The sequence below is a fragment of the Kitasatospora sp. NPDC023385 genome (assembly GCF_055664045.1).
This window is the reverse complement of sequence record NZ_JBVOOL010000001.1, coordinates 1-57,251: the sequence shown is the minus strand read 5'-3', so window position 1 is coordinate 57,251 and position 57,251 is coordinate 1. Positions and strand designations below refer to the sequence as shown.

The following is a 57,251-nucleotide window of genomic DNA, read 5'->3' as shown; positions in this document are numbered from 1 at the left end:
CGGTGGTCGCGGTGTACGCGACCTTCCTGAACCGGGCCTTCGACCAGGTCCTGATGGACGTCGCCCTGCACCGGCTGGGCGTCACCTTCGTGCTCGACCGCGCCGGGGTGACCGGACCGGACGGCGCCTCGCACAACGGCATGTGGGACATGTCGATCCTGCAGGCCGTCCCGGGCCTGCGGCTCGCCGCGCCGCGCGACGCCGACCAGCTGCGGGCCCAGCTGCGCGAGGCGGTCGAGGTACGCGATGCGCCCACCGTGGTGCGCTTCCCGAAGGGGAACGTCGGGCCCGCGGTGCCGGCCGTCGAGCGGATCGGCGGCGTGGACGTGCTGCTGCGCACCGGGCGGCCGGCCGAGATCCTGCTGGTCGCCGTCGGCACCACCGCCCCGGCCTGCCTGGACGCCGCCCGGCTGCTGCTCGCCGAGGGCTTCACCGCGACCGTGGTCGACCCGCGCTGGGTCAAGCCGGTCGACCCGGCGCTGCCCGAACTGGCCGCCGCCCACCGGCTGGTGGTCACCGTCGAGGACAACGGCCGTACCGGTGGCGTCGGTTCGGCGATCGCCCAGGCGGTGCGCGACGCCGACGTGGACGTACCGGTGCGGGTGCTCGGCCTGCCGCAGGAGTTCCTCGGGCACGCCTCGCGCGGGGAGATCCTGGAGGAGGCCGGGCTGACCGGGACCGGCGTCGCCGCGCAGAGCGCCGTCTTCGCCAAGAACCTGCTACCGACCCGAGGAGCGAACCCGCGCCATGCCGGCTGACCCCGACCGCCCCGCCTTCGACCTCGCCGCCCTCATCGCCGAACGCGGCTCCGAGCGCTACGAGTTGCACAGCCGCTACCTCAACCCGCAGCTGCCCCGGATGCTCCACACCATCGGCTTCGACAGGTACTACGAGCGCGCCTCGGGGCCGTACTTCTACGACGCCGAGGGCCACGAGTACCTCGACATGCTGGCCGGCTTCGGCATCTTCGCCCTGGGCCGCCACCACCCGGTGGTGCGGTCGGCGATCCAGCAGGTGATGGACCTGGACCTGCCGGACCTGGTCCGCTTCGACTGCTCGCCGCTGCCCGGGCTCCTGGCCGAGCGGCTGCTGTCGTACGCACCCGGGCTGGACCGGGTCTTCTTCGGCAACAGCGGGACGGAGGCGGTGGAGACCGCGCTGAAGTTCGCCCGATACGCCACCGGGAGACGGCGGATCCTCTACGTCGACCACGCCTTCCACGGGCTGACCACCGGCTCGCTCTCCGTCAACGGGGAGAACGGCTTCCGCAAGGGCTTCGACCCGCTGCTGCCGGACACCGCCATTCCGCTCGGTGATCTCGGCGCGCTGGCCAAGGAACTGAAGCGCGGCGACGTCGCGGCGCTGATCGTCGAACCGATCCAGGGCAAGGGCGTCCAGGCGCCGCCGCCCGGCTGGCTCCGGGCCGCCCAGGCGCTGCTGCACGAGCACAGGGCGCTGCTGATCTGCGACGAGGTGCAGACCGGGATCGGCCGCACCGGCGAGTTCTTCGCCTACCAGCACGAGGACGGCGTGCTGCCGGACCTGGTCTGTGCGGCCAAGGCGCTCTCCGGCGGGTACGTCCCGGTCGGGGCGACCCTCGGCAAGGGCTGGATCTTCGAGAAGGTGTACTCCTCGATGGACCGGGTGCTGGTGCACTCGGCCAGCTTCGGGTCGAACGCCCAGGCCATGGCGGCCGGGCTGGCGACCCTGGAGGTCATGCGGAACGAGAAGGTGGTGGAGAACGCCCGGGAGATCGGCGACCGGTTCCGCGAGCGGCTGACCGCGCTGGTCGACGAGTACGAGCTGATCGCCGAGGTGCGCGGGCGCGGGCTGATGATCGGGATCGAGTTCGGGCGGCCCAAGTCGCTGAAGCTGCGCACCGGGTGGACGGCGCTGCAGGCGGCGCGCAAGGGGCTGTTCGCCCAGATGGTCGTGGTGCCGCTGCTGCAGCGGCACCGGATCCTGACCCAGGTGTCCGGGGACCACCTGGAGGTGATCAAGCTGATTCCGCCGCTGATCATCACCGAGCGGGATGTGGACCGGTTCATGGACGCCTTCACCGACATCATGGACGAGGCCCACCGGGGCAGCGGTCTGATGTGGGACTTCGGGCGGACGCTGGTCAAGCAGGCGGTCGGCAGCCGGTAGCACCGCCGGGCTGCCTTCCCACGCTATGGGAGACCCCGCGTCAGAGCTCGGTCCGGCGGCGCCGGACGACCACCACGAGATCGACGACGGCGAACAGGGAGAGCAGACCGCAGGCGACGGCGAAGCCGATGAGCGTGCCCCGGCTGGGCGCGCCGTTGACGGGGGAGACGGCCGCCCAGACGGCGAAACCCACCGTCGCCAGCACGAACAGCGGCGTGAAGGCGAGCGAGAGCAGGTAGCGGAGCTTGAGGTCGCTGCGGGCGGTGGCCGGCTCGGTGCCGCTGCGCCACCGGCGCGGGGTGGTGGTGCGCATGGTCGTTCACCTCCGGACCGCGTGGGTCGGGCTACGATTCCAGCGTACGTCCGAGGGGGTTGGCCGGGGAGGCGCGATGTCGGGGTCGGATGCGGCGGAACCGGACACGGGGGGTTCGGATGCGGGGGGTTCGGATGCGGGGGCTTCGGATGCCGAGGGGTACGCCGGGCTGCGGGTCGAGCGGGCCCGGGAGCTGGCCCGGCGGCACGGTTGGGCCTCGGTCCGGGTGCTGGAGCCGGGGCAGATGATGACCATGGAGTACCGGCGGGGACGGCTCAACCTCGCGGTGCGGGACGGCGTGGTCGAGCGCAGTTGGGAGGGGTAGGGCCCGCCGGGCGAGGAGTCAGTAGGGCAGGGGCGGGCGGCCGAGGCGGCGGTGGAGCCGATGCTCGGCGGCGGCGACCAGGGGCTCCAGCAGCGGCAGCGAGAGCAGCACGAGCAGGCCGGCGGCCCAGCCGGCCAGCACGTCGGTGACCCAGTGGGTGCCCAGGTAGACCGTGGTCAGGCCGATCGAGCAGGCGGTGGCGGCGGCGATCACCGCGCCGGTGCGCCGCCAGCGGACGGCGAGGTAGGCGAGCACGCCCCAGGTGACCACGGCGTTGGCGGTGTGGCCGGACGGGAAGATGGTGCCGCCGGAGAACAGCTCGGGCGAGCCGACGTACTGGGCGTAGTGCGGGCCGAGCCGACCGGTGACGATCTTGACCGCGCCGACCGTGACGTTGAGCAACAGCAGTGCGACGCCCATGACCAGCAGCGGGCGCAGGCGCCGTAACCGGTGGGCGCGCCAGGCGAGCCAGACGAAGGCGGCGATCGCCGAGGGGCCGCGCTGCCCGGCGACCACCCAGGTGTCCAGCAGCCGCTCCGGCCGGGGCCACCGCTCGTACGGGCGCAGCAGGCGGACCGACCAGTCGAGGTCGACCAGGGCGGTGTTGAGCAGGACTCCGGCCAGCACCAGCAGGTAGACGGCGGCGGTGGCGACGAGCAGGGCGGCCTGGCGCCGGCTCATCGGAGGCCAGCCCGGTTCGCGGCGGTCGGCGCCGGGCCCGGTGCGGTGGGGGCCGGGCCGGGTGCGGCCCGGGTCGGGCTCGGCGCGGTCGGGGCAGGCCGGGCCGCGGGCACTGCCGCGGGCGGCGGGCACTTCCGGGCGGGTGGTGGCGGTGTGGCGGTCCGGCCCCTGACGCGGAATGGGAGCGGAGGTACCTCTGGATTGCACGGGGTGACCTTACCCACCCGGACAGGGCCATTCCGGGGGAATTGTCATTTTCCCGTGAAATCGACAATTGGGCCGACCCGGGGGTGGCTCAGGGGGTGATTTCCGCTATTCTCGGATCGAATGTCCGTGTGGTCTTCGAATGATTACGCAAAAGCCCCGGTAAAGCAGCCGGAGTGGGAGGTCGATCCGCCCGGCCTCCCACTCCGTGGTCACCCTGTGTAGGTTCCGTGCTCAGTCGAGGGGGCCGCCCGCGACGTAGATCACCTGGCCGGAGACGAAGCCGGCGCCCTCGCTCGCCAGGAACGCGATGGTGTGGGCGACGTCCTCGGGCCGGCCGACCCGCTGGACCGGGATCTGGGAGGCCGCAGCCCGCTTGAAGTCTTCGAAGTCCATGCCGACCCGGGCGGCGGTGGCCGCCGTCATGTCCGTGGCGATGAAGCCGGGGGCGACGGCGTTGGCGGTGATCCCGAACTTGCCCAGCTCGATGGCCAAAGTCTTGGTGAAGCCCTGGAGGCCGGCCTTGGCGGTCGAGTAGTTGGCCTGGCCGCGGTTGCCCTGGGCCGAGGAGGAGGACAGGTTGACGATGCGGCCGAAACCGGCGTCGACCATGTGCTTCTGCACCGCGCGGGTCATCAGGAAGGCGCCGCGGAGGTGAACGTTCATGACCGTGTCCCAGTCGGACTCGGACATCTTGAAGAGGAGGTTGTCGCGGAGCACCCCCGCGTTGTTCACCAGGACGACGGGGGCGCCGAGCTCGGCGGCCACGCGGTCCACGGCGGTCTGGACCTGCTCGGCGTCCGAGACGTCGGCGCCGACCGCCAGGGCCTTGCCGCCGGCGGCGGTGATCCGGTCGACGGTGTCCTTGCCCGCCGCCTCGTCCAGGTCCAGGACGGCGACCGCGTAGCCGTCGGCGGCCAGTCGGACGGCGGTGGCGGCGCCCAGGCCGCGGGCGGCGCCGGTGACGACGGCGACCCGGGGGGCGGTGCTCTGGTCGGTCATGCTGGCTCTCGTCTCTCTCGGAGGCTGCCTCCGGGGAGAGCCCCCGGAGAGGGTGGCCACACCCTACCGGCGAGTAGGGGTGGCGGCCAGAGCGGAGAGGCGCAGGTGACGGTCGGTAAGGACCGACCGGTCGGCTTTCTGCTGAAACCGGGTTACTGCAAGGGCTTCGCAGCGCGTAAATATGCCAATGTTGCCGAACCTGCGTCTACTATCCGCCCCTGCCTGCCAGCAAGGGCCCGCCGTTTGTATAGTGTCCGCCAGCAGCCACCGGCTGCACGGCTGGAGCGCCCTCCCTCATAGCTGGACGCCCACTCGCCGTTACTGCCCCACCCGGGTGTCCCACACACACCGGGTGTGACATCGGGACGGATACATGGTGCTGGGGGAGATCCCGACAACCCGCGTGTCCGCGCGACTGCAGCAGTCGCCCGGACACCTGATTCGCGTTGCACAGCAGGTTCACACCCGTCTGTGGTCCGAGCACGTCGGAGCCGATCTCACGGCTCCGCAGTTCGCCGTGCTGCTGGTCCTGGCCCTGGAACCGGGTGCGGACCAGCGGACCGTCGGCGAGCGGGCGTCGCTGGACAAGGCCACGATGGCCGAGATGGTCGCGCGGCTGGTCCGCCGCGGCCTGGTGCTGCGCCGGCGCGACCCGGCCGACGGTCGGCGCAAGCTGCTCGCCCTCTCGCAGAGCGGCGCCCAGGCGGTGCGCGAGGCCACCGGTGGTGTGGTCCGCGTGCAGCGCGTCCTGTTCGAGCCGCTCACGGCGGAGGAGCAGGTCGAGGTCGTCCGGGTCATGGCCAAGATAGCCAGGCTGGAGCCCGCGGCGGTCGCCGTCTTCACGGACGCGCGGCCGATACTGGACGCCCAGCGGGCGATCGGCTACCTGATCAGGGTCAGCCAGCAGGTGCACACCAAGCTCTGGTCGGAGCACGTCGGCGCGGAGCTGACGGCCCCGCAGTACGCGGTGCTGGACGCGCTGGAGCAGGAGCCGGGCGCCGACCAGCGCACGGTCGGCGAGCTGGCCTCGCTGGACAAGGCCACGATGGCCGAGATGGTCAGCCGCCTGGTGCGCCGCGGTCTGGTGCAGCGTCGGCGCGACCCCTCGGACGGTCGGCGCAACCTGCTCTCGCTCTCACCGGCGGGACAGGATCTGCTGCACCGCTCGGCCGCCGGGGTGGCGGAGGTCCAGCGACTGCTGCTGGCTCCGTTGGAGGAGGACGAGCACGAGGCTGCGCTCGCGCTCATCGCCAAGGCGGCCAGGATTTAGGCCAAGCCTTCGTAATGACAGCCAAAACGATTCGCCAACGTATCGAGGGCATGTTGCCGTCGGCACCGTCGAATCGCGGTACATCGAGGACCGCCCGCTCCGTTCAGGAGCGGGCGGTCCTCGGTGTGACGGGCTGCCAGGGCCCGGTGAGCCCTTTCGCGGCTGCGGGATCCCGGACCGGGATCCCGCAGCGGGAGTCCGGATTCGGGGCCCGCCGCTACGTCAGTTCCAGTCGAAGCCCTGCGGGTCCGGCCCGATGCGCTTGTCGGTGGCGACGGCGGCGATCGCCGCGAGGTCCTCACCGTCCAGCTCGAAACCGGCGACGTCCAGGTTCTCCCGGATCCGGGACGGGGTGACCGACTTCGGGATGGCGATCACGCCGCTCTGCAGGTGCCAGCGGAGCACCACCTGGGCGACCGTCCGGCCGTGCTTCTCGGCGATCTTCACCAGCGCCGGCTCGGAGAGCAGCTCGCCGCCCTGGCCCAGCGGGCTCCACGCCTCGGTGGCGATGCCGTGCCGGGCGTGGAAGGCGCGCAGCTCCGCCTGCGGGAAGTACGGGTGCAGCTCGACCTGGTTCAGCACCGGGGCGACCGAGGCCTCGCTCAGCAGTCGGGCCAGCTGCTCGGTGCCGAAGTTGGAGACGCCGATCGACTTGACCCGGCCGTCCGCCTTCAACTGTTCGAAGGCCTTCCAGATGTTCAGGTAGCTGCCGTGCATCGGGCGCGGCCAGTGGATCAGGTACAGGTCGAGGTAGTCGAGGCCGAGCTTGGCCAGCGAGGCGTCGAACTCGCGCAGCACCGCGTCGCGGCCCTGCTCGCCGGACCAGTCGCGGGTGCCGGAGTTCCACAGCTTGGTGGTGACGTACAGGTCCTCACGGGCGATGCCGCCCGCCAGCGCCTCGGCGATCGCCGCGCCGGTGCCGGCCTCGTTCTCGTAGATGGCCGCGGTGTCGATCGAGCGGTAGCCCGCGTCGATCGCGGAGCGGACGGCGGCGGTGGCCTCGCCGTCCGGGACCTGCCACACGCCGAAGCCGAGCTGCGGGATCTGCGCGCCGTCGTTGAGGGTGACGCTGGGGATGGTGCTCACGGGACGGGGTGCCCTCCTGGTCGTTGGTGCTTCCAGTGGGGGGAAACTGGCCGTGGAACGTGATTGTTCCCGCCAAACGGGCGAACCTTGGGTGAAGGTTTGCGGGGCCCCGTCCGGGCTCGTCCGGGGTCGACGGGCCTCGGGGCGGTGCTGGTGGGTGGGCTGGTGGGTGGGCTGGCGGGCCCTCGGGGTCCTGGTGAGGGGGCTGGGTGGGCCGGCCGGGGGCGGCTGGGTGTGGCGGCGGAAAACCTGTTGCGCGGGTCACACCGGGGTTGGCACGCTCGCGGACATGGCCTCCTGAAATCCGGGCGCTTCGTGCCCTTCCCATGTCCGTCAGGTGTCCGTCCGGCACTCCCTCCGGACGTGTCGACGTCACCGCGCCGGTGCGCCGTGCGTCCTTCGCCCGTCGGTTCGGGCCGCACGCCTGAGCCGGCCCCGCCCGGCCTGCTGCACCTCCGTTCCGCGCCCCCCGCGCCCCCCGCCGCCGTTGCCCCGTACCTCCGCACCGTTCGTATCGGAGTGTCATGCCGCTCACCCTGCTGCCGTTGGCCGACCCTGGCAGTCCTGACCTCTCCTCACCCGTGGCCTTCCTGCGCCGGCTGAACCGCAGCCAGCGGCGGGGGCAACTGCTCGCCACCTGCTGGACCCTGCTGGAAATGGGGTGCCAGGCCGCCCTGCCGATGCCGCTCGGGCTGGGCGTGCAGGCCGCCGTCGACGGTGACGCCGGCGGGATCTGGCGGGCCGCCGGGCTCGCCCTGCTGCTCGCCGCGGGCGCCGCGCTGGGCACCGTCCTGTCGCACCGCCAGACGGTCTGGAACTGGATCCACGCCGCCTGCCAGGTACGGCAGTTGGTGTCCCGGCAGGCCTCGCACCTCGGCGCCGGGCTGTCCCGTCGGATCGCCACCGGCGAGGTCGTCGCGGTCGGCAGCGGGGACGTCGAGCGGATCGCCTGGTACGTCGAACTGCTCGCCCGGCTCCGAGCCGCGGTGATCGTCTGGCTGGCCGTCAGCTCGGTGGTGCTGGTGGTCGAGCCGGTGCTGGGCGTCGGCGTGCTGCTCGGCGTCCCGGTGCTGGCCGGCTCGGTCTGGCCGCTGATCGGGCCGTTCGAGCGGCGCTTCGAGCAGCAGCGGGCGCTGGGCGGCAAGGCCACCGAGCTGGCCGCCGACACGGTGGCGGGGCTGCGGGTGCTGCGCGGCATCGGCGGCGAGGAACTGTTCCTGGAGCGGTACCGGGCCGCCTCCCAGAAGGTCCGGGCGGCGGCCGTCCGCTCGGCCCGGATCTGGTCCCTGATGCAGGCCCAACAGATCCTGCTGCCAGGCCTGTTCGTGGTCGGCGTCACCTGGTACGGCGCCCGGCTGGCGGCCGCCGGCGAGCTCTCCGTCGGCACCCTGATCGCCGTGTACGGCGCGACCGCGTTCCTGGCGGCGCCGCTGCGGATCCTGGGCGAGGCGGCGCACGCCTGGAGCGTCGCGCGGGTCTCCGCCGGACGGGCCGTCCGGGTGCTGTCGCTCAGCCGGACCGACGGCACGGCCGAGGCCTCGCTCGCCAGTCCGGCCAAGGCCGACCTGCACGACCCGGTCAGCGGGCTGACCGCGCGAGCCGGTGAGCTGACCGCGGTGGTCTGTGGAGACCCGGACTTCGCCGGCGCGCTCGCCGAACGGCTCGGCGGCCACGTCCCCCAGGCCGACGGCGAACCGGAGCAGCCCTCCGTACGGCTCGGCGGGACGAAACTGGACACGGTGCCGTTGGCCGAGGCCAGGGCGGCGGTGCTGGTCCACGACAAGGAGCCGGTCCTGCTCTCCGGCACGCTGGCCGAACTGTTCGACATCCCGTCCTCCGGCCGGGTCTCGGTGCCCGAGGCGCTGGCCGCCGCCCGGTCGGACGACGTGCTGGAGGCGCTGGTGGACGGCTCGCCGGAGTGCGCGGGCGACCCGATGCGCGCCCGGATCACCGAGCGCGGGCGCTCGCTCTCCGGCGGGCAGCGCCAGCGGCTGGCCCTGGCCCGGGTGCTGCTGGCGGACCCGCCGGTCCTGGTGCTGGACGAGCCCACCAGTGCGGTGGACGCCCACACCGAGTCCAGGATCGCCACCGGGCTGCGGGACACCCGGGCGGGCCGCACCACGGTGGTGTTCGCGACCAGCCCGCTGCTGCTCGACCAGGCGGACCGGGTGGTGCTGCTGCGCGACGGCCGGGTGGCCGCGGCGGGGCGGCACCGGGAGCTGATGCGGACCGATCCGACCTACCGGGCCGTTGTCACCCGCGACGAGGAGGCGGCTCAGCCGGTGGGTGAGGCCGTGTGAACTGCTTCGTGAACTGCTTCGTGAACTGCTTCGTGAACTGCTTCGTGAGCGGGCTCGGGTGCCGGTGCCGACTCGAGGGTCCGATCGTCAACTGCTGTGCCGTGCAACCGAGGAGTACGCCATGAAGCCTCCTGTCCATGAGGAGCGGGGGCCGACCGCGACCCTGCCGGTCGGCTCCCCGGCCGCCGTACGCGGGTACCTGCTCCTGCTCGGGCGGCGGCACCGCGGCGGGTTCTCCGCGGTGGTCGCGCTGCACTCGGTGGCCATGCTGGCCGGACTGGTCGGGCCCTGGGTGCTCGGCAGCCTGGTCGAGTCACTGGCCACGGGGACGGCCGGGTCCACCATCGCGGTGGCGGTCGCCTGGTACCTGCTGGCGCTGGTGGCACAGGCCGCGTTCACCGGCTGGTCGCGGATGCGCGGCGCGGTGCTCGGCGAGCGGGTGCTGGCCGACCTGCGCGAGGACTTCCTGGTCCGCTCGGTCGCGCTGCCGACCGGCGTGCTGGAACGGGCCGGCACCGGGGACCTGGTCTCCCGGGGCACCACCGACATCGACCGGCTGGACAAGTCGGTCCGCGAGGCCGTGCCCGAACTCGCCGTCGCCGTGGTGTCGTTGCTGCTGGTGCTCGGTGCCCTGCTGGTCACCTCGCCGCTGCTGGCGCTGACCTCGCTGGTCGGGCTGCCGCTGCTGCTGGCCTCCTCCCGCTGGTACTTCCGGCGCGCGCCGCAGTCGTACCGCAACGAGTCGGCCGGGTACGCCGCGGTGAACACCGTCCTGGCCGAGACGGTGGACGCCGGGCGGACGGTCGAGGCACTGCGGCTGGGCGACGAACGGGTCCGGCTGACCGACCGCAAGCTGGCCGAGTGGCTGGCCTGGGAGCGGTACACGCTGTGGCTGCGCTCGGTCTGGTTCCCGACCATCGACGCCGTCTACACGGCGGCGGTGCTCGCGACGCTGGTGTTCGGCGGGTTGTTCACGATCCGGGGCTGGATCACCGTGGGCCAGTTGACCACCGGAGTGCTGTACGCGCAGATGCTGACCGTCCCGGTGGACCTGATCCTGCGCTGGTACGACGAGCTGCAGGTCGGGCAGGCGTCGCTGGCCCGGCTGGTCGGCGTGCGCGAGGTGCCGGAGCACGAGGGGGACGAGTCCGCGCGTCCGGACGGCCGCCGGGTCGAGGCCCGGGAGGTCCGGTTCGGTTACCGGGAGGGCGCGGACGTCCTGCACGGGATCAGCCTGGACGTCGCCCCGGGCAGCCGGATCGCGCTGGTCGGGCCGTCCGGGGCGGGCAAGTCCACCCTCGGGCGGCTGCTGGCCGGGATCTACGCCCCTGGGCGCGGCAGCGTCACCCTCGGCGGGGCGGCGTTGTCGCGGATGCCGGCCGAGCGGGTGCGCGCCGAGGTGGCGTTGGTGAACCAGGAGCACCACGTCTTCGTCGGCACCCTGCGCGACAATCTGCGACTGGCCGCGTCCGACGCCGACGACACCGAGCTGCGGGCCGCGCTGGACGCGGTGGACGCCGGCGCCTGGGTGGACGCCCTGCCGCAGGGGCTGGACACCGAGGTCGGCTCGGGCGGCACCTCGCTGACCCCGCCGCAGGCCCAGCAACTGGCCCTGGCCCGGCTGGTCCTGGCCGATCCGCACACCCTGGTGCTGGACGAGGCCACCTCGCTGCTCGACCCGCGGGCAGCCCGGCACCTGGAGCGCTCGCTCGCCCGGGTACTGGAGGGGCGGACGGTCATCGCCATCGCCCACCGGCTGCACACCGCGCACGACGCGGACGTGATCGCGGTGGTCGAGGGCGGGCGGATCAGCGAGTACGGCAGCCACCCGGACCTGGTCGCGGCGGGCGGCCCGTACGCGGCGCTCTGGCGCTCCTGGCGGGACGAACGGTAGCGGGCGGAGGACGAGGCGGCTGCGAGGCGCTGAGGGGCGGTCAGGCAGGGAGGGGAGAGGCAGGGGTCGGGCGCAGGGGGAGGAGGTAGGTGGGCACGGCGGCTCGGAGAGGCCCGTAACCCGTTTCAAACCCGTACGGGGCCGGATTGCCCCGTACGGGTTACTCCCTGGCCCGGAAGGGCGCGTACCCGGGCAAATCGGTGGTCAGGCCCGCAGACTGCTCCGGTGACCAAGATTTCAGACAGCTCGGCCCGCTCCTCGCGCGGTGAGATCGGCGGGATCCCCACGCGGTACATCGGGATCGGCGTCATCGTCATCCTCGCCGTGTGGTTCCTGTTCGCCAACCTCGACAAGGTGAAGATCCAGTTCTGGGTGTTCACCGTCACCGCGCCGCTCTGGATCGCGCTGCTGGCCACGCTGGTCGCCGGTGCCGCGCTGGGCTGGCTGCTGAAGGGGCGGCGCGACCGGTGACCGCAGCTCCCGGGCCGGACCAGGCCGGCGCCTCGGCCTTCACCCCGCTCATCGAGTTGCGCGGGGTCAACAAGCACTTCGGGGACCTGCACGTCCTGCAGGACATCGAACTGACGGTGGGCCGCGGCGAGGTCGTCGTGGTCATCGGCCCGTCCGGCTCCGGCAAGTCCACGCTCTGCCGGGCGATCAACCGGTTGGAACCGATCGAGAGCGGCACCATCCTGCTCGACGGCGAGCCGCTGCCCGAGGAGGGCAAGGGGCTCGCCCGGCTGCGTGCCGAGGTCGGCATGGTGTTCCAGTCCTTCAACCTGTTCGCGCACAAGACCGTGCTGCAGAACGTCTCCCTCGCGCAGATCAAGGTGCGCGGCAGGTCCAAGCCGGAGGCCGACGCCAAGTCCCGTGCGCTGCTGGAGCGGGTGGGCCTCGCGTCGCAGGCCGACAAGTACCCGGCCCAGCTCTCCGGCGGGCAGCAGCAGCGGGTCGCGATCGCCCGCGCGCTGGCGATGGACCCCAAGGCGCTGCTGTTCGACGAGCCGACCTCGGCGCTCGACCCCGAGATGATCAACGAGGTGCTGGACGTCATGCGCCAGCTCGCGCACGAGGGCATGACGATGGTCGTCGTCACCCACGAGATGGGTTTCGCGCGGGCCTCCGCGAACCGGGTGGTGTTCATGGCCGACGGCCGGATCGTCGAGGACCGTGCCCCGGAGGAGTTCTTCAGCGCTCCCGAGAGCGAGCGCGCCCGGGACTTCCTGTCCAAGATCCTGAAGCACTGAGGCGGCGCCGTGAACCGTAAGACGACGCCCGGCGCGCGGGCGGGGAAGCGGGTGCTCGCCGCCGCCGTGCTGCTCGCGGCGCTGGCGGCGGGCTGCGGCAAGGCCGGCACCCCGCCGCCCAAGGGCCCGCAGCCCAGTGCGCTGCCCAGCTACCAGGTGCAGGACGCCTCCTCGGTCACCGGCTCGCCGACCCTGGACGCCGCCCGCAGCCGGGGCCACCTGGTGGTCGGCGCGAAGGAGGACCAGCCGTACCTGGGCCAGAAGAACCCGGCCACCGGCGAGTACTCCGGCTTCGACATCGAGATCGCCAAGATGGTCGGCGCCTCCCTCGGCTTCCCGCCGGGCAGGATCCAGTTCAAGACGATCGCCTCGGCCAACCGCGAGACCGCGCTGCAGAACGGCCAGGTGGACTACTACGTCGGCACGTACACCATCAACGACAACCGGAAGAAGCTGGTCGGCTTCGCCGGGCCGTACTTCATCGCCGGGCAGTCGCTGCTGGTGCGCAAGAACGACAACACCATCCACGGCCCGCAGGACCTGAACGGGAAGAAGGTCTGCTCGGCGGCCGGCTCGACGCCGTACCAGCGCATCCAGTCGCAGTACCCGAAGGCCAAGCTGATCGGCTACGACACCTACTCGGCCTGCGTGGACAACCTGATCACCAACCAGGTCGACACGGTGACCACGGACAACGCGATCCTGCTCGGCTACGCGGCCAAGGTGCCGGACGAGCTCAAGGTGGTCGGCCCGCTGTTCTCGACCGAGCCGTACGGGATCGGGGTGCCGAAGAACGACACCGTGCTGCGTTCGGCGTTGAACGACGCCCTGCAGCACCACGAGCAGAACGGCGACTGGAAGAGGGCCTTCGAAGCGACCCTCGGCCTCTCCGGCCAACCGGCGCCGAACCCGCCGCAGATCGACCGGTACTGAGAGGGCCGCGCCGTGAAAACGCTGACCGACAACTGGTCGACCTACTGGGACGGCTTCCTCGGCACGCTCTCGCTCTTCGCGGTGAGCGCGGTGCTGTCGCTGGTGCTGGGGGTGCTGATCGCGAGCTTCCGGGTCTCGCCGGTCAGGCCGCTGCGGGTGTTCGGGACGGTGTGGGTGACGGTGCTGCGCAACACGCCGCTGACCCTGCTGTTCTTCATCGTGGTGCTGGGCCTGCCCCGGTTCGACATCACCCTGCCCTTCTACACCTTCGCGGTGCTCGCACTCGGCTGCTATACCTCGGCCTTCGTCTGCGAGGCGATGCGCTCGGGCGTCAACACCGTGCCGAACGGGCAGGGCGAGGCGGCCCGGAGCCTGGGCATGAGCTTCGGGCAGACGATGAGCCTGGTGGTGCTGCCGCAGGCGTACCGCTCGGTGGTGGCACCGATCGGCAGTGTGATGATCGCGCTGGCGAAGAACACGGCGATCGCCGGCTCGTTCAGCGTCACCGAACTGCTGGGCACCTACCGGACCATCAACGAACTTGGTTACAGCATCATCTGGACCTTCGTCTGGATCGCCGTCGGCTACCTGATCATCACCCTGGCCGTCAGCGCCGTCTTCAACCTGCTGGAACGACGAGTGGCGGTGTCCCGATGACCGTTGAATCCTCGGCGCTGTACGACATCCCCGGCCCCAAGGCGCTCGCCCGCCACCGGCTGTACGGCGGGATCGCACTGCTGCTGATCGCGGGGGTGATCGCCTGGATCGTCTACATGCTGTTCCACACCCACCAGTTCACGTACGCCAAGTGGGAGCCCTTCGAGTACCGGGGTGTGCAGGACCTGTTGCTGCGCGGGCTCGGCAACACCCTGCAGGCCTTCGGCTGGACGGTGCTGTTCGCGCTGCCCTTCGGCGCGCTGTTCGCGGCCGGGCGGCTGTCCGACCACCGGGTGGTGCGCTGGTTCGCCACCCTGGTGGTGGAGTTCTTCCGGGCCATGCCGCTGCTGGTGATGATCTTCTTCGTGTTCGTCGCCCTCAAGGTGCAGCCGCTCTGGGCGCTCGTGGCCGGGCTCGTGCTCTACAACGGCTCGGTGCTGGCGGAGGTGTTCCGGGCCGGCGTGCTCGCCGTGCCCAAGGGGCAGCGGGAGGCGGCGTACGCGCTGGGCATGCGCAAGACCCAGGTGATGACGTACGTGCTGGTGCCGCAGGCCAACCGGGCGATGCTGCCGGCCATCATCAGCCAGCTGGTGGTCGCGCTCAAGGACACCTCGTTGGGTTTCCTGATCACCTACGAGGAGTTCCTGCACGCGGGCAAGCTGATCGCCACCAACCTGGACTACGACCTGCCGTTCATCCCGGTGGTGATGGTGATCGCGCCGATCTACATCGGCATGTGCCTGCTGCTCTCCTGGCTCGCGCGCTTCGTCGAGCGGCGCAGTCGGCGCAGCCCGAGCGTGCGGGGCGGGGCGCCGGTCGTCAAGGCCGGGGTGGCGATGGGACTGCCGCCGTCGGCCCAGCAGTGAGAAGCTTGGTTCGGCACTGAACCATAGGTACGGCTGGGGCTGGGACCGGTACCTCCAAATTCCTCTTATGATTACGGGGCTGGAGGAAGACGACCGGGCGGGAGGGGCCATGGAGCCGGTGTTCGACTCGCGGCACATCAGGACGTTCCACGAAGTCGTCCGGGCGGGCTCCTACTCGGCCGCGGCCCGGGAACTCGGCTACACCCAGCCCGCCATCACCCAGCAGATGAAGGCCCTCGAACGCACCGTCGGCGTCCCGCTGTTCACCCGCGCCGGGCGCGGACTGAGGCTCACCGAGGCGGGCGAGGCGCTCTCCCGGCACGCCGAACTGATCCTCGGCAGCATGTCCGCCGCCCAGCAGCAACTCGCCGCGCTCGCCCGGCTGCGCGCCGGGCGGGTGCGGGTCTGCGCGTTCCCCAGCGCCAACGCCACCCTGATACCCGAGGCGATGGCCCGGCTACTGGCCGAGCACCCCGGCGTGCGGGTCGAACTGCTGGAAGCCGAACCGCCGGACTCCGTCCAACGGCTGCTGCGCGGAGAGTGCGACATCGCGCTGGCCTTCCGCTACCCCGGCGCGGCCACCGAGGTGCCCGACGGGGTGGACGAGATCCCGCTGATGGAGGACCTGCTCACGGTGCTGCTGCCGGTCGGGCACCCGCTCGGCCGCCGGCACGCCGTACGGCTCGCCGACCTCGACGGCGAACGCTGGATCGCCGGCTGCCCGCGATGCCGGGCCAACCTGCTACACGTCTGCGCGGAAGAGGGGTTCGCGCCGGACATCGTCTTCTCCACGGACGACAACCTCGCCGTCCAGTCCCTCGTCGCCGCCGGGGTCGGGATCGCGCTGATGCCCGCACTGGTGCTCTCCTTCATGTGCCACCGCAAGGTCACCGGGCGGGCCGTCGAACCGCACCTACGGCGGCAGGTGAGCGCGTACGTGCTCCGCGAGCACCGGCGGATCCCGGCCACCGGGCTGGTGCTGGACCACCTGCGGCAGGCGGCGGCGAGCCGGGTCGGGTGCTGATGGGCGCGGCCGGGGGTGCAGGGCTGATGGGCGCGGCCGGGGGCGGGGTTGATGGTAGAGGTCGGCGTGCACGGCTGATGTATAAGGGTTAGTGGGGAGGACGCTTACGAACCCTCCTTGGACGTGATAGGTCGCTAGGTCCGAACCTGCTGGCATGACACCCTCAGCCACGGTCGGCAGAGACCGGCTCACCGAGCGGATGACCGCGCTGATCAGTGAGATCCGCGCCGTCGTGGACCGCGGACTGCCCCCTGAGCTCACCGCCTACCTGGTCGGCGAGCGGCTCGCCCCCCACCTGCTCGCCGACCAGGACGGGCCCGACGCACTGCTCACCCCCGCCCAGTGCGAGGGCGACCCGCAGCGCTACCGCCAACACGTCCTGCACGCCGAGGAGGACGGCGGCTTCTCCGTCGTCGCCCTGGTCTGGCTGCCCGGACAGCAGACCCCGATCCACGACCACGTGTCGTGGTGCGTGGCCGGCGTCCACCGCGGCCAGGAGAGCGAGACCCGCTACCGGCAGGTGTCCGACGGACGCACCGCCCGGCTGGTCGAGACCGAGCACGTGGCCGGCCCGGCCGGCACCGTCTCCGCCTTCGCCCCGCCCGGCGACATCCACCTGGTGCGCAACGCCTGTAGCACCGCGGCCATCTCCATCCACGTGTACGGCGCGGACGTCTCGCGCCTCGGCACCAGCATCCGGCGGGTCTACCGGCTGCCCGCCGACCAGGAGCAGTGAGCGGCGGCGTGGCACTGACCCTCCGGCAGCGCACGGCCCGTACCCGCTCGCTGCCCCCGATGCGCGGGGACGCCCCCGGGCTGCTGCTCGCGGCCCTCGGAGTGGCCGCCGCTATCGCCGTCCACGCGGCCGTACCGGCCGTGCCCAAGCTCACCGCGGCCGTCGTGCTCGGCATGGCGGCCGCCCACCTGCCGGGCCTGCGCCCGGTGGTCCGCGGCGTCGCCCGGCCGGGGCTGTCCACGGCCGGGAAGCGGCTGATGCGGCTCGGGATCGTGCTGCTCGGCCTCAAACTCAGCCTGGGCGACGTGCTCGGCCTCGGCTGGGCCACCGTCGCCATGGTGCTCGCGGTGGTCGGGGCCACCTTCGCGGGCACGCTCTGGCTGGGCCGTCGGCTCGGCCTGCCCGGGGACCAGCCGCTGCTGGTCGCCACCGGCTACTCGATCTGCGGCGCCTCGGCGATCGGCGCGGTCAGCCAGGCGGCGGGCAGCGAGGAGGAGGACGTCGCGGCCTCGGTGGCGCTGGTCACCCTGTGCGGGACGCTGGCGATCGTCGTCCTGCCGCTGCTCCAGCAGCCGCTCGGGCTCGGCGAGGTGGAGTTCGGGCGCTGGGTCGGCGCGAGCGTGCACGACGTCGGGCAGGTGGTCGCCACCGCGCAGACCGGCGGGGCCGGGGCGTTGCGGGAGGCGGTGCTGGTCAAGCTGATGCGGGTGGTGCTGCTGGCGCCGCTGGTCGCGGGGGTGGCCGTCGTGGCGCGGCGGAACATGCGGGCGGCGGCGACTTCAGCGGCGGGGGCAGCGACGGGGGTGGGGGCGGCTGGGGTTGGAGATCCGGTGAAGACCGGGAGTCGTCCGCCGATCGTGCCGCTGTTCGTGGCGGGGTTCCTCGCGATGATCGTCCTGCGGACCACCGGGGTGCTGCCCGAGCGGGCGCTCGGCCTGGCCGGGGACGCCCAGGAACTGCTGCTGGCCGCCGCGCTGTTCGGCCTCGGCAGTGCGGTGCACCTGCCGACCATGGCCCGGACCGGCGGACGGATCGCCCTGCTCGGGCTCGGCTCCTGGATGGTCGTCGCGGGCGTCTCGTACGCGGGGGTGCTGATCACGGCCTGACGGGCTCGAGGGCGGACTCGGCTATTGTCGGGCGGGTACTCGTCCGCACCGGGACGGTCTCGTGGCCGCACGGGGACAGTCCTACGGTCCTGCAGTCGAGTTCACCCGAGTTCACTTGAGTTCGCCCTGAGTTCGCTCTGAGTTCGCCGAGGAGAACGGATGACCATCGCACTGCCCGAGCGGGACGGCCCCGAGGCCATCGTCACGCTCGACCGACGGGAGGGGCCGTTCGGCGAGGTGGTGCTGCGGCAGCGCGGTCGGCACTTCGAGATCATCGCCAACGGCTGCTTCCTGATGGACACGGCCGACGGACGCTCGGAGCGGCTCCTGATCCAGGCGGCGCTGGACGAACTGGACCGCACCGGCCGTCAGGTCGAGCGGCCGTCGGTGCTGATCGGCGGCCTCGGCGTCGGCTTCTCACTGGCGTACGCGGTGGCAGAGTCGCGCTGGGGGCGGATCGCCATCGTCGAGCGGGAGACCGCGATCATCGACTGGCACCGCAACGGACCGCTCGGCGCCTTCTCGGGCGGCGCGCTCGACGACGACCGGGTCGCGGTGCTCCACACCGACCTGCTGGAGTACCTCGCAGCGGCGGACGGCGAGTGCTACGACGCGCTGTGCCTGGACATCGACAACGGCCCGGACTGGACCGTCACCGACTCCAACAACGGGCTGTACGGCGCGGACGGGCTCGCGGTGCTCTGGCACCGGCTGCGGGCGGGCGGGGTGCTCGCGGTGTGGAGTGCACAGCCGTCGACGGCCTTCGAGGACGCACTCCGGGCGGCTGGGTTCTCGGACGTGGTCACGCACGAGATCCCGGTGTCGCGCGGCGTGCCGGACGTGGTGCACCTGGCCCGGCGCGCCGGCTGAAGGTGAACTCGGCCGAGCTGTCGGGTGGTTGGGAGTCTTCAGCGGGCGCGGTGACGCGGCACATGACAGCAGACGGCTGACAGATTTCAGCTGACAGATTTCAGCGAACGAAATCTGAAATCTGTCAGCTGTTACCTGTTCGTCAGTTCCGTGCTCCGTGGCTCAGCCGAAGGGGCGGTGCTCCGGCGGCGTCTCCGCCTCCGCCTCGGGCTCCGGCTGCTCCGTCGGCGTGGACGGCAGGCCCGTCATGGCGAAGGGGTTGAAGTCCGGCGGCGGGACCATGACCGGCGTGCCCTTGCGCGGCGATGCCTCCGGCGCTTCCCCGGTCTCCGTCCCGGCCTGAGGCGGGACGACGGGCGGGGTCGAGGGCGGCGGCGGAACGGCCGGCCCCTGTGAGGCGAGGGTGGTGCCGAACGGATCGTTCTTCTGCTCGCCGGCGACCGTCGTGCCGAACGGGTCGGCGGTGGCCGCCCCGGCGGGCTGGGCGGTGGGTGTGTTGCCCGGCTGCGCCGGGAGGTCCGTCATGGCGAAGGGGTTGAAGTCCGGCGGCGGGACCATGACCGGCGTGCCCTTCGGTCGGTCCTGCTCGGTCGGCGCGGCCCCGGCGGCGGGTTCTTCGGCGACCGGCGCGAAGGGGTTGAAGTCCGCCGGAGGCACGCGCACCGGGGTGCCGCGCAGGTGCACCGGCACTTCCTTCGGCTCGCCCGTCAGCTCGTCCGTCGGGTCGTCCGACAGCTCGTCCGCGACATGAGCGGGAGCGGGAGCCGGCGTGGCAGCGGGAGCGTGAGTGGCAGCCGGAGGCGGCGTCGGCGCGGCTGCGGCCACCGGTACGGCAGCGGGCGCGCCCACGCTCGGGACCGACTCGCCGTCCCAGCCGAACTGGATGCTCTTCAGCAGCTCCGCGAACGCCTCGGTGTACAGCTCCCAGGCCTCCGGCTGCGCCGTCGACAGTTGTACGCAGAGCACCGTCCGGCCGTCCGGCAGCGGGACGAAGGCCTGGACGGCCGAGGTGACCACCCAGCGCCGCTGCCCGTCGGCGGCCAGCGGCCCGGGCACCGGGACGGTCCGGCCCTCGACCAGGACGGCGGCCGGGCCGGCCGGCAGCAGGACCGTCCACACCTCGGCGTGCCGGCGGACGGTGGCCAGCTCGGTGGCGAGCGCGGTGATCGGCAGCGGGTGCCGGGCGAGCGAGACGACGAGGGCGGCGTCCGAGGTGCGGTCGTCCAGCTCCAGGGCGCAGACGCCCGCGTACACGACGCCCGCGTCGTGGATCAGGTCGGCCAGGGTGGCGGTGATCACCGCGAAGTCGCGGCGCGGTTCGCGGCCGGTGGCGCTGAACAGTTCCTCGGCGACCTCGGCGAGGTGGCCGGTCAGCTCCTGGGCCGCGGCCACGGTGGCCGGGGCGGCGCCGTCGCTCCGGTCCGCGTCGGCGGGCAGCGGGGGCACCGTACGGGCGGTGACTCCGGGGCGCCCGCCGGGGGCGGTCAGCGGGTGGAAGACGGGCGGGACGATGAGCCGGACCTCGGTGCCCGCGCCGGTGGGCAGTTCGACCGGCTGCCGGGTCTGCTGCCCGGCCGCCAGCGCGGCCAGCGCCGGGGCGAACGGCGGGCGCAGCTTGGCGTCGGCGAACTCTCCGGTGACCGGCAGCTGGAACAGCGCGGCCGAGGTGGTGCCCCGGTCGGCGATCGCGCCGCGCACCGCCCCGCCGCCGTAGCGGGCCTGCAGTGCGGTGATCACCCGGTCGGCGAGCGGCGCGCCGGTGCCCGGGCGGGCCGTGCCGGCGGTGACCACAGTGCCGAGCCGGTCGAGGGCGGCGTGCACCGGCCCGTTGGGGGCCAGCGGCAGGCCGAACAGTGCCTCGGCGACCGGGTGCCCGGCCGCGTCCAGGGCGCTCAGTGAGGCCGCCGGGTGGCGCGAGGTGTGCTCGTCGAAGAGGGCGTCGGTGAGCGTGCCGAGGGTCGCGCAGACCTGCTCGGCTGCCGCGAAGGGGTTGGCCTCCGCACTGAACTGGACGTCCTGGGTCAACTGGTGAGCCCCCCGCTCTGCTCCGTCTGCCGTCGGTGGTTCGGGTGGGACCGGGCCGGCCGCGGCGGCGTGCCGTCAGATCCCCGCCCATTCCTATCAGAGGCCACTGTCCTGACCGAACCGCAGGATGACCCGATGATCACTCGGACGATTGAGCCGACCCGGACTCCGTGGTGTCCCACGGGGACGGTCCGGTGTCCTGCGGGGAAGGTCCGGCGCCCTCCGGAGAAGGTCCGGCGCCCTGCGCGGGCGCTTCATCCGGGCCCCCGGCGGCGAGCGCGGTGACCGCGTCGAGGATCCCCGGGACGGCGAACAGCCCGGCGAGGTCCCGCACCAGGCGCCCGGTCGGCCCCTGCGGGCGCTCGTCGGCGAAGAAGGAGGCCAGCTCGGCGGCGAGCGCCGGCTCCCGGGCCGCGGTGAGGGCGAGCGCCGCGACGAACTCCTGCACCAGGTGCATCTGCAGTTCCGCCAGCGGCACCGAGCGCTCGCCCAGCCACTCCAGCGAGGTGATCTCGGCGTTGGCGATCCAGGCCCGGACGGTCAGGCGCAGTCCGGGGCTGGACGACGTGATCGCCAGATGGGCCAGGATCTGCTCCTGGGCGGCCCGGCGCACCTCGTCGATCACCGCGGAGGTGCCCGCGCTGGCCGCCACCGAGCCGCCCCGCAGCAGCGCGGCGAAGCCCGGCCCGTGGCTCTGCACGAAGTCCAGGTAACGGCCCATCACCCGGTACAGCCGCTCCGACAGCGGCCCCTCCATGGGCTCCTCGAAACGGGCCGACAGCTCCCGCCCGGCCCGCCGCAGCGACTCCTCGTACAGTGCCTGCTTGCCGGGGAAGTAGTGGTACACCAGCGGCCGGGAGGCGCCTGCGGCGGCGGCGATGTCGTCGATCGACACCTCCTCCGGCGGGCGCCGGCTGAACAGCTCCAGCGCCACGGTGATCAGCTGCTCCCGCCGTTCGTCCACGCTCAGCCGCCGGCGGGGCCGCTCACCCGGCGCGGCCCGGTCGGGTGCGGAGGTCCGTGCTGCGCGGTCGGCCGTCGGGGGCGGCGTGCGGGAGGGCATGCGCGCCACCCTATCCGGCGGTGGTCCGGGGGCCATGTGGTCCGTGGCCTCTGCGGGCCGGGGCTTCTGCCGTCCGGGGCCCATGCGGTCTGTGGCCTATGCGGCCCGGAGGGCCAGGTAGCGGCGGTAGGCCTCGATGCCGTCGACGACGAAGGTGTCGCGGGTGAGGCGGTCGGCGAGTTCGTCGGGGGTGAGCCAGGCGTACCAGGCGACCTCGGACTCCTGCGGCGTGACGGGGCCGTCCCAGTCGGCCTCGTACATGTCGCACCACCAGCTGAGCTTGCCGCCGTCGGGCTCCCGGAAGAGGAACTTGAACAGCGGGCGCGGGACGATGCCCTGGACGCCGAGTTCCTCCTCGGCCTCGCGGACGGCGGCCTGGGCGTAGGTCTCGCCGGAGCCGACCACGCCCCCGACGAACATGTCGTACGCGCCGGGGGAGAACAGTTTGGTGTCGGTGCGGCGGTGGACGAAGATCCGCCCGGCCGGGTCGCGGACCAGGATGAAGACGCAGCGGTGGATCAGGCCGCGCCGGTAGACCTCGCCGCGCAGGGCGGTCCCGATCACCCGGTCGTGCTCGTCGACGATGTCCAGCAGTTCTTCGGCAGGGTTGGTCATGACGGACAGGTTAGGGTTTCAGGGCTCGGTTCGAACGGATTCCACGGTTTTCGAACGCGGGTGGACGATGACGGGCAGGACGGTTGAGGGCGGCAGGTTGTGGTGGAGATCTGGGGCGAGACGGCCGAGGGGTTCGAGCCCGTCCGGGCGGCTTTCGCGCGGAACTTCGCCGAGTACGGCGAACTCGGCGCGGCCTTCGCGCTGTACGTGCGCGGCCGCAAGGTGGTCGACCTGTGGGGTGGTGACGCCCGGCCCGAGGTCGGCGGGCGGCCCGCGCCCGCGGTGCCGTGGACGGCGGACACCGCGCAGGTGCTGCGCTCGGTCACCAAGGGGCTGACCGCGGCCACCGCGCTGCTCGCCGTCGAACGCGGTCTGCTCGACCTGGACGCGCCGGTGGCCTCGTACTGGCCGGAGTTCGCCGCGGCCGGCAAGGGCGGGGTGCCGGTGCGCTGGCTGCTCTCGCACCAGGCCGGGGTGCCCGCACTGGACGTGCCGCTGCGCCTGGAGGACGTGCTGACCTGGGAGCGGGCCGCCGCTGCCGTCGCCGCGCAGGCGCCCGCCTGGGAGCCGGGGACGGCGCACGGCTACCACCCGTACACCTTCGGCTGGTTGGTCGGCGAGGTGGTGCGGCGGGCGAGCGGTCGGACGGTCGGACAGTACTTCGCCGAGGAGATAGCCCGGCCGCTCGGACTGGACCTGTGGATCGGGCTGCCGGCCGGGGCGGCGCCGAGGGTCGGCCGGCTGGTCGACCTGCCCGCCCCGGATGCGGCCCGGACCGGCCCGAGCGGGCTGCGGCTGCGGCCCAAGCAGTCCGTCCGGGACGCCTACCAGGACCCGGCCTCGCTGACCGCGCGGTCCTTCGCCTCGGTGCGCACCGCCGTGGACCTCAACGACCCGGCGGTGCAGGCCGCCGAGATCCCCGGGGCCGGCGGCATCGGCACCGCCCGTTCGCTGGCCCGGTTCTACGCGGCGCTGATCGGCGCGGCCGACCGCCAGGACGGCTCGGGCGCGCTGCTGCCGCCGCTGCTCGGACCCGAGGTGCTGGCCCGTGCGGCCGGGCCGGCGGTGAGCGGCCCGGACCGGGTGCTGATCGTCAACTCCACCTTCGGCCTGGGCTTCTGGCGGCATGGCCCGACCGCGCCGATGACCTCCCCGGCGAGCTTCGGGCACCCGGGGTCGGGCGGCTCGCTGGGCTTCGCCGACCCGGAGCTGGGGCTGGGCTTCGGCTACGTCACCAACGGCATGCAGCCGGGCGTGACCGGGGACGCCCGCTCGCGGAACATGATCCGCGCGGTGCGGGGGTGCCTGGGGCTGTCCTGAGCACGGCGCCGCGGGGCGTCACACGGCGCCGCGGGCGTCACGCCTGGCCGGTCTCGAAACGGCTGACCTTCCCGCCGTCGAGGGTGAAGCGCCAGGCGGTGCGCATCTCGCCCCAGGTGTCGTTGGTGAAGTTGGCGACCAGCGCGCGGCCGCCGTCCGACTCGGTCTGGACGTCCATCCGGCCGTGGACGGTGAAGATCTCGCGGTCGATCCACTCCTCCAGGTTCCGGTCGGAGCCGTCGTCGGACATGGTCGCGTCCGCGGCGAGCAGGCCGACGAAGGCCTGGCGGTCGCCCGCGTTGATCGCGGTGACGAGGTCGCGGACGACGGGGTCGCTGAGCTTGGCGGTGGCGATGGTCATGCGGGACTCCCGTGGACGGGTGAGGGGTCGGGGAGTCCTGTCTACGGCGTTGGCGGGGGCCGTCCGGGCATGTCGGCGGCGCGTCGGCAAAATGGCGGGATTCATGTGCTTAGATCCCGAACCAGGCGATTTGCCCGTATGCCCGCCGCGGGGAGTGGCGGTGGAGCGGGAGACCGGTTCCGGTCTCCCGCTCCACATCTCAGCCGCAGGCCGGACGTCACTGCCGCAGGTCGGACCTCGCCACTGAAGGCCGGACCTTGCCACTGAAGGTCGGACCTCGCCGCCGCGGGCCGTCCTAGAAGAAGCCCACCGCGTCGGGGGAGTAGCTGACCAGCAGGTTCTTGGTCTGCTGGTAGTGCTCCAGGAGCGCCTTGTGGTTCTCCCGCCCGATGCCGGAGTTCTTGTAGCCGCCGAAGGCCGCGTGAGCGGGGTAGGCGTGGTAGCAGTTGGTCCACACCCGGCCCGCCTGGATGGCGCGTCCGGCCCGGTGGGCGGTGTTGAGATTGCGGGTCCACACGCCCGCGCCGAGCCCGTACTGGGTGTCGTTGGCGAGGGCGACGGCGTGGTCGAAGCCGTCGAAGCGGGTCACCGAGACCACCGGGCCGAAGATCTCCTCCTGGAAGACCCGCATCGAGTTGTCGCCCTCGAAGACCGTCGGCGTCACGTAGTACCCGCCGGCCAGGGCGCCGCCGAGGTCGGCGCGCTCGCCACCGGTGAGGATCTTGGCGCCCTCGGCCTGGCCGATCTCGAAGTAGGAGAGGATCTTCTTCAGCTGTTCGGCACTGGCCTGGGCGCCGACCTGGGTCTCGGTGTCCAGCGGGTCGCCCTGGCGGATCGCGCGCACCCGCGCCAGGCCGTCGGCGAGCAGCCGCTCGTAGATCGCGGAGTCGATCAGCGCGCGGCTCGGGCAGGTGCAGACCTCGCCCTGGTTGAGGGCGAACATCGCGAAGCCCTCGACGGCCTTGTCGTAGAAGGCGTCCGAGGCGTCGGCGACGTCCGCGAAGAACACGTTGGGGCTCTTGCCGCCGAGCTCCAGGGTGACCGGGATCAGGTTGTCGGCCGCCGCGCGGGCGATCAGCCGGCCGGTGCCGGTCTCGCCGGTGAAGGCGAGCTTGCGGATCCGGGGGCTGGCGGAGAGCGGCGCGCCCGCCTCCTCGCCGAAACCGGTGACGATGTTGAGCACGCCGGGCGGCAGGAGGTCGGCGGTCAGCTCGGCGACCAGCAGCACCGAGGCCGGGGTCTGCTCGGCGGGCTTGAGCACCACCGCGTTGCCGGCCGCGAGTGCCGGGGCGAGCTTCCAGACCGCCATCAGGATCGGGAAGTTCCACGGGATGATCTGGCCGACCACACCCAGCGGTTCGTGGAAGTGGTACGCCACGGTGTCCTCGTCCAGCTGGGAGAGACCGCCCTCCTGGGCGCGCAGCGCGCCGGCGAAGTACCGCAGGTGGTCGACGGCCAGCGGGAGGTCGGCGGCCAGCGTCTCGCGGACCGGTTTGCCGTTCTCCCAGCTCTCCGCGACGGCCAGCTGCTCCAGGTTGGCCTCCATCCGGTCGGCGACCCGCAGCAGCACCTGGGCGCGCTCGGCGGCCGGGGTGCGGCCCCAGGCGGGGGCGGCGGCGTGGGCCGCGTCCAGCGCGGCCTCGATGTCCTCGGCGGTGCCGCGCGCGACCTCGGTGAACACCTCACCGGTGACCGGGGTCGGGTCGCCGAAGTACTCGCCGCGCACCGGGGGCGTCCATCCGCCGCCGATCCAGTGCTCGTACCGGGAGCGGAAGGCGACGATGCTGCCGGGCGAGCCGGGGGGCTGGTAGACCGTCATGCTCTGGTGTCTCCTCGCGACGTCGGGCACCGCCCGGGCGGCAGGGCCGCGAGCGGCGCGCCGGGGCGCCCGGTCGGGGGCGGCCCGGCGGGAGGGTCAGGACACGCACTGGGGGGCGGACACACCCGGTCGGGGCGCCCGCCGTCGAGCACGATAGCCGCCGGGCGCGCGGCGCGGCTACGGTCCGTACGCCGGGTTCGTACGGAGGGTGCGCGTTCCGGCCGTTCTCGCGGGCGCGGCTGTCTCGCCGGTCGGCTGCCCCGGTCGGCTGGCCTGGTCTGCGGGCGCGGCCGTCTCGCCGGCCGGCGGCTCCGGCCGACTGCCCCGGCCGGTGCGCCCGTCGGCGGGGTGGGTGTCAGACCGCGTGGTAACGGCCGGTGCGGGCCTCCCAGTTGAGGTAGCCGGCCAGCCAGGTGAGCAGCCCGTCCGCGTACCGCTGGGCGATCACGCGTTCGATCCTGGACAGGCCCAACTCGCGGTAGACGTCGGGGAGTCGGCCGTGCAGTTCGGCGCAGCGCTCGACCATCAGCTGGGCCTCCGCGATGACCGCCGCGCAGGCCTCCTCGGCCGAGCAGCGGCGCTCGCGCTGGACGATCATGACGAGGTTGTTGACGTCGCCGCGCGGCGCCTCCAGCGGGTAGGACTGCACGTCGTTGCTGAGTGACGGTATGTCGGCTGCCAGCTGGCGGAGTTGACGCAGTACCGGATGGTGCAGCACGGCGGCGGGGACCTCGAACTGGCCGAGCCGCTCGACCATGTCGAAGATGGTCTCCATCGCCGCGGTTCCCCGTCTGAGTTCGAGGTAGCCGTCCCGGTCCGGGGGCCGGGTGGAGATCCGGCCGGCCGCCTCGGCCGGGTGACTGGCCAGGTAGTACTCCCAGTTGTACGCGGCGCGCGCCTGCCAGCGCGCGGGCATGCCGTGCACGCTGCGGTTCCAGAGGTCGGCGAAGGCGGTCTCGACGGCGGAGCCCTGGTCGGGGCGGGCGCCGTGCAGCACGGCGATCAGCCGTTCGCAGATCGGGGCGACCTCGGAGGGGCGGCGGCCGAGCGGGCCGTCGAACTGGTCGTCGAAGAGGAAGTAGAAGCCCATCAGGTCGGCGGCCAGGGCGAGTTCGTCCGGGCCGGCGTCGGGGTAGCCCAGCGCGGCGAGGTCGACGACCTCCCAGTGCGCGTAGCCGGGGTGGTCGGCGTCGGGGAGCAGGGGGTGGCGGATCAGCCAGTCGCGGTGCAGTGCGGTGGCGTACCGGCCGTGCGGACTGCGGCGGTGCGGGAACGGAATCTGAAGTGAGCTGTCGTCAGACATCGGACTCCCGGTGCAGCGGAGGGTGGGGGCGCTAAGTGTTCGAGCGGTGGTCGTGGGGGAGTTGACGTGGTGGGGCGAAGATGGTGAGGGTGGGTTCCGCAAGATCATCCGTGGCCCGAGGGCCGTAGGGTATCGGATGGAATGATCGGACGTTAGGGATATAGGGCAATTGCCCTTGGCAAGCAGTCCGAACCCTCACCGTCCGTCCCAACCAGCACGAATGCCACACGCCGCGGCCCACGCAGCGCTAACCTCGGCTCCACGCAGTGATGGAGCTGTGACGCGATCGGGCGAGGCGGAGGCGCGACGGTGACCGAGCAGAAGAACGAACTCCGGACGGGAGCTGGTTCCGGCCGGGACGGCGACGGTGCCGCGGCCCGGACCCGGTTGCGGGACCGCGACGCCGAACTGCGATCGGTGGAGGCCGCCGTCGACCGGCTCTGCCGCGAATTCGCCGCCGGCGGCACCGAGATCGGCGACCTGCTCGTCTTCTCCGGCCGCCCGGGCATCGGCAAGACCAGCCTGCTGCACGAGGTCCGACGGATCGCCAAGCTCCGCGAGGGTGCCACCGTGCTGTTCGCCCGAGGCGGAGAACAGCAGTTCAAGGAGCCCTACCACGTACTGCGCCAACTCCTCCAGCCCGTCCTCACCGCCCTGCAACCGGACGAGTTCCGCCAGGTCATGGGCACCTGGGAGGAGGTCGTCGGACCGGCCATGGGCCTCAAGCAGCCCAGGGCCGGCGCCCGCCGCCTCGACCCGCAGGGCGTGCGCGACGGCCTCGACTACGTACTCACCCAGCTCGCGCCGCGCCGCGCGCCGATGGTGATGATCGTCGACGACCTGCACTGGGCGGACGGGGAATCCCTCTCCTGGCTCACCAAGTTCGCCGTCCGCTCCGGTGAACTGCCCGTCCTGCTCGTCTTCGCCTTCCGCGATGACGAGAGCGACTGGCCGACCCCCACCCAGGACTTCCGCCGCAACGTCCTCGCCCTCAAGGGCCGCAGGCACGAGCTCAACCGCCTCAACCTGAACTCCGTCACCGACATGATCCGCGCCGAGCTCGGCGACAAGGCCGAGGACGCCTTCTGCTACGAGTTCTGGAACGTCGTCAACGGCAACCCCTTCGAAGCCGTCGCCCTGCTCGACCAGGTCCGCGACCAGGAGCTCGAGCCGGTCGAGGAGAACTCCCGCCAACTGCGCGAACTCGCCGTCGACGCCACCGGGATGACCCTCAAGAGCTGGCTCGACCGGCTCGGCGCCTCCACCCTGCGCTTCGCCTGGGCCTGCGCCATGCTGGGCACCGACATCCGGGTCGACCTCGCCACCCGGATCTCCACCCAGAGCAGCGAGGGCGCCCGCGACTCCATCAAGCAACTGCGCAAGCAGCGCGTGCTCACCCAGGCCCCCAACGGGAACCTGGAGTTCGTCCACCCGCTGATCGCCAGCTCCATCTACAAGACCATGCCCGACGCCACCCGACTCGGCATGCACGGCATCGCCGCCGCCGAGATCGAGAACGCCGGACTCGGCCTGCTCGCCGCCTCCCGCCACCTGGTCGAGACCCACTCCGGCGAGGGCGACGACCGGATCGTCAAGAAGCTGCGCCGCGCCGCCGTCGAACACCAGCTGATCGGCGCCCCCGAGGCCGCCCAGCGCTGCCTGCACCGCGCGCTCAAAGAACCGCCCGCCGACGAGATCAAGGCCGAGGTGATGTACGAACTCGGCTGCTCCGCGCTCCTCACCGACCCCGTCGCCACCGTCAACCAGCTCAAGCTCGCCCTCGACCCCGACGAGGGGCCGCTGCGCCCCGAACTGCGGGTGGACGCCACCTTCCGGCTGTCCGAGGTGCTCGCCCACAGCGGCGAACTGCGCCAGGCCGCCCTGGTCTGCCAGGACGAGGCCGAGAAGACCCGTGATCCGGCCGGGCGGCAGCGGCTCCAGGCCGCCTCGTTCATGTGGCACGCCTTCCGCAAGTCCGAGGAGAACGGGCCCGAGCGCTCCGCCCGGCTCGAGGAGATGTACCGCGGCCTGCCCGGTCGCGAGGCCGCGGACCGGGCCGTGCTCGTCATGCGGGCCTGGGACCTCACCCTGCGCGGCGCCCCCTCCGCCGAGGCGCTCGAGCTCGCCGACGAGGTCCTGGACGGCGGCCGACTGCCCAAGGGCCTGGGCTGGACGGACACCACCTGGGGCTTCGAACTGCCGTCGATGCTCGGCCTCACGTACATCTACAACGACCGCGTCGCCCAGGCCGAGCGGCTGGCCGCGGACGCCATCATCCAGTTCGAGCTGGCCGGTTGGAGCGGTGCCCACCGGGGCTTCGCGTACTTCCTGATGGGGCTGGCCCGGTTCCGCCGCGGCCTGCTCGCCGAGGCCGAGGACTTCCTGCGCCGGGCGCACCGCATCTCCGAGCGGATCGGGAAGAAGCTGCCACTGGCCTGGGACGCCGTCGGCGTGCTGGTGGACACCCTGATCGCCCGCGGCCGGGTCGACGAGGCGTGGGAGCTGGCCAACGACTTCGGCTTCCACCCGCCCTACCACGCGACCGCGATGGTGCTGCCGGACGCGGCCTCGCTGTACGGCAAGCTGCTGATCGCCAAGGGCCGGCACGCGGGCGCGGCGGCGGCGCTCACCGAGGCCGGCTCCCAGCTGGAGGTCCGCGGCTGGCGCAACACCGTCTGGGCGCCCTGGGCCGGCCACCTCGCCATCGCGATCGCGGACGACGAGCCCGAACGGTCCCGCGAGTACGCCCAGAGGGCCGTCCGGGACGCGCGCGACTTCGGCACCGCCTCGGCGATCGGCGGTGCGCTGAGGCTGCAGGCCCGGATCGAGGACGGGCAGCAGGCGGTCGAGCTGCTGGAGCAGGCCGTGACGCACCTCGGGCAGTCCCCGGCCGGGTACGAGCACGCCGCCGCGCTGGTCGACCTCGGCGCCGCGCTGCGCCGGGTCGGACGGCTGGAGGACGCCCAGGAGCACCTGTACCAGGGCATCGAACTGGCCCAGCACTGCTCGGCGGAGGGGCTGGTCGACCAGGCGCGGCGGGAGCTGGCCAACTACGGCCTGCGGCCCAACCGGCTGGAGCTGCGCGACGTCCAGGACACGCTGGAGACGCTTAGCAGGCCCGAGTGGGACGTCGCCAAGCGGGCCGTGCAGGGCGTGCCGCCGCAGCGGATCGCGGAGGAGCTCGGGGTGCACATCAGCCTGGTCAACCGGCGGCTGGCGGCGGTCTACCGCAAGGCGGGCAGCGGGCCGGACGGGCTGGCCTCGGCGCTCGGGCTGGCGGCGCAGCAGCGGGAGGCCACCCGGGCGGCGGAGGAGCAGGGGAAGTAGGAGGCGGCGCTCCGTACGGCGGCGGCGGCGCTGGTGGCGGCGGTGGCGGCGGCTCCGGGGGTCGGCGGGCGGTTGCCGGGTACCGGCGGCGCGCGCGGGTGTGGAAGCGCCCCCGTCACCACCGCCGTCGCTAGGCTGACGGGCACGGGCCTGCCGCGGCGAGCCCTCGACGGACCAGGAACCGGGCGGTCGCGGTGCGCCGCCGACGCCAGTGAGGAGCAGGCCATGGCGAGCGAGGCCACCAGCGTGCGGCACGAACCCCTCGATCCCTCCGGCGCGGGCGCCGCGATCGGGCGCTGGACGCTGACGGCCGGCCCGTACGAGGCGAGCGTGCTCACCCTCGGCGCCACCCTGCACACCCTGAGCGCGCCGGACCGCTCCGGGCGATCCGCGCAACTACTGCTGTCCACCGACGCGTTGGCCCAGATCCTCGGGCCGGCCCGGCACTACGGCACGGTGGTGGGCCGGTACGCCAACCGGATCGACCGCTCGTCGGTCACCATCGACGGCGAGGAGCACCAGCTCGCCCCCACCGGCGGCGGCATGACCATCCACGGCGGCCCGGACGGTTTCGCGCACCGGATGTGGGCGGCCGAGCCGGTCGAGGGCGGGGTGCGGCTACGGCTGCACAGCCCGGACGGGGACCAGGGCTTCCCGGGCGCACTGGACGTCAGCGTCACGTACACGCTGGACGCCGACGGCGAGCTGGTGATCAGCTACCGGGCCGTCACCGGCAAACCGACCGTCGTCAACCTGACCAACCACGCGTATGTCAACCTCGCGGGTGAAGGCAGCGGCGACGTCCTCGGCCACCTGCTCACCCTGGACGCCGACGAGTACACCCCGGCCGACGAGCGGCAGATCCCGTACGGGCGGACCGAGCCGGTGGCCGGCACGCCGTTCGACTTCACGGTCGCCACGCCGATCGGCAAGTCGGTGCACGACCGGCACCCGCAGCTGGCCGGGCCCGGCGGCTACGACCACAACTGGGTGCTGCGCGCCCGGCCGGCGGACGGCAGTCCGGCGCGGGCGGCGCTGCTGGAGGACCCGGTCAGCGGCCGCACCCTGGAGGTGCTGACCACCGAGCCGGGCATCCAGGTCTACACGGCGAACAAGTTCCAGGGCGCGGTCACCGGCGCGAGCGGCGTCCCGTACGGGCCGTTCGCCGGGATCGCGCTGGAGACCCAGCACTTCCCGGACTCCCCGCACCACCCGGCGTTCCCGAGCACGGTGCTGCGGCCGGGCGAGGAGTTCCGCTCGACGACCGTGCTGCGGCTGGGCACGGCCTAGCGGGGCCGGCCTGGCTGGGTACGGCGTGGTCGGGCAGGGCCGAGTGGGGCACGGCCCGGCCGGTCACCGCCGCAGGTCCCGGCGCATGCAGAGCCGGGGCCATCGGTCCAGGCCGTGCTCGGCCTCCCGGCGGCGGATCTCGCGCAGGCCCGGGGTGAGCTCCTCGTCGGTCAGCGGGCGGAAGCCGCAGCGCGCGTAGTAGGGCGCGTTCCAGGGGACGTCGGCGAAGGTGGTGAGGGTGAGCGCGGGGGCGTCGGCGGTTTCGGCGAGGTGCTCGATCAGCTCCCGGCCGATGCCGCGGCGCGCATGGTCGGGGTGGACGGAGACCTGTTCGATGTGCAGCGCGCCGTCGACCGGTTCGGCCAGCAGGTAGGCGGCGAGCGCTCCGCCGGGGGTCTCGGCGGCCAGTGCGACGCCCCGGTCGAGGTAGTGCGCCAGCTCCTCCGGTGCCGGGGGTTCGTCCTCGGCGATCTCCGGCATGCCGATCGCGGCGAAGGGGGCGCCGGCGGCGCGTTCCAGCTCGGCGAGCAGCGGTAGTTCGGCCCTGGTGACGGCTCTGATGCGCATGCGTCCAGTCTCCTGCAGGAGGCTTTCGGCCACGCACGGTGGTCCGGTAGGCCACCGGCGGACGGGGTGAATCGGGCGAAGTGGGGCAATCGGCGTCGGATCAACTACCGGGCGGCAACGTCCAGGACACGCAGATGTAACGATCTCCGTTTCTTGCAGAAACTTGCTGCAAGGTCTTTCCGTCGATCTTTCCCCGCTGTTAACTTCCTTCCCGAGCCCGACGGCAGCAACGGTGCGGTCGGCACGAGGCAGCCATTATGCGCCTGTCTCCGAACATCTCGGGCACCCCCACCCTCCCAAGGAGTTCTCATGCGGCGTGGCATCGCGGCCTCTGCCCTCGTTGTGGCCCTCGCGGTCTCGATGGCTGCCTGTGGCAGCAGCGGCTCCAGCTCGGACGGCAAGGCCGACGGGCCGGTCACCCTCACGTACTGGGACACTTCGAACGCCACCAACGAGGCACCGAACTACCAGGAGCTCGTCAAGAAGTTCGAGGCCGCCAACCCGAACGTCAAGGTCGACTTCGTCAACGTCCCCTTCGACCAGGCGCAGAACAAGCTCCAGACCGCCATGGGGGCCAAGGGCGCTCCGGACGTGTTCCGCTCCGAGGTCGGCTGGACCGCCGCCTTCGCCAAGGCCGGCTACCTGGAGCCGCTGGACGGCACCCCGGCCGCCGCCGATACCTCCGCCTTCCAGCCGAGCCTGATCCAGCAGGCCAAGTACGAGGGCAAGCTGTACGGCGTCCCGCTGGTGACCGACACCCTCGGCCTGCTCTACAACAAGGAGCTGTTCACCAAGGCCGGCATCACCGAGGCCCCGAAGACCTGGGACGAGCTGAAGGCCGACGCCGCCGCCGTCAAGGACAAGGCCGGCGTGGACGGCTTCTGGCTGAAGGCCGCCGACGGCTACTACGCCATGCCGTTCCTGTTCGGCGAGGGCACCGACACCGTCGACGCCGCCGGCAAGAAGATCACCGTCACCTCGCCGGAGGCCGTCAAGGCCATCGACACCTACAAGACGATGTTCACCTCGCCCGGCACCGCCAAGGCCGACGTGACCACCGACGCCTACGCCCACATGATGGACGCCTTCAACAGCGGCAAGGTCGCGGCGATCATCCAGGGGCCGTGGGAGATCACCAACATCTACAAGGGCTCGGCCTTCGCCGACAAGAGCAACCTCGGCATCGCCGCCGTCCCCGCCGGCTCCGCCGGCAAGGCGGGCGCCCCCACCGGCGGCCACAACATCGCCGTCTACGCCGGCGCGGACAAGGCCCACAAGGCCGCCGCCGAGAAGTTCGCCGCCTTCATGACCTCGGCCGAGAGCCAGGCGTTCATCGCGCAGAAGAACTCCACGCTGCCCACCCGCTCCGACGCCTTCACCGCCGACGTCAAGGCCGACCCCGGCATCGCCGGCTTCCAGGGCATCCTGAGCAGCGCCAAGCCGCGCCCCGAACTGCCCGAGTACAGCTCGCTGTTCGCCTCGCTCGGCACCAACCTGGGCAAGGCCACGCAGGGCACCGGCACCCAGGACGCGCTGAACACCGTCGCCACCGACTACGCCAAGCTGCTGCCGGGCTTCGCCAAGTAGTCCCCGGGCCCGGCCTGCCGGCCGACGGATGACGGCGAACGCACAACGGCGAACGCATCACAGCGACTGCCTGACAGCGAACGAATGACAGCGAACAGATTTCATCATCTGTCAGTTGTCCGCCGTCATCCGTCATCCCCGGCAGGCCGGGCCGTCGGCTCCCCCGAGGACTCCCCGGAGCCCGAGAACCCCCCGAGAAGGTGCAAACGATGTCAGTCGCCGTGCAGGGCGCCACCGGCAAGGGCAGCCGGGAGCGCGAGCAGCGTCCGAGCCTGCCGGAACGCGTCAAGCGCTCCTACGCCAAGCACTGGTACGCCTACGCGATGATCGCCCCGGTCGTGCTGGTGCTCGGCGCGCTGGTGCTCTACCCACTCGCCGAGGGCCTCTGGCTCACCCTCACCGACGCCAACAGCCTCAACGTCGCCCGCACGATCGGCGTCAACCAGATCCCGGCCAGCTACGAGTTCGTCGGCTTCCACAACTACGCCGACATCCTCTGGGGCCCCGGCTCGTACGACCGCTTCTGGTCGCACTTCGTCTGGACCATCGCCTGGACGGCCGTCTGCGTCTTCCTCCATTACACCCTCGGCCTCGGCCTCGCCCTCCTGCTCAACAAGAAGCTGCGCGGGCGCGCCGTCTACCGGATGCTGCTCATCCTGCCCTGGGCCGTGCCGACCTTCGTCACCGTCTTCTCCTGGCGCCTGATGCTCTCCGACGGCGGCGTCATCAACAGCATCCTCGCCACCCTGCACCTGCCCGAGCCCGGCTGGCTCACCGATCCCTGGGCGCAGAAGTCGGCCGCGATCCTCGTGAACACCTGGGCCGGCGTGCCGTTCATGATGATCTCGCTGCTCGGCGGCCTGCAGTCGATCCCCGCCGAGCTGTACGAGGCCGCCGAGATGGACGGCGCCACGCCCTGGCAGCGTTTCCGGTACGTCACCATGCCCGGGCTGCGCTCCGTCTCCTCCACCGTCGTGCTGCTCGGTGTGATCTGGACGTTCAACCAGTTCAACGTCATCTTCCTGCTGTTCGGCACCGGCGCGCCCGACGCCCAGCTGCTGGTCACCTGGGCCTACCGCCTCGGCTTCGGCCAAATCCCCCGGGACTACGCGCAGTCCGCCGCCTACGGCGTGATCCTGCTGTCCATCCTGATCGTCTTCACCGCCTTCTACCGGCGCTGGCTCGCCCGCAACGAGCAGGCCAACGGCTGAGGCCCCGGACCCAGTTGACCCACGAAGGCAGGTAACCCCGATGAGCACCACCACCGAACGCCCGGCCCCCGCGGCGCCCGTGGCCCCGACCGTCCGGCCGGCCAGGGCCCGCCGACGCGGCGAGAGCAGCCCGCTGGCCCGCGCGCTGTCCCACGGCACCCTGATCGTGGCCAGCCTGATCGCGCTGTTCCCGGTCGGGTGGATCCTCTTCGTCTCGCTCGGCCCGGACAAGACCGACTACCTCCACCCCGGGCACATCCTCGACAAGCTCACGCTGTCGAACTACCAGCACGTGCTGTCCGACACCGACTTCTTCACCTGGTTCGGCAACGCCCTGCTGGTCTCCGGCGTCACCACCGTCTTCGGCGTGCTGGTCGCCGCCACCACCGGCTACGCCGTCTCCCGGATGAAGTTCCCCGGGCACAAGCCACTGATGTGGTCGCTGCTGGTCACCCAGATGTTCCCGATCGCGGTGCTGATCGTGCCGATGTACACGATGCTCTCCCAACTCGGCCTGCTGGACAGCTACACCGGCCTGATCCTGGTCTACTCGACCACCACCGTGCCGTACTGCGCCTGGCTGCTGAAGGGCTACTTCGACACCATCCCGGTCGAGATCGACGAGGCCGGCCGGGTCGACGGGCTCAGCCCGTTCGGCACCTTCTGGCGGCTGGTGCTGCCGCTCGCCCGTCCGGGCCTGGCGGTCGCCGCCTTCTACTCGTTCCTCACCTACTGGGCCGAGGTGCCGTTCGCCTCGACGTTCATGCTCAGCTCCGACAAGTACACGCTGGCCGTGGGCCTGCAGACCTTCGTGAGCGAGCACGACGCGCAGTGGAACCTGATGGCCGCCACCGCCGTGCTGATCGCGATCCCGTCCGCGGCCTTCTTCTACCTGGTGCAGCGCCACCTGGTCACCGGCCTGACCGCCGGCGCCTCCAAGTCGTGACGCCTGACGCGGACCGCCACGCGCGCAACGCTCCCCGCTCCTCCGATCCCCGAGGGATACCGTCCATGACCCAGAACCTGGCCGACACCTCCCGGCCTGCCGCCGAAACCGCTCACGAGGCGGCCACCCTGGCTCCGGTGACTGGCAGCGAGTCCAGAGGCTGGTGGCGGGACGCGGTCATCTACCAGGTGTACCCGCGCAGTTTCGCCGACTCCAACGGCGACGGCATGGGCGACCTGCCCGGCATCCGCAGCCGCTTGCCCTACCTGCGCGATCTCGGCGTGGACGCCGTCTGGCTCTCACCGTTCTACGCCTCGCCGCAGGCGGACGCCGGCTACGACGTCGCCGACTACCGGGCGGTGGACCCGATGTTCGGCACCCTGCTGGACGCCGACGCCCTCATCCGCGACGCCCACGAGCTGGGCCTGCGGATCATCGTCGACCTCGTCCCCAACCACTCCTCGGACCAGCACGAGTGGTTCCAGCGGGCCCTGCGCGAAGGCCCCGGCTCCCCGCTGCGCGACCGCTACCACTTCCGCCCCGGCAAGGGGGAGAAGGGCGAACTGGCGCCCAACGACTGGGAGTCCATCTTCGGCGGCCCCGCCTGGACCCGCACCGAGAACCCGGACGGCACCCCCGGCGACTGGTACCTCCACCTGTTCGCCCCCGAGCAGCCCGACTTCAACTGGGAGAACCAGGCCGTCGCCGACGAGTTCCGCTCCATCCTGCGGTTCTGGCTCGACATGGGCGTGGACGGCTTCCGCATCGACGTCGCCCACGGCCTGGTCAAGGCTCCCGGCCTGCCCGACCTCGGCGGCGCCGACCAGCTCAAGCTGCTCGGCAACGACGTCATGCCGTTCTTCGACCAGGACGGCGTGCACGAGATCTACCGCAGCTGGCGCAAGATCCTCGACGAGTACCCGGGCCAGCGGATCGGCGTCGCCGAAGCCTGGACCCCGACCGTCCAGCGCACCGCCAACTACGTCCGCCCCGACGAACTGCACCAGGCCTTCAACTTCCAGTACCTGGGCACCGATTGGGACGCCACCGCACTGCGCGAGGTGATCGACCTCTCGCTCGACTCGATGCGCCCGGTCGACGCCCCCACCACCTGGGTGCTGTCCAACCACGACGTCACCCGGCACGCCACCCGATTCGCCAACCCGCCCGGCCTCGGCACCCAGATCCGCACCCCCGGCGACCGCGCACTCGGCCTGCGCCGCGCCCGCGCCGCGAGCCTGCTGATGCTCGCCCTGCCCGGCTCCGCCTACGTCTACCAGGGCGAGGAACTCGGCCTGCCCGACGTCACCGACCTGCCCGACGAGGTGCGCCAGGACCCGTCGTTCTTCCGCCAGGCCGGACAGGACGGCTACCGCGACGGCTGCCGCGTGCCGATCCCGTGGTCCGGCACCGAAGCCCCGTACGGCTTCGGACCGGCGGCCGGCGGTCCGTCCTGGCTGCCGCAGCCGGCCGAGTGGGCCGAACTCAGCGTCGAGGCACAGACCGGCGACCCGAACTCCACCCTGGAGCTGTACCGCAGCGCGCTGGCCGTCCGCCGGGCCCAGCCCGACCTCGGCGCCGGAACGGAGGTCGAGTGGCTGGACGGACCGGAAGGCACCCTGACCTTCCGCCGCGGCACCTTCGTCTGCACCGTGAACACCACCGCCGAACCGGTGCGGATCGCGGCCCCCGGAACGCTGCTGCTCGCCTCGACCGACCTCGTGGTGGACGGCGGCGAGACGGTGCTCGCTCCGGACAGCACCGGCTGGTGGGCGGTCTGACGTGGTTGCAATAGGCTCTGGGACCGTGACTACGGCGCGACTCTCAGACATCGCGGCGCAGGCGGGGGTCAGCGAAGCCACCGTCTCCCGCGTACTCAACGGCAAGGCGAACGTCTCCGCCGCCACCCGGCAGACCGTGCTGGCGGCGCTCGACGTGCTCGGGTACGAGAGGCCGACCCGGCTGCGCCAGCGCAGCGCCGGGCTGATCGGCCTGATCACACCGGAGTTGAGCAACCCGATCTTCCCCGCGCTGGCCCAGGTGATCGAGCAGACGCTCAGCCGGCACGGCTACACCCCGGTGCTCTGCACCCAGACCCCGGGCGGATCCACCGAGGACGAACTGGTGGAGATGCTCGTGGACCGGGGCGTGGCGGGCATCGTCTTCGTCTCCGGACTGCACGCCGACACCACCGCCGACCACGACCGCTACGCCCGGCTCGCCGGGCGCGGGGTGCCGTTCGTCCTGATCAACGGCTTCAGCGAGAAGATCGACGCGCCGTTCATCTCGCCGGACGACCGAGCCGCGATGTGGATGGCCGTCCAGCACCTGGCCGAACTCGGCCACGAGCGGATCGGGTTGGCCGTCGGGCAGCGCCGGTACGTGCCGGTGCTGCGCAAGATCGAGGGCTTCACGGCGGCGATGCGCGAGGTGTTCGGGCGTAGCCAGGAGGAGGCCGAGGACCTCGTCCACCACACGCTGTTCAGCGTGGAGGGCGGGCACGCGGCCGCGGGCGCGCTGCTCGACAAGGGCTGCACGGCGATCGTCTGCGGGAGCGACATGATGGCGCTCGGGGCGATCCGGGCGGTGCGGCAGCGCGGGCTGTCGGTGCCGCACGACGTGTCGGTGGTCGGGTTCGACGACTCGCCGCTGATCGCCTTCACCGAGCCGCCGTTGACCACGATCCGGCAGCCGGTCGAGGCGATGGCCACGGCGGCGGTGGACGCGCTGCTGGAGGAGGTCGGCGGGAACGCGGCCCAGCGCGGCGAGTTCATGTTCCAGCCGGAGCTGGTGATGCGGGGGTCCACCGGAGCCGGCGCGCGCTGAGCGGCGGGTCGGTGGGAGTGCTGCCGGGCTGGTCGGACGACGGCCGGACGACGGCTGGACGACGGCTGGACGACGGCCGGACGACGGCTGGAGACCAACGGAAGGGTCCTGGAGGGCAGTTGCCCGCCAGGACCCTTCGACGTTCGCCGCGTCAGCCCTCCTGCGCGGGGGATACGCCGGAACCCCCGGGGAGGAGTGGTCGCACTCTCCCCGGGGGTGGCGGGCGGTCATCGGTCGGGCGGTGGCCGACAGCGGACGGATGACAGATGTTGAAATCTGTTATCTGTTACCTGTCATCTGGTAGCTGACCGCTGTCAGCTGTTCGCCGCCGTCCGTCCGCCGAACACTGTCGGCCGTCGGCCGTGCGGTGTTCTCAGACTCGGCCGGCGAAGTCCGGCGCCCAGTTGGCGACGGTCTGCTCGCGGACGCCCGAGCTCGGGTTGGCGGCCTCGACGTACTTGCCGCCGCCGACGTAGATGGCGACGTGGTAGACGCCGGAGTCCTGGCCGTTGTTGGACCAGAACAGCAGGTCGCCCGGCTGCAGGCTGTCCAGCGAGACGTGGGTGCTGGCGGCGGCCTGGTCGGCGGCGACGCGCGGGACGGAGATGCCCGCGGCGCGCAGCGCGGCCTGGGTCAGACCGGAGCAGTCCCAACCGCCGTTGCCGGTGCCGCCGTACACGTAGGCCTGGCCGACCTTCGACTCGGCGAAGGACACCGCGGCGGCCATGCTGCCGGTGGCGGCCGGGGCCGGGGTCTGGGTCTGCGCCGGGGCGGCCGGCTTGGGGGCGGCCGGCTTCGCAGCCTGGGTCTGCGCGGTCGGCTGGGCGTTCACGGCACCGCCGTTCGCGGACTGGCCGGACTTCTGCGAGCGGTTGAACCAGGTGAAGTCCGAACCGGCCTTGGCCGAGGAGGACTGGTCGGCGGAGGAGGACTGGTCAGCCGAGGCGGACGGCTGGGCCTGGCCGCGGTCGCCGAAGGACAGGTGCTGGCCCGGGTAGATGGTGTCCGGGCCCTCGGTCAGGGTGCCGCGGTTGAGCTCGTAGAGCCGCTGCCAGCCGCCCTGGACGTTGTTCTTGTCGGCGATGGCGGACAGCCAGTCGCCCGCCGCGACGGTGTAGTCGCCACTCTGGGCCTGCTGCTGGCGCTTCTGGGCCCAGTCGCTGGTGGCGGAGCCGGTGGCGGCCTGCGCGCCGTCCTGGGCGGGCGCGGCGGGCTTGGCCGGCTTCGCAGCCTGGGTCTGGGTCTGGGTCTGCGCCGGGGCCGGCTTGGCAGCCTGGGCGGCGGGCTTGGCGGCGGTCGAACCGGAGGCGGTGCCGGCCGAGGTGTCGACGGCGGCCGGAGCGCCGCCCTTGGTCAGGCCGGCCTGGATCGAGCAGACGGGCCAGGCGCCGGGGCCCTGCGAGGCGAGGACCTTCTCGGCGACGGCGATCTGCTGGTCCTTGGTGGCCTGGTTGGCCTGCGAGGCGTAGGCGGTGCCACCGAACGCGGCCCAGGTGCTGGAGGTGAACTGGAGGCCGCCGTAGAAGCCGTTGCCGGTGTTGATGCTCCAGTTGCCGCCGCTCTCGCACTGGGCGACCTTGTCCCAGGTGGCGACGGAGGCGGCGGAGGCGGTGCCGGAGACGAGGCACGGGATGGTGAGACCGATGCCCGCGACGCCGATGGCGGCGATCACGCGGCGGGTGCGGCCGGACAGACGGGTGCCGTTGGTGGGCAGCATGAAGACGCGGTCCTCTCCCACGCCTGCGAGGTGAGCTGTCGGATTCGGGCTGGAGTTGCCCGGCCGCGCTTGAGCGCGGCTTCACCCCTAGCCCTGAACCGTTCCGAAGAGCGGTCCGGGGCGACTTACCTGTGGTTCCCCCGCTCCTGCCGTGGTGCGTTTTCGCGCTGCCAGAACATCCGACGGCAGGACTCGGCGTCGCGGATGAACTGGGTCCGTGGAATCACGAACGGGGAGCACGTTAAGCAGACTTAAGTTCAAACTGCAAACACCTGTGACGCTCATCACGGTTTAGAGAGAAGTGCCAAAATGGCTGGCCATCATGATCGTAAATGATCGTTTTTCGGCAATCGCATTGCGGATGTGCACAACTGTCTTTGCCTCAGGAAAAGTGTGACGGAGCGTCGAGGCGCGGAGCCGCGTACTGCTCAAGTCAGGGGGAAGGCGTGATGCGAGCGCCGGAGAGTGCGCCGGTCAATTACCTGCAAATAGCGCCAGATCGGACATTTCTCTCCATGGTCGGCTTAACTCCGGTACGGCGCAGGAGGAGGAGCAAAGCGAAAGGGCCCGGAACGGAAGCCGTTCCGGGCCCTTCGTGCGCGTCGACGGACGCGCGGCGTCTACTGTCCGACAGACCTCTGGGCGGCCGCGTGGGCGCCGCGAGCGCCCTCCATGGCTCCCTCGGCCTCGGCGGCGGCCGCAGCCTCCGCCTCGGCCCGCGCCAGGTCCTCCGGGGACGGCGTGGGCAGCGCGGCCAGGTAGGTGGAGGCGATCAGCTGGCCGACGGTCGGGTAGGCGCCCAGCGGCGCGGCCGACGGGCAGCCGGTCTCCTCGGCGGCCGTGGCCAGCAGCTCGGAGTCGGCCTCCGGCCCGATCACCAGCGGGGCCAGCGCCGGGCGCTGCGAGCCCGTCTCCTTGAGGTGGTTGACGGCCGCGGCCACCGAGCCGGGCACGTCGAGTGCGGCGGCCACGACCGGGACGGCCAGTCGGGCGGCCAGCAGCACGCCGGTGATGCCGGCCGCGGCGGCCGCGTCCTCACCTCCGACGGTGGTCAGGACCACGCCGTCCGCGGCGGTCGCGATGGCGAACAGCCGGGCCCGGTCGGCACGGGCCAGCCCGGCCTCGGAGAGCCGTACGTGGACGGCCTCGGCGAGCAGCGGGTGCGGGCCGAGCGCGTCGGTGACGGGCGCGCCGTACTCGGCGGCGAGCGCGTGGAGTTCGGGCAGGAAGTGGTGCGGACCGGGCACCAGCGGCACCAGGACGGGCATCGGCAGCCCGGCCTCGGCGGTGGCCGCCAGGAGCTCGGCGACGGTGCGGTCGTCGCCGCCCCCGTCCTCGGCGAACGCGCGGGGGAGGTAGCCGACCGTCGCCTGGACGCCGTTCTGCTCGCTGCGGACGACTGAAAGCAGCTCCTCGACGACCGACCGGGACTCGGGCCCGGCGGTCGCGGGCACGGCGAGCACCAGGGCGGGGGCGCTGGCCGGGATCTCGGGGCGCTCGGGACGACGGTGGCGCCCCCGCGCACGGGAGCCTGGAGTGCGGACGGGCAGTGGCGCGCCCGGGATGGCTGCGGTGCTCATGCCGGAGATCGTAGGACATCGGCCCGTCAGGCCTGCAGTCGGCTGCCGCACAGGTTTCGGACGATCGCGGCACGGACCTGGTACGGACCCGGTGCGTTTCGGTCCCGGTTCGGGTGGTTTGCCTACAATCCGGACATACTTCGCCCAACCCCCGTGTGAGTGTGGGCCATTGCCTTGACGTGCCCAGCGGGGCGCGGCGTTGCGGCTGTGGTGCGTGAGATGTCTCACAGTATGGAGGTCGCCTGACGCAGGGTCACGGCGGTGCGACTCCCGGCATTCGAAGATCAACATTCAGCGGGGGGCTGCTCACGGCCGGTTATCGCGCGCTCGACGATTCACTCGGCTATGTCCGTTTACGTACCGTCAGAAGAAGGGCCCGTGAAGAGTTCGCGGCTGCGGGTAAAAGGCCTCGTGCACCTGCACTGTCCCGTGCTGATGCACGTGCACTACAGCTATCATCGCGTCAAGTGGGGCGTTGTGCCGGACCGGTACGGGGCCGGTCCGTTCGTTCGGCGGTGCCGGGGGCGCCGCGCTGGACCACAACTCCGGAGCTCTTCGGGAGATCTCTATGCACGACTCGCAGGACACGCACGGCTCGTTCGACACCTACAACGGGATGGCCGCCGCCGATCTCCAGGGGGTGGTCTGGCAGAAGAGCCGGCACAGCAACTCCCAGGGCAACTGCGTCGAGTTCGCGGCCCTGCCGGGCGGCGATGTGGCGATGCGCAACTCGCGGTTCCCGGACGGCCCGGCGCTCATATACACCCGGGCCGAGATCGCGGCCCTGCTGTTGGGGGCCAAGGGCGGGGAGTTCGACCACCTGGCGGTCTGACCGGCCGCCGTGCTTCACCATCGGGGGGCCGTCGTGGGTGCCGACACCGCGACGGCCTTTGTCTTTTGTCTTTTATGCGACCTTTTGTGCCGTTGTTTCCGGAGGTCCTCAGCACGCCCGGCGCCCGTGGCGCCCTGGCGCCGTTGACATCCATGACGTTCATGACGTTCACGACATCCGTGATGTTCCCGGCAGGGCGCTGCCGATGGCGCCTGGCGGAGCGACCCGGGGTGTGGTGTCTCCCGGGGTTCCCCTCGACCGGCCGCCACCCACCGCGCGGTCTGCGTCACGCTGACCGCTGACCGCTGACCGCTGACCGCCGACCGCCGACCGCCGACCGTCCGGCGCTAGGCCGAGCGCCGGTGCCGTCCGCCGACCTCGACCGGTCCGCCGAGCGCGTCGAGCGCCGATCGCCCGCCGGCCTCGGGGTGTCCGTCGAGCGGCGAACCGCCGATCTGCTCCGCCGCGAACATCGCCCACACCACCTTGCCGCTGCCCAGTGGGTGCCAGCCCCAGGAGCGGCTGAAGGACTCCACCAGGTGTAGTCCGCGGCCGGATTCGGCGACGAAGTCCGCCTCCCGGGCCACCGGCCCGATACTGCTCGGGTCGCTCACCGCGCAGACCACCTGGGGCGCGCGGTGCACAAGGCTTATTCGGATCGGCAGTCGGCCCTCGGGGGCCGGCTGCATGGGAAGGTCGTACTCGCCCTGGGCGCAGCCCGCCGGATCGGGCCGTGCGCCGATCGCATGCCGGAGCGCGTTGGTCACGAGTTCGGAGGCCACCAGCGCGACATCGTCGAACAGCTCCGTCAGTCCCCAGCGCTGGAGCGTGGTCCGGGCGAAGTCGCGCGCGGTTCTGACGGCTTCGTAGCGAGGAGCGAGCGTACAGGTGAGCACATGGGGGTCAACCGCCAAAGCCGTACCGGTGCTCATGAAGAGCTCCTCCCATAAGGGGGCGGACACGGCTGGACCCGCCGGGGTCATGCCGGTCACCTCCGACTCGCTCGGCCGCTCGGCCGCCCCCTCGACCAGGCGCGCGCGCACACGAACGCCCGATGGCGCGGGGGACGCCGTCGAGCCGGTGCACGGAGTCGCGCGTGGGGTCGACGCGGAGCCCGCGGGATTGCCAGGGATGTGCAGGTGCACGTGCACCATGGTGGTGTGCGCTCACTGCAGATGCAAGAGTCGATTCACGTGCAGTCGCACTATTGGCATATGCAAGGCCGGATGCACGTGCATCCTGGTGCGTGGAGTGTGGAACTGATAGGAACATCCGTCAGTATCGGCACCGTGAGCGCTCAACTGATGGCAGACTGTGCGCTGTTTGCCCTAGGTGGAGGTTTCGACCGCATGACCACAGTTCAGCCGGGCGGCGGCTCGATGGTCCGCCGGATCCTCCTCGGCTCTCAGCTGCGTCGCCTACGTGAGGCGCGTGGCATCACCCGCGAGGACGCGGGCTACGCGATCCGGGCCTCCGAGTCGAAGATCAGCCGCATGGAACTCGGCCGCGTCAGCTTCAAGGAGCGCGACGTCGCCGACCTGCTCAGCCTGTACGGCGTCGACGACGGCATCGAGCGTGAAGCCCTGCTCGGCCTGGTCCGCGAGGCCAACAAGTCCGGTTGGTGGCACAGCTTCAACGACGTGCTGCCGGGCTGGTTCCAGACCTACGTCGGCCTCGAGGAGGCCGCCCAGCTGATCCGCACGTACGAGGTGCAGTTCATCCCGGGGCTGCTGCAGTCCGAGGAGTACGCACGGGCGGTTTTCGGCCAGAGTCGGCCGGTCATCAGCGAGGAGGAGGTCGAGCGGCGGGTCAGCCTCCGGCTGCGCCGCCAGAAGCTGCTGGCCGAGGGCGGCAGCCCGCGCCTGTGGGCGGTCATCGACGAGGCGGCGCTGCGCCGGCCGGTCGGCGGCCCCAAGGTGATGCGCGGTCAGGTGCAGTACCTGATCGACGTGGCCGAGCAGGCCAACGTGGTGATCCAGGTCATGCCGTTCCGGTTCGGCGCGCACGCGGGCGAGTCCGGGGCGTTCACGATCCTGCGCTTCCCGGAGCAGGACCTCGCGGACGTGGTGTACCTGGAGCAGCTCACCAGCGCGCTCTATCTGGACAAGCGGGACGACGTCGACGCCTACATCCAGGTCATGGAGCGGCTCTGCGTGGACAGCCTCACGCCGGAGCGCACCGTGGACCTGCTGGCCTCGATCCTCAAGGAACGCTGAGCCGCTGCCGCCCGGGGCCCGTGGAGTGCGTCTCTCGGGGCCCGTCGGGTGCGTCTCTCGTGACAGGCGGGTTGCGCCACTAGCAGTCCGCCGCAGCCGAGTTGCCACAGCCAGGCTGCCACTCGCACGCCACCACTGGCCGGCCGCCCGCCGTCAACCGCGGGCCGGCGGCCTTTCGCGTTCCGGCGGGTTCGGCTGCGGCGGGCTGCCGAGGTGCCAGGCCAGGTCGTAGCGGCGGAAGAGGTCGGCGCGGATCGGCGCCAGCGGGATCTCGGCGCCCGGCAGCAGTACGCCGATGCAGCCGCCCATCAGCGCGCTGCGCAGCACCGCGTGCTCGGCGACCGGGTCGGGTGCGCCCCACTCGCGCAGCAGGCCCTGGAGGATGGCGCCGAGTTGCTGCTGCTCCGGGTCCTGGACGAAGGAGCCGGCGTCCGGGTCGAGGATCAGCGCGAGGTGTGAGCGCATCACCCGGGGGTGGTCCAGGGCCAGTCCGAGGACGGCGTCGATGGCGCGGGCGAGCCGGGCCGCGGGGGTGGTGCCGGGGGCGAGTTCCGCCAGCGCACCGGCCAGTGCCTGGTGCATCAACCGGTGCGTCGCGGACTGCATCAGCAGTCGTTTGCCGTCGAAGTAGTACGAGAGCAGGCCGCGGGCGAGGCCGGCCTGCTCGGCGATGTCGCTCAGTGTGGTGCCCGCGTAACCGTGCTGGTCAACCAGTTCGATGGTGGCCCGCATGATGCGTCGGCGGGAGCGTTGCCGCATCTCCTCATTGACCGAATCCCCGCGAGGTGCCATCGTGACTGCTCCGAATGTTCGTTGACTCCGAGCCAATATACTTGCGGAGCCGACAGCCGCACCGTGGAACCGTGCCACGACGGGCGCCGCCCGGGCGGACCGGTACGAAGACGGCCGGCTCCACCAACACGGGGGTTTGGTGGAGCCGGCGCCATTGCCCGGAGGCCGGGGGTCGGCCCCGGGCGGGGCCCAAGGGTCAGCGTTCGATGAGGACTTCGGTTCGGGTCGTCATCGAGCCGGCTGACTGGTAATCATAATCGGGCACCGATGCGGGGACTGCGTTCCGGCGCCGGTCCACCAGGGCCCCCGCCGCCGCGACCACCAGGCCGACCAGCGCGACCGCCGCGACGAACACCAACGCGGGCCGGTATCCGTCCAGCTGTGCCTGCGGGCTGTCGCCGCCCGCACTGCCGGCCGTGATCATCGCGGTCGCCCCGGCCAGCACCACCGCGGTGCCGACCTGGATCGCGGTGTTCACCAGGCCCGAGGCCAGGCCCTGTTCCTCGTCGGCGACGCCGTCGGTGGCGGCGATGTTCACCGACGGGAAGGCGAGCGCGAAGCCGACGCCGAGCAGCAGCATCGAGGGCAGCACCAGGGCCACGTAGGAGCTGTGCTCGTCCAGCCGCAGGAAGAGGGCGAAGGCGCCGACCAGGGCGGCGAGGCCGAGTGGCAGCAGCCGCCCGGTGCCGAAGCGGTCGACGATCGGGCCCATGAACGGCGCCGAGAGGGCGATGAACGCACCGGCCGGCAGCAGTCCGAGGGCCATCTGCAGGGCCGACCAGCCGAGCAGGTGCTGCAGGTAGAGCGTGACCACGAACTGGAAGCCGCCGTACGCGCCGGTCATCGCGAAGGCGACGAGGTTGGCCCGGGCGACCGAGCCGTTGCGGAAGATGCCGAGTCGGACCAGCGGGTGGGCGGTGCGGCTCTCGATCACGAGGAAGGCGGCGGCCAGTGCGGCGACCACGGCCAGCGAGCCGAGGGTGCGCAGGCTCAGCCAGCCGGCGCCCTGTGCCTCGGTGACGGTGTACACCAGCAGCAGCACGGTCGCGGTGCCGGTGATCGCGCCCAGGATGTCGTAGCCGCCCTTGGCGGGATCCTCCGCCCGGCGGGGGAGCAGGCGGATCGCGAAGGTCAGGGCGAGCAGCGCGACCGGGACGGGCATCAGGAAGGTCCAGCGCCAGCCGACCGAGGTGAGCAGGCCGCTCAGCACCAGGCCGAGCGAGAAGCCGCTGGCGCCGCAGGTGGTGTAGATGGACAGTGCCCGGTTGCGGGCCGGGCCCTCGGCGAAGGTCGTGGTGATGATCGAAAGGCCGGCCGGGGCGGTGAAGGCGGCGCTGACGCCCTTGAGGAAGCGGGCCGCGATCAGCAGTCCGCCGTCGTCGACGAGGCCGCCGAGCAGCGAGGCGGCCGCGAAGACGGCCAGGGCGACGAGGAAGACCCGGCGGCGGCCGAGCAGGTCGGCGGCGCGGCCGCCGAGCAGCAGCAGGCCGCCGTAGCCGAGGACGTAGCCGGAGACCACCCACTGCAGGGTGGAGGTGGACAGGTGCAGCTCGGAGCCTATGGACGGGAGGGCGACGCCCACCATGGAGACGTCCAGGGCGTCCAGGAACATGGCGGCGCAGAGCACGATCAGGGTGCCCCAGAGGCGGGGTGTCCAGTGCAGCCCGCTGGTTGACGAGGCGTCGGGTGACGTGACGGTCGCGGTGGTCATGGAGAGGACAGTACATGCATGTGCATCCAATGCAAATGAATTAGATGCGAACGCAATAATTTACAGTGCATGTGCTAGCATGGCCGCGTGGCTGAACTCGAACCCTCGGTGGAGGCCGGTCTCGTCGCGCAATGGCGCGAGCTGCTGGCCCGGCACGCCGCGGCCGCCTGCCTGCTCGACCGCGAACTGGGCGACAAGTTCGGGCTGGGAATGAGCGAGTTCGAGGTGCTGGAGCGCCTCGTCGAGGGGTGCGCGGCCGTCGGTGAACACGCGGTGCGGGTGAGCGAACTGGCCCCCACCGTCCACCTCAGCCAGAGCGCGCTCTCCCGGCTGATCGCCCGCCTGGAGAAGGCCGGGCTGGTCACCCGGGCGATGTGCGAGAGTGACCGGCGGGGCATCGTCCTCACCCTGACCGAGGCGGGCCACGAGCGCTACGAGCAGGCCAGGCCACTCCACCGCGAGGTGCTGGAGCTGACCCTCGGCGGCGAGCTCGGCCCGGCCTGCTGAGCGCCGTCGTCGAATTGACCGACTCGGGTCGGGCTGGCTGGGGCTGTCGGGCTGGCTGGGGGGGGGGCTGACTGGGCGTCAAGTCCCCGTCGACCCCTGGGCGTTCGGCTCAGATGAGCGAGCGCAGCCCCGGGGCGACAGCCAGCAGGACGACCGCGGTGGGCGCGGCGAGGGCCGCGGCGGTGAGGCGCAGCCGGTGCGGGACGGTGAGCCGAGGACGGCCCGCGAGCAGCCGGTCCACCCGCTTCGGGGACTGCGCCAGGCCGGGCGGGCAGGAGCCGAACACCCCGCGGTCCAGGTTGAGTTCGGCCAGGGCGAGGGCGGTGGTGTGCCGACCGTGCCGGCGGGCGGCCCGGTCGTCCGCCGCCAGCTCGACCAGTTCGGCCACCTGGTCCCGGAAGGCGCTGAACACGCCCACACCGGGGAAGCCCGAGGCGAGCGCCTGCGCGAACTGCTGCAACCAGTGGTGCCGGGCCCGGACGTGGCCGCGCTCATGGCTCAGGACGGCCGCCAGCTCCCGATCGGTCAGTTGCTGGAGGGCGCCGGTGGTGACCACCAGGCGGGAGTCGGGGCCGGGCAGCGACCACGCCTCGGGCCGGACGTTCTCCAATACCACCAGCCGCTCCCGGCGGCTCCGGGCGCTCTCGATGGACTCCGGCAACTCCGGCGCGCGGCTCGTCAGTTGGGCGTGACGCCGGTGGCGCAGCGCCTTCGCCGTCCAGACCTCGCGGGTGAGCGCCAGCACCGTCTGCACCCCGCCCGCCGCCAACACCGCGGCGCACAGCCGGCCCCAGCCCTCGGCGTCCTGCAGCTCGTACGCCGCCTCCACCCCGTGCGGCGCGCCCGAGAAGACCAGCGCGCGCAGCTCCGGCAGGGCGGCGGAGCCGGCCAGTACCAGCCCCAGTGCGCAGCACAGCAGCACTGCGACCACGAGGCACTGCCACACCAGCAGCGCCAGCACCGGTTCGCGCTCCACCCAGCGGGCCCGGGCCAGCAGCCGGGGCGCGAGGGTCGAGAGCAGCAGTCCGAGCAGCAGCAGGCCGATCAGGGCAGGCATCGCATGGGCTCCCCGAGTACGCACGGAACGCGACAGCGCGCTCCCCGCCAACCTATGCGCTGGCGACGCCCGGTGGAACGGCTTTCGACCGGCCAGTGACCAACGCCACGCGCCCGCCGGGGTGTTGCGGGGCGTTGCCGGGGTGCGAGCGGGGGAGTGAGCGGGGACCTGAGGAGGCTTGCGGGGCCCTTTCGGGGCTTTGGCGCGCGGCTGGAAGCGCGGCTGGGCGCGTCACATGGTGAGAAGCATGGCGAACATGCCGATGCCCATGGTGAGTCGGCAGGCCTGCGGCAGCCCGGCGGTGCCGACCGCGAGGGTGCCGGCTGGAGTGTGCAGCAGGCGGCTGCCGGCCCGGAGGGTGTACGCGCCGAAGTAGAGGAGGAGCGAGCCGGTCAGCAGCGGCAGACCCTGACCGGTGGCGTGGTGGTGCGGGTGGCCGGGGGCCGCCGCCATCGCGAGGGCCGCGTACGTCATGGCGACCGCGCCGACCGCGTGGTGCAGCCGGTGGGCCCGGCCGGCGGGGGCGTGGACGGCGGCCAGCAGGAATGCGGCGGCGGGAAGGCCGAACAGCGCGGCCCAGACGGCGGCCGGGACGGTCGCGCCGGTGACGGCCATCGCCGCCATGCCGAGCCCCATCAGGGCCTCGGCGGCGTCGGACTCCCGGGCGAGCGGACGGTTCGGGCCGACGGGGGCGCAGGAGGACCGGCGCAGTCTGCCCAGACAGGCGGCGCCGACGGCGGCGGTGAGGACGGCGAGGAGCCAGTTGACCAGGGTGGGTCCGTGCAACGGCGGCCTCCCGGGGCGGTGGGCGACGGAGGACGGCGAACAACGAACAGCGGTCAGCGGACAGAAGACAGATGATGAAATCTGTCAGCTGTCCTCTGTCATCTGTTCGCCGCCCCGGCCGCGGTGACAGTCGTCCGGTCCACGATCACCGCAGTCCACCGGGTGGGGCCAGGCGCGTACGGGGGCGTACGGTTGCGCCCGCCGTGGTGAAGTCCTGGCCGCACGCCGGTCGGCCGTCGCCGCCGGCTCAGCCCTGGAGCCGCCCCGAGGCGACCACCCGGCTGAGGAACTGCCGGGTCCGGTCCTCCCGCGGATCACCGAACACCTGCTCCGGCGGCCCCTGTTCGAGCACCACCCCGTCGTCCAGGAAGCAGACCTGGTCGGCGACCTCACGGGCGAAGCCCATCTCGTGGGTGGAGATGACCATCGTCATGCCCTGCTCCTTGAGGTCCCGCACCACCGAGAGCACCTCCCCGACGAGCACCGGGTCGAGCGCCGCGGTGATCTCGTCCAGGAGCAGCAGCCGCGGCCCGGTGGCCAGCGCCCGCACGATGGCGACGCGCTGCTGCTGGCCGCCGGAGAGCCGGTCCGGGTACTCCTTCGCCTTGGCCGCGAGCCCGAGCCGGTCGAGCAGTTCCAGCGCCCGCGCTTCAGCCTCGGCCCGCGCGACCCCGTGGACCCGGCGCGGCGCGAGCGTGATGTTCTCCAGCACCGTCATGTGCGGGAACAGGTTGTAGGACTGGAACACCACCCCGATCCGTCGCCGCACGGCGTCCTCGTCCGCGCGGGGATCGGTGATCTCCTCGCCGTCCAGGATGATCGCGCCGTCGTCGATGCCCTCCAGCAGGTTGACGCACCGCATCAGCGTGGACTTCCCGGAGCCGGACGCCCCGATCAGCGCCGTCACCGAGTGCTCGGGCACGGCGAGATCCACGTTCCGCAGCACCACCTGGGTGCCGAAGGTCTTGCGTACCGACTCCAGCCGGAGCACCTCCGCCGTCACACCGCACCTCCCTGGAACTGCCGACGGTTCATCCGCGTGGTCAGCCAGTCGGCGAACCGGGTCAGCGGGATGGTCAGCACGATGAACACCAGACCCGCCAGCAGGTACGGCGTGAAGTTGAAGGACCGGGCCGCGATGATCTTCGCCGCGTACACCGCGTCGATCGCGCCGCCGATCGAGACCAGTCCGGTGTCCTTCTGCAGGCTCACCAGGTTGTTCAGCAGCGGCGGCACCACCCGCCGGACGGCCTGCGGCAGCACCACGTACCGCATCGCCTGCGCGTTGGTCAGTCCCAGCGAGCGCGCCGCGGCCCGCTGGCTCGGGTGCACCGACTCGATGCCGGAGCGGAACACCTCCGACACGTACGCCGAGTACGTCAGCACCAGCGCGGCCCCGCCCAGCAGCAGCGGGTCGGTGGTCACCCCGGTCAGCCGCAGCGCCGGCACGCCGGTGATCATCACCAGCAGGCAGATGATCATCGGGAGCCCGAGGAAGAAGTCCACGTACGCGGTGGCCAGCAGCCGCACCGGCAGGAACACCGGCCCGCGCAGTGTCCGCAGCACCGCGAGAAGCAGGCCGAACGCCAGGATGAGCACCCCGCAGCCGAGCATCAGCTGCAGGTTGAGCCGAAGCCCCTTCAGCACCTCGGGAAGCGCCTGGCGGGCGTACGCGAGGTTGAAGAACGTGTGCCGAGTCACCTGCCAGCCGGGGGAGTTGACGACCAGCAGGTAGAGCACGGCGGCCGTCGCCAGGGTGGACGCGGTCGCGATCAGCGCCGAGCGGCGGGCCCGGGCGCGCCGGTACGCCTCGTGCGCGAGCCGCCGCTCGGAAGGGCGGTAGCCGTCGTCCTCGGGGGCCGACTTGACGAGCCGCGCCGCCCCGGCCGTCGCCGCGTCGGCTGTCGTGGCACCGCCGGTTGTGGCGCCGCCGGTCACCTCCGCGCCGGCCGTCCCACTGATCTCACTGCTCACGCCGGGGCCCGGGTCGGCGCTCAGTTCAGCGTTCACTTCAGCACCGGTGCCGACACCGCGTCGGAGAGCCACTGCTTCTCCAGCTTCGCCAGCGTGCCGTCCGCCCGGAGCGCGTCCACGGCCTGCGACACGCAGCCGGTCAGCCTGGAGCCCTTGTCCAGCACCAGACCGAACTGCTCGCCCTGCGCGGTGGCCTCGAACTGGCCGACCACCTGGGCCTCGGGCACTTCGGCGCCGGTGATGTAGAAGGCCGTCGGCAGGTCCACCACCAGGGCCTCGATCTGGCCGTTCTTCAGCGCGGCCTTGGCCAGGTCGTTGGAGTCGAAGACGGCCGGCTGGCTGCTCGGCTTGATGGTGTTGGTGATGGTGTCCAGGCTGGTGGTGCCGACCTGCGCGCCGAGTTTGGCGCCCTTGAGGTCGGCGATGCTCTTGGCGCCCGCGGCCTTGGAGTTCTTCAGTGCGATGACGGCCTGGCGCACGTCGTAGTAGCCGGAGGAGAAGTCCACGGCCTGCTTGCGCTCGTCGCTGATCGACACCTGGTTGAGGTCGAAGTCGAAGTCCTTGGCGCCGGGTGCGGTCGCCTTGCCGAACGGCGCGACCACCCAGGTGACCTTGTCCTTCGGGTAGCCCAGCTTCTCCGCCACCGCGAAGGCCACGGCGGACTCGAATCCCTTGCCGTTCTCGGGCTTGTCCTCGGAGAACCACGGGTCGTACGCCGGCTTGTCGGTGCCGATGGTCAGCGTCCCGGCCGTGCGCGTCGCCAGCGCGCCCGGCGCGCAGCCCGCCGCCGTACCGCCCGCACCCGGGGCGCCGGAGGCCGCGTCGGACGTGGCGCCCTGCGGCGCGCACGCGCTGAGGGCGGCCGCGGCGGCGACCAGCGCGGCGAGGGACAGTACGGCGGACGGTTTGCGGAGGATCATGCGGGGCTCCAGGGAGGAGGAAGGACCAGGGCAGGGACGGGAAGTGCGGGAGGGCGCGGCAGCGAGCCGGGCGGGCCGGGCCCTGGCGGCTCACTTCCCCCCGGTGGCGGCGCCGGAACACACACGGCATGGTCGGCGTACGGGCCCGGATCAGCAGCAGCGGCGACGACGGCGACAGCGGCAGCAGAGCCCGCGCGCGCGACAGCGGGAGTCGGCATGCCGACGGGAGGGCGCCCGGAACGGGCTGTCGTGGCGTACGGCCACCGTGATCACCGCCGGGAGCATGCGGGGAGGTTCGCATCACAACAGCGCATCTGTCCAGAACATCCAGATCACTGTCCACATGCCGGACAACCGGTCTCCCGGCGCAGGTTTTCGGGCCGGAGCGGCGACTCACCGCAGCTTTGCCCGTCTGGACCCCCTTGAACGGGAGAACCTTTCGTACTTATGGTGTCCCCGTTGAAATAACTCCTGTCGAAGTGAGTCCACGATGCAGAATCTTTCGCCAAGGCTCGCTGCGGCGGCCGACGCACCGGTCTCGCCCCTCGCCGGCCACCCGGCCTGGCTGCGGCTGAAGGAAGCCGTCGAGGCGCTGCGCCCGCTGCAGTCCAAGGACGGCTCGATCGACCTGGCCGCCGTCCAGCGGCACACCGTCGACCCGCTGGTCGCCACCGTCCGCGCCGCCGTGGAGGAGCTCGCTCCGCACTTCCCGCATGACGCCGCCTACCTGGCCGCCGTCGACGCCGACCTCGCCAAGTGGGCCGACACCGGCTACCGCGAGCCCGACTTCCTGGACTCGCTGCTCGCCTTTCAGCCCGCCGAGCAGCGCGAGGACGGCCTGGAGCACCTGGTCGTCTTCCCGATGTACACCCAGAACGGCAACCCGGACCGCAACCTGGAAGCCGTCCTGCTGAGCGTCGTGTGGCCCGACTGGCTGGCCGAGCTGGAGCGCACCCGCTTCGACAACCCGATGTTCGTGCCGATCACCTTCACGGACTTCACCGCCGGCTACGACACCAACTCCGCGGTCCTCTTCCCCGAGACGGTCTCCGTGCGCAAGGCGCCGGAACGTTTCACCTGGGGCGGCATCTTCTGCGACCGCGAGGCCGCCCGCTTCCGCGCCGTCTCCACCAGCGCCGTCCGGCAGCTCGGCCTGCAGATCCCGGCCGACGCCGAGGGCCTGCTGCAGGACCAGCAGCGCGCGCAGGAGACCTTCGTCCTGTGGGACCTGGTCCACGACCGCACCCACAGCCACGGCGACCTGCCGTTCGACCCCTTCATGATCAAGCAGCGCAGCCCGTTCTGGATGTACGGCCTGGAGGAGCTGCGCTGCGACCTCACCACCTTCAAGGAGGCGGTGAAGCTGGAGACCGAGGGCAACCCGCACGCCCGCGACGTCCAGTACGCGATCCTCTTCGACCGCCTGTTCCGCTTCCCGGTCACCGGTGACCGCGTGCGCAACTACGACGGCCTCGGCGGTCAGCTGCTCTTCGCCTACCTGCACAAGCACGACGCGCTGCGCTGGCGCGACAACCGCCTCACCATCGACTGGGAGCGCGCCCCGCAGGTCACCAACGCACTCTGCGGCGAGATCGAGACCCTGTACCGCGACGGCATCGACCGGCCCAAGCCGGCCCACTGGATCGCCGCCTACCAGCTGGTCTCCCGCTACCTCACCCCGCACCCGGCGTCCACCTGGGCCAAGGGCCCCGACGCCCTGCCGCTCGACACCACCGAGGGCAAGGCCCTCAACAAGGCCCTGTGCGACGCCGTGCTCCCGGACGAGTTCCCGCTGAGCATGTTCTACGAGGCCCTGTCCAAGAAGCTCGGCGGCGTCATCGCCGCCACCGCCGGCATCACCGGCGTCGGTACCCAGGGAGCTGCCGCGTGACCACCCCCACCAACGCCCCGCTCGCCGGCAAGGTCGTCGCCGTCGCCGGAGCCAGCGGCCCGGCCGGCCGCGCGGTGCTGCGGCGCCTCGCCGCCGACGGCGCCACCGTGATCGGCGCCGACATCGACCCCCAGCGCCTGGAGTCCGCGCTGGACGCCACCCGGGTGGCGGTACGCGGAGCCAAGGTCAGCGGCCAGGTCATCGACCTGCTCGACCCGCAGGAGGTCCACGACTGGGCCGACCACCTGGAGTCCGAGCACGGCCACGTCGACGGCCTGTTCCACCTCGTCGGCGGCTGGCGCGGCAGCAAGACCTTCTTCGACAGCCGGCTGGACGACTGGGACTTCCTGCACGACACCGTCGTGCGCACCCTCCAGCACACGTCGCTGGCCTTCCAGCCCGCGCTGGTCCGCAGCCCCGCAGGCCGCTACGCGATGATCTCCGCCGCGGCCGCGCACAAGCCGACCGCCGGCGGCGCCGCCTACGCGGCCGCCAAGGCCGCCACCGAAGCCTGGACCCTCGCGATGGCCGACTCCTTCAAGAAGGAGACCACCGCCCCCGACGGCGAGCCCACCGCGGCGGCTGCGATCCTGGTGATCAAGGCGCTGGTCAGCCCCGAAATGCGGGCCGAGAAGCCGGAGGCGAAGTTCGCCGGCTTCACCGACACCGCCGACCTCGCCGACCACCTGGCGGGCCTCTGGGACCGCCCCGCAGCAGAACTGAACGGACAGCACCTGTGGCTGACAGCCCAATGACCGACCTCACCCGTACGGACGCGGTACGGCGGCACGACCCCGCCGTCCGCGGCTTCGCCAGCGACAACTACGCCGGCGTGCACCCGGAGGTCCTCGCCGCGATAGCCCTCGCCAACGGCGGCCACCAGGTCGCCTACGGCGAGGACGACTACACGGCCCACCTCCAGGACGTCTTCCGCCGCCACTTCGGCGACAAGGCGGAGGCCTACCCCGTCTTCAACGGCACCGGCGCCAACGTGGTCGCCCTCCAGTCGCTGCTCCCGCGCTGGGGCGCCGTGGTCTGCGCCGAAACCGCCCACATCCACGTGGACGAGGGCGGCGCCCCGGAGAAGATGGGCGGCATCAAGCTGCTCACCATCCCGACCCCGGACGGCAAGCTCACCCCCGAACTGCTCGACCAGCAGGCCTGGGGCTACGGGGACGAGCACCGCGCGCAGCCGCTCGCGGTCTCCATCACCCAGAGCACCGAGCTCGGCACCCTCTACACCGCCGAGGAGATCCGCGCGATCACCGAGCACGCCCACCAGCTGGGCATGCTCGTCCACGTGGACGGCTCCCGCCTGGCCAACGCCGCCGCCTCCCTCGGCGAGCCGCTGCGCGCCTTCACCACGGACGTGGGCGTCGACGTGCTGTCCTTCGGCGGGACGAAGAACGGCCTGCTGTTCGGCGAGGTCGTGGTGGTGCTCAACCCGGAGCGGGTGCGCAACATCAAGTACCTGCGCAAGACCTCGATGCAGCTGGCCTCGAAGATGCGCTTCGTGTCGGTCCAGTTCGAGGCGCTGCTTTCCGGCGACCTCTACCTGCGCAACGCCGGCCACGCCAACGCCATGGCCGGCCGCCTGGAAGCCGCGGTCCGGAAGATCGACGGCGTCGAGGTGGTCCGGCCTGCCCAGGCGAACGCCGTCTTCGCGATCCTCCCGCGTGAGGTGAGCGAGCGACTGCAGAAGCGTTACCGCTTCTACTTCTGGAACGAGCACACCGGTGAAGTGCGCTGGATGTGTGCCTTCGACACCACGGAGGCCGACATCGACGCCTTCGCGGCCGCCATCGCCGAGGAGATGGGCCGCGCCTGACGGTGCTCGAACAGCCAATCGCCCCTGCCCGGAAGCCCGGGCAGGGGCGATTTGCATGTGGCGGGCCCGTCCCCGTACAGTTCCGGAGTCGCCGCGGGAGACCGGGGCGGCAAAGCGGAAAGCAAATCCGATGAATGAAACTCCGGAAAACGGAGCGGAAAACATCTGATAAGCTGGGAACACGAAAGAACGAAGCCCGGAGGTTCCGCTGGAAGGCGGTCCGAAGGAAGCGTCCGTTCCTTGAGAACTCAACAGCGTGCCAAAAGTCAACGCCAGATATGTTGACATCCCCGGCCTCGATCGTCTGATCGGGGTTGGAGATTCCTTTTGAAGTAAAACACTAGCGAGGACGCAGTGCGCGGGGCCGCCTTATTCCGGGGGTTGCCGTGCCGCTCGACGCGGGTGTCTCCGGATTACCGGATAACATTCACGGAGAGTTTGATCCTGGCTCAGGACGAACGCTGGCGGCGTGCTTAACACATGCAAGTCGAACGATGAAGCCTTCGGGTGGATTAGTG

General features: G+C 71.9%; 50 protein-coding genes, 1 rRNA gene and 1 riboswitch (1 of these 52 running past the window's edge). Of the genes, 30 read left to right on the top strand and 21 right to left on the bottom strand.

Annotation, left to right across the window (positions count from 1 at the left end):
- Positions 1–758 carry the end of a 1-deoxy-D-xylulose-5-phosphate synthase gene (dxs, locus tag AC0B61_RS00255; protein WP_471738321.1) on the top strand. The gene continues 1,153 nt to the left of window position 1, outside the view, so only the last 758 of its 1,911 coding nucleotides appear in the window; its start codon lies beyond the left edge, outside the window; it ends in the stop codon at positions 756–758.
- Entirely contained in the window at positions 748–2,148 is a 1,401-nt protein-coding gene (locus tag AC0B61_RS00250) for an aspartate aminotransferase family protein (protein ID WP_471738320.1), read from the top strand. Before dxs ends, AC0B61_RS00250 begins: the two co-directional genes overlap by 11 nt.
- A gap of 40 nt (positions 2,149–2,188) precedes the next feature.
- On the opposite strand, the gene AC0B61_RS00245 is transcribed toward AC0B61_RS00250, so the two are convergent.
- Positions 2,189–2,461, bottom strand: coding sequence for a DUF6343 family protein (locus AC0B61_RS00245; RefSeq protein WP_471738319.1), 273 nt, complete (start codon positions 2,459–2,461; stop codon positions 2,189–2,191).
- 76 nt (positions 2,462–2,537) lie between these two features.
- Here AC0B61_RS00245 and AC0B61_RS00240 point away from each other — a divergent pair, with 76 nt between their 5' ends.
- Positions 2,538–2,786 (top strand): I78 family peptidase inhibitor, encoded by a 249-nt coding sequence (locus AC0B61_RS00240; RefSeq protein ID WP_471738318.1) that lies wholly within the window; start codon positions 2,538–2,540, stop codon positions 2,784–2,786.
- 18 nt (positions 2,787–2,804) lie between these two features.
- Here the strand turns inward: AC0B61_RS00240 and AC0B61_RS00235 are convergent, their stop codons facing one another.
- Both AC0B61_RS00235 and fabG read right to left on the bottom strand, forming a co-directional pair.
- Entirely contained in the window at positions 2,805–3,674 is an 870-nt protein-coding gene (locus AC0B61_RS00235; RefSeq protein WP_471738317.1) for a phosphatase PAP2 family protein, read from the bottom strand.
- Between the two features lie 231 nt (positions 3,675–3,905).
- Positions 3,906–4,673 carry a 3-oxoacyl-ACP reductase FabG gene (fabG, locus tag AC0B61_RS00230; RefSeq protein ID WP_471738316.1) on the bottom strand — a complete coding sequence of 256 codons (768 nt, stop codon included), beginning with the start codon at positions 4,671–4,673 and terminating at the stop codon, positions 3,906–3,908.
- Between the two features lie 373 nt (positions 4,674–5,046).
- Here fabG and AC0B61_RS00225 point away from each other — a divergent pair, with 373 nt between their 5' ends.
- Entirely contained in the window at positions 5,047–5,943 is an 897-nt protein-coding gene (locus AC0B61_RS00225; RefSeq protein ID WP_471738315.1) for a MarR family winged helix-turn-helix transcriptional regulator, read from the top strand.
- Positions 5,944–6,165: 222 nt separating this feature from the next.
- On the opposite strand, the gene AC0B61_RS00220 is transcribed toward AC0B61_RS00225, so the two are convergent.
- Positions 6,166–7,029 (bottom strand): aldo/keto reductase, encoded by an 864-nt coding sequence (locus AC0B61_RS00220; protein ID WP_471738314.1) that lies wholly within the window; start codon positions 7,027–7,029, stop codon positions 6,166–6,168.
- A 524-nt stretch (positions 7,030–7,553) separates the two neighbouring features.
- Here AC0B61_RS00220 and AC0B61_RS00215 point away from each other — a divergent pair.
- The 11 genes from AC0B61_RS00215 to AC0B61_RS00165 all read left to right on the top strand — a co-directional run bounded on the left by AC0B61_RS00215 (position 7,554) and on the right by AC0B61_RS00165 (position 18,662).
- Positions 7,554–9,329 carry an ABC transporter transmembrane domain-containing protein gene (locus tag AC0B61_RS00215; protein WP_471738313.1) on the top strand — a complete coding sequence of 592 codons (1,776 nt, stop codon included), beginning with the start codon at positions 7,554–7,556 and terminating at the stop codon, positions 9,327–9,329.
- Positions 9,330–9,450: 121 nt separating this feature from the next.
- Positions 9,451–11,223 carry an ABC transporter ATP-binding protein gene (locus AC0B61_RS00210; RefSeq protein ID WP_471738312.1) on the top strand — a complete coding sequence of 591 codons (1,773 nt, stop codon included), beginning with the start codon at positions 9,451–9,453 and terminating at the stop codon, positions 11,221–11,223.
- Positions 11,224–11,448: 225 nt separating this feature from the next.
- Positions 11,449–11,694: a lipopolysaccharide assembly protein LapA domain-containing protein gene (locus AC0B61_RS00205; RefSeq protein WP_471738311.1), complete on the top strand. Its 246-nt coding sequence runs from the start codon at positions 11,449–11,451 to the stop codon at positions 11,692–11,694.
- Positions 11,691–12,470 (top strand): amino acid ABC transporter ATP-binding protein, encoded by a 780-nt coding sequence (locus AC0B61_RS00200; protein ID WP_471738310.1) that lies wholly within the window; start codon positions 11,691–11,693, stop codon positions 12,468–12,470. The genes AC0B61_RS00205 and AC0B61_RS00200 overlap by 4 nt, the downstream gene beginning before the upstream one ends.
- Before the next feature lie 9 nt (positions 12,471–12,479).
- Complete coding sequence (locus AC0B61_RS00195) at positions 12,480–13,403, top strand: glutamate ABC transporter substrate-binding protein (protein WP_471738309.1); 924 nt, start codon at positions 12,480–12,482, stop codon at positions 13,401–13,403.
- 12 nt (positions 13,404–13,415) lie between these two features.
- The gene (locus tag AC0B61_RS00190) at positions 13,416–14,060 is read left to right on the top strand and encodes an amino acid ABC transporter permease (protein ID WP_471738308.1); all 645 of its coding nucleotides are present in this window, start codon (positions 13,416–13,418) and stop codon (positions 14,058–14,060) included.
- Positions 14,057–14,926 (top strand): amino acid ABC transporter permease, encoded by an 870-nt coding sequence (locus tag AC0B61_RS00185; RefSeq protein ID WP_471738307.1) that lies wholly within the window; start codon positions 14,057–14,059, stop codon positions 14,924–14,926. Before AC0B61_RS00190 ends, AC0B61_RS00185 begins: the two co-directional genes overlap by 4 nt.
- A gap of 118 nt (positions 14,927–15,044) precedes the next feature.
- Entirely contained in the window at positions 15,045–15,950 is a 906-nt protein-coding gene (locus AC0B61_RS00180; protein WP_360250620.1) for a LysR family transcriptional regulator, read from the top strand.
- A 154-nt stretch (positions 15,951–16,104) separates the two neighbouring features.
- Positions 16,105–16,686, top strand: coding sequence for a cysteine dioxygenase family protein (locus AC0B61_RS00175; RefSeq protein ID WP_471738306.1), 582 nt, complete (start codon positions 16,105–16,107; stop codon positions 16,684–16,686).
- A gap of 59 nt (positions 16,687–16,745) precedes the next feature.
- Positions 16,746–17,792, top strand: coding sequence for a YeiH family protein (locus AC0B61_RS00170; RefSeq protein WP_471738814.1), 1,047 nt, complete (start codon positions 16,746–16,748; stop codon positions 17,790–17,792).
- Positions 17,793–17,951: 159 nt separating this feature from the next.
- Entirely contained in the window at positions 17,952–18,662 is a 711-nt protein-coding gene (locus tag AC0B61_RS00165) for a spermidine synthase family protein (RefSeq protein WP_471738305.1), read from the top strand.
- Positions 18,663–18,824: 162 nt separating this feature from the next.
- Here AC0B61_RS00165 and AC0B61_RS00160 read toward each other — a convergent pair whose 3' ends face one another.
- From AC0B61_RS00160 to AC0B61_RS00150, 3 genes are all read right to left on the bottom strand, one after another.
- A complete protein-coding gene (locus AC0B61_RS00160) occupies positions 18,825–20,687 on the bottom strand; it encodes a hypothetical protein (protein ID WP_471738304.1) in 1,863 nt (620 codons plus the stop codon).
- A gap of 139 nt (positions 20,688–20,826) precedes the next feature.
- Complete coding sequence (locus AC0B61_RS00155; protein ID WP_471738813.1) at positions 20,827–21,657, bottom strand: TetR/AcrR family transcriptional regulator; 831 nt, start codon at positions 21,655–21,657, stop codon at positions 20,827–20,829.
- Between the two features lie 189 nt (positions 21,658–21,846).
- Complete coding sequence (locus AC0B61_RS00150) at positions 21,847–22,365, bottom strand: NUDIX hydrolase (RefSeq protein ID WP_471738303.1); 519 nt, start codon at positions 22,363–22,365, stop codon at positions 21,847–21,849.
- A 99-nt stretch (positions 22,366–22,464) separates the two neighbouring features.
- Between AC0B61_RS00150 and AC0B61_RS00145 the strand changes: the two genes are divergently transcribed.
- On the top strand, positions 22,465–23,685 hold the full coding sequence (locus tag AC0B61_RS00145; protein WP_471738302.1) for a serine hydrolase domain-containing protein: 1,221 nt from the start codon (positions 22,465–22,467) through the stop codon (positions 23,683–23,685).
- Positions 23,686–23,722: 37 nt separating this feature from the next.
- Here AC0B61_RS00145 and AC0B61_RS00140 read toward each other — a convergent pair whose 3' ends face one another.
- The 3 genes from AC0B61_RS00140 to AC0B61_RS00130 form a co-directional block, all read right to left on the bottom strand.
- A complete protein-coding gene (locus tag AC0B61_RS00140) occupies positions 23,723–24,046 on the bottom strand; it encodes a nuclear transport factor 2-like protein (protein WP_471738301.1) in 324 nt (107 codons plus the stop codon).
- A 295-nt stretch (positions 24,047–24,341) separates the two neighbouring features.
- Entirely contained in the window at positions 24,342–25,865 is a 1,524-nt protein-coding gene (gene exaC / locus AC0B61_RS00135) for an acetaldehyde dehydrogenase ExaC (RefSeq protein ID WP_471738300.1), read from the bottom strand.
- 355 nt (positions 25,866–26,220) lie between these two features.
- Positions 26,221–27,168, bottom strand: a complete 948-nt coding sequence (locus tag AC0B61_RS00130; protein ID WP_471738299.1) for a terpene synthase family protein — start codon at positions 27,166–27,168, stop codon at positions 26,221–26,223.
- A gap of 309 nt (positions 27,169–27,477) precedes the next feature.
- On the opposite strand from AC0B61_RS00130, the gene AC0B61_RS00125 reads away from it, so the two are divergent.
- Positions 27,478–30,495, top strand: a complete 3,018-nt coding sequence (locus AC0B61_RS00125) for an ATP-binding protein (RefSeq protein WP_471738298.1) — start codon at positions 27,478–27,480, stop codon at positions 30,493–30,495.
- A 225-nt stretch (positions 30,496–30,720) separates the two neighbouring features.
- A complete protein-coding gene (locus AC0B61_RS00120) occupies positions 30,721–31,785 on the top strand; it encodes an aldose epimerase family protein (protein ID WP_471738297.1) in 1,065 nt (354 codons plus the stop codon).
- A 63-nt stretch (positions 31,786–31,848) separates the two neighbouring features.
- On the opposite strand, the gene AC0B61_RS00115 is transcribed toward AC0B61_RS00120, so the two are convergent.
- Complete coding sequence (locus tag AC0B61_RS00115) at positions 31,849–32,352, bottom strand: GNAT family N-acetyltransferase (RefSeq protein WP_471738296.1); 504 nt, start codon at positions 32,350–32,352, stop codon at positions 31,849–31,851.
- Positions 32,353–32,661: 309 nt separating this feature from the next.
- On the opposite strand from AC0B61_RS00115, the gene AC0B61_RS00110 reads away from it, so the two are divergent.
- The 5 genes from AC0B61_RS00110 (at position 32,662) to AC0B61_RS00090 (ending at position 38,922) form a co-directional block, all read left to right on the top strand.
- The gene (locus tag AC0B61_RS00110) at positions 32,662–33,939 is read left to right on the top strand and encodes an extracellular solute-binding protein (RefSeq protein WP_471738295.1); all 1,278 of its coding nucleotides are present in this window, start codon (positions 32,662–32,664) and stop codon (positions 33,937–33,939) included.
- Positions 33,940–34,148: 209 nt separating this feature from the next.
- Complete coding sequence (locus tag AC0B61_RS00105; RefSeq protein WP_471738294.1) at positions 34,149–35,150, top strand: carbohydrate ABC transporter permease; 1,002 nt, start codon at positions 34,149–34,151, stop codon at positions 35,148–35,150.
- 40 nt (positions 35,151–35,190) lie between these two features.
- Positions 35,191–36,096 (top strand): sugar ABC transporter permease, encoded by a 906-nt coding sequence (locus AC0B61_RS00100; protein ID WP_471738293.1) that lies wholly within the window; start codon positions 35,191–35,193, stop codon positions 36,094–36,096.
- A 65-nt stretch (positions 36,097–36,161) separates the two neighbouring features.
- Positions 36,162–37,877 (top strand): glycoside hydrolase family 13 protein, encoded by a 1,716-nt coding sequence (locus AC0B61_RS00095; RefSeq protein WP_471738292.1) that lies wholly within the window; start codon positions 36,162–36,164, stop codon positions 37,875–37,877.
- 25 nt (positions 37,878–37,902) lie between these two features.
- Positions 37,903–38,922 (top strand): LacI family DNA-binding transcriptional regulator, encoded by a 1,020-nt coding sequence (locus AC0B61_RS00090; RefSeq protein ID WP_471738291.1) that lies wholly within the window; start codon positions 37,903–37,905, stop codon positions 38,920–38,922.
- Between the two features lie 373 nt (positions 38,923–39,295).
- Here AC0B61_RS00090 and AC0B61_RS00085 read toward each other — a convergent pair whose 3' ends face one another.
- Positions 39,296–40,660, bottom strand: coding sequence for a transglycosylase family protein (locus tag AC0B61_RS00085; RefSeq protein ID WP_471738290.1), 1,365 nt, complete (start codon positions 40,658–40,660; stop codon positions 39,296–39,298).
- Positions 40,647–40,816, bottom strand: a riboswitch (cyclic di-AMP (ydaO/yuaA leader). (Overlaps the previous gene by 14 nt.)
- Before the next feature lie 443 nt (positions 40,817–41,259).
- The gene (locus tag AC0B61_RS00080; protein ID WP_471738289.1) at positions 41,260–42,219 is read right to left on the bottom strand and encodes a sirohydrochlorin chelatase family protein; all 960 of its coding nucleotides are present in this window, start codon (positions 42,217–42,219) and stop codon (positions 41,260–41,262) included.
- A 568-nt stretch (positions 42,220–42,787) separates the two neighbouring features.
- On the opposite strand from AC0B61_RS00080, the gene AC0B61_RS00075 reads away from it, so the two are divergent.
- The gene (locus AC0B61_RS00075; RefSeq protein WP_471738288.1) at positions 42,788–43,051 is read left to right on the top strand and encodes a DUF397 domain-containing protein; all 264 of its coding nucleotides are present in this window, start codon (positions 42,788–42,790) and stop codon (positions 43,049–43,051) included.
- Between the two features lie 347 nt (positions 43,052–43,398).
- Here the strand turns inward: AC0B61_RS00075 and AC0B61_RS00070 are convergent, their stop codons facing one another.
- On the bottom strand, positions 43,399–43,983 hold the full coding sequence (locus AC0B61_RS00070) for an ATP-binding protein (RefSeq protein ID WP_471738287.1): 585 nt from the start codon (positions 43,981–43,983) through the stop codon (positions 43,399–43,401).
- A 417-nt stretch (positions 43,984–44,400) separates the two neighbouring features.
- Between AC0B61_RS00070 and AC0B61_RS00065 the strand changes: the two genes are divergently transcribed.
- Complete coding sequence (locus AC0B61_RS00065) at positions 44,401–45,267, top strand: helix-turn-helix domain-containing protein (protein WP_471738286.1); 867 nt, start codon at positions 44,401–44,403, stop codon at positions 45,265–45,267.
- Between the two features lie 153 nt (positions 45,268–45,420).
- Here the strand turns inward: AC0B61_RS00065 and AC0B61_RS00060 are convergent, their stop codons facing one another.
- Entirely contained in the window at positions 45,421–46,026 is a 606-nt protein-coding gene (locus tag AC0B61_RS00060) for a TetR/AcrR family transcriptional regulator (RefSeq protein ID WP_471738285.1), read from the bottom strand.
- Between the two features lie 229 nt (positions 46,027–46,255).
- On the bottom strand, positions 46,256–47,770 hold the full coding sequence (locus tag AC0B61_RS00055; RefSeq protein ID WP_471738284.1) for an MFS transporter: 1,515 nt from the start codon (positions 47,768–47,770) through the stop codon (positions 46,256–46,258).
- Positions 47,771–47,857: 87 nt separating this feature from the next.
- On the opposite strand from AC0B61_RS00055, the gene AC0B61_RS00050 reads away from it, so the two are divergent.
- On the top strand, positions 47,858–48,277 hold the full coding sequence (locus AC0B61_RS00050) for a MarR family winged helix-turn-helix transcriptional regulator (RefSeq protein ID WP_471738283.1): 420 nt from the start codon (positions 47,858–47,860) through the stop codon (positions 48,275–48,277).
- 109 nt (positions 48,278–48,386) lie between these two features.
- Here AC0B61_RS00050 and AC0B61_RS00045 read toward each other — a convergent pair whose 3' ends face one another.
- The 5 genes from AC0B61_RS00045 to AC0B61_RS00025 all read right to left on the bottom strand — a co-directional run bounded on the left by AC0B61_RS00045 (position 48,387) and on the right by AC0B61_RS00025 (position 53,014).
- The gene (locus AC0B61_RS00045; RefSeq protein WP_471738282.1) at positions 48,387–49,334 is read right to left on the bottom strand and encodes a M56 family metallopeptidase; all 948 of its coding nucleotides are present in this window, start codon (positions 49,332–49,334) and stop codon (positions 48,387–48,389) included.
- Between the two features lie 231 nt (positions 49,335–49,565).
- On the bottom strand, positions 49,566–50,120 hold the full coding sequence (locus AC0B61_RS00040; protein ID WP_471738281.1) for a DUF5134 domain-containing protein: 555 nt from the start codon (positions 50,118–50,120) through the stop codon (positions 49,566–49,568).
- Positions 50,121–50,367: 247 nt separating this feature from the next.
- On the bottom strand, positions 50,368–51,123 hold the full coding sequence (locus tag AC0B61_RS00035) for an amino acid ABC transporter ATP-binding protein (protein WP_471738280.1): 756 nt from the start codon (positions 51,121–51,123) through the stop codon (positions 50,368–50,370).
- The gene (locus AC0B61_RS00030) at positions 51,120–52,130 is read right to left on the bottom strand and encodes an amino acid ABC transporter permease (RefSeq protein ID WP_471738279.1); all 1,011 of its coding nucleotides are present in this window, start codon (positions 52,128–52,130) and stop codon (positions 51,120–51,122) included. The genes AC0B61_RS00035 and AC0B61_RS00030 overlap by 4 nt, the downstream gene beginning before the upstream one ends.
- A complete protein-coding gene (locus tag AC0B61_RS00025; RefSeq protein ID WP_471738278.1) occupies positions 52,127–53,014 on the bottom strand; it encodes an ABC transporter substrate-binding protein in 888 nt (295 codons plus the stop codon). The genes AC0B61_RS00030 and AC0B61_RS00025 overlap by 4 nt, the downstream gene beginning before the upstream one ends.
- A gap of 490 nt (positions 53,015–53,504) precedes the next feature.
- Here AC0B61_RS00025 and AC0B61_RS00020 point away from each other — a divergent pair, with 490 nt between their 5' ends.
- The 4 genes from AC0B61_RS00020 to AC0B61_RS00005 form a co-directional block, all read left to right on the top strand.
- On the top strand, positions 53,505–54,905 hold the full coding sequence (locus tag AC0B61_RS00020; RefSeq protein WP_471738277.1) for a DUF6421 family protein: 1,401 nt from the start codon (positions 53,505–53,507) through the stop codon (positions 54,903–54,905).
- Entirely contained in the window at positions 54,902–55,660 is a 759-nt protein-coding gene (locus AC0B61_RS00015) for an SDR family NAD(P)-dependent oxidoreductase (RefSeq protein ID WP_471738276.1), read from the top strand. Before AC0B61_RS00020 ends, AC0B61_RS00015 begins: the two co-directional genes overlap by 4 nt.
- On the top strand, positions 55,657–56,733 hold the full coding sequence (locus AC0B61_RS00010; RefSeq protein WP_471738812.1) for a threonine aldolase family protein: 1,077 nt from the start codon (positions 55,657–55,659) through the stop codon (positions 56,731–56,733). The genes AC0B61_RS00015 and AC0B61_RS00010 overlap by 4 nt, the downstream gene beginning before the upstream one ends.
- 426 nt (positions 56,734–57,159) lie before the next feature.
- Positions 57,160–57,251, top strand: a 16S ribosomal RNA gene (locus AC0B61_RS00005); the annotation flags it as partial.

Coding starts and splice junctions, on each gene's coding strand:
- AC0B61_RS00165 (WP_471738305.1), top strand. CDS start 17,952: ATGACCATCGCACTGCCCGAGCGGGACGGCCCCGAGGCCATCGTCACG.
- AC0B61_RS00250 (WP_471738320.1), top strand. CDS start 748: ATGCCGGCTGACCCCGACCGCCCCGCCTTCGACCTCGCCGCCCTCATC.
- AC0B61_RS00105 (WP_471738294.1), top strand. CDS start 34,149: ATGTCAGTCGCCGTGCAGGGCGCCACCGGCAAGGGCAGCCGGGAGCGC.
- AC0B61_RS00100 (WP_471738293.1), top strand. CDS start 35,191: ATGAGCACCACCACCGAACGCCCGGCCCCCGCGGCGCCCGTGGCCCCG.
- AC0B61_RS00140 (WP_471738301.1), bottom strand. CDS start 24,046: ATGACCATCGCCACCGCCAAGCTCAGCGACCCCGTCGTCCGCGACCTC.
- AC0B61_RS00115 (WP_471738296.1), bottom strand. CDS start 32,352: ATGCGCATCAGAGCCGTCACCAGGGCCGAACTACCGCTGCTCGCCGAG.
- AC0B61_RS00060 (WP_471738285.1), bottom strand. CDS start 46,026: ATGCGGCAACGCTCCCGCCGACGCATCATGCGGGCCACCATCGAACTG.
- exaC (WP_471738300.1), bottom strand. CDS start 25,865: ATGACGGTCTACCAGCCCCCCGGCTCGCCCGGCAGCATCGTCGCCTTC.
- AC0B61_RS00215 (WP_471738313.1), top strand. CDS start 7,554: ATGCCGCTCACCCTGCTGCCGTTGGCCGACCCTGGCAGTCCTGACCTC.
- AC0B61_RS00150 (WP_471738303.1), bottom strand. CDS start 22,365: ATGACCAACCCTGCCGAAGAACTGCTGGACATCGTCGACGAGCACGAC.
- AC0B61_RS00185 (WP_471738307.1), top strand. CDS start 14,057: ATGACCGTTGAATCCTCGGCGCTGTACGACATCCCCGGCCCCAAGGCG.
- AC0B61_RS00080 (WP_471738289.1), bottom strand. CDS start 42,219: ATGAGCACCGCAGCCATCCCGGGCGCGCCACTGCCCGTCCGCACTCCA.
- AC0B61_RS00025 (WP_471738278.1), bottom strand. CDS start 53,014: ATGATCCTCCGCAAACCGTCCGCCGTACTGTCCCTCGCCGCGCTGGTC.
- AC0B61_RS00070 (WP_471738287.1), bottom strand. CDS start 43,983: ATGAGCACCGGTACGGCTTTGGCGGTTGACCCCCATGTGCTCACCTGT.
- AC0B61_RS00010 (WP_471738812.1), top strand. CDS start 55,657: ATGACCGACCTCACCCGTACGGACGCGGTACGGCGGCACGACCCCGCC.
- AC0B61_RS00120 (WP_471738297.1), top strand. CDS start 30,721: ATGGCGAGCGAGGCCACCAGCGTGCGGCACGAACCCCTCGATCCCTCC.
- AC0B61_RS00110 (WP_471738295.1), top strand. CDS start 32,662: ATGCGGCGTGGCATCGCGGCCTCTGCCCTCGTTGTGGCCCTCGCGGTC.
- AC0B61_RS00130 (WP_471738299.1), bottom strand. CDS start 27,168: ATGTCTGACGACAGCTCACTTCAGATTCCGTTCCCGCACCGCCGCAGT.
- AC0B61_RS00225 (WP_471738315.1), top strand. CDS start 5,047: ATGGTGCTGGGGGAGATCCCGACAACCCGCGTGTCCGCGCGACTGCAG.
- AC0B61_RS00055 (WP_471738284.1), bottom strand. CDS start 47,770: ATGACCACCGCGACCGTCACGTCACCCGACGCCTCGTCAACCAGCGGG.
- fabG (WP_471738316.1), bottom strand. CDS start 4,673: ATGACCGACCAGAGCACCGCCCCCCGGGTCGCCGTCGTCACCGGCGCC.
- AC0B61_RS00175 (WP_471738306.1), top strand. CDS start 16,105: ATGACACCCTCAGCCACGGTCGGCAGAGACCGGCTCACCGAGCGGATG.
- AC0B61_RS00065 (WP_471738286.1), top strand. CDS start 44,401: ATGACCACAGTTCAGCCGGGCGGCGGCTCGATGGTCCGCCGGATCCTC.
- AC0B61_RS00075 (WP_471738288.1), top strand. CDS start 42,788: ATGCACGACTCGCAGGACACGCACGGCTCGTTCGACACCTACAACGGG.
- AC0B61_RS00020 (WP_471738277.1), top strand. CDS start 53,505: ATGCAGAATCTTTCGCCAAGGCTCGCTGCGGCGGCCGACGCACCGGTC.
- AC0B61_RS00240 (WP_471738318.1), top strand. CDS start 2,538: ATGTCGGGGTCGGATGCGGCGGAACCGGACACGGGGGGTTCGGATGCG.
- AC0B61_RS00245 (WP_471738319.1), bottom strand. CDS start 2,461: ATGCGCACCACCACCCCGCGCCGGTGGCGCAGCGGCACCGAGCCGGCC.
- AC0B61_RS00210 (WP_471738312.1), top strand. CDS start 9,451: ATGAAGCCTCCTGTCCATGAGGAGCGGGGGCCGACCGCGACCCTGCCG.
- AC0B61_RS00170 (WP_471738814.1), top strand. CDS start 16,746: ATGCGCGGGGACGCCCCCGGGCTGCTGCTCGCGGCCCTCGGAGTGGCC.
- AC0B61_RS00045 (WP_471738282.1), bottom strand. CDS start 49,334: ATGCCTGCCCTGATCGGCCTGCTGCTGCTCGGACTGCTGCTCTCGACC.
- AC0B61_RS00095 (WP_471738292.1), top strand. CDS start 36,162: ATGACCCAGAACCTGGCCGACACCTCCCGGCCTGCCGCCGAAACCGCT.